The following is a 55886-nucleotide window of genomic DNA, read 5'->3' as shown; positions in this document are numbered from 1 at the left end:
GGCCGCATCCGCTTCGGACTGGATGCGCAGCGCCTTCGAATTCGGTCCCGGGCGTGAGACTTCCCCCTTGGCCTGTGCCTCTTCGAAGGCGGCGGTCTGCTGCTTGTTCAGAAAGTCCACGCCGCGCTGGCCGTCATCCGGCAGGAAGGCGTCAAGGTAGACAATCCCGGAAACCCGGTCTTCGACATGCTCCATCGCACCGCTCACGACCCACCCGGCGTAGGAATGGCCAACCAGAACCGCGTCGCTGAGATCTTCCCATCTGAAGACGTTAACCACGTCGTCGATATGGGTCTGCAGCGTGATGTCACCGCTCATCAGGTGCGAGCGTTCGCCCAGTCCGGTCAGCGTGGGCGTGAACACCCGATGTCCCCGGGCGTGCAACTGGTCCCTGACCTTTTTCCACATCCACCCACCGTGACCTGCCCCATGGACAAGAACAAAAGCGCGACCTTCCTTACCGGATTGCATATCGGTTCTCCCAGTTCGTTGTGTTGAGCCGTTCATCGGCAGCGCAGTATCGAAGGCATCAATCTTTGAAGAAGATGCAACATTCATGCAGCCAATTACGTCACGAACATTATGGAATGCAGGGCCGTGTATAGCAACGGAACATGAGAATTTCTGCCGAAAGTATCCATGTCACCAGCTCTAACCAATTGTATACTACAAAGTGCTTCGTTTTCGATTGAGCCTGTGACTGCACTCAATGTGAAATTGTATGCATTAATGTCAGGGGGAAGATCAATGAGACTACAATCTTTTTTGCGCGGCACTTGCGTTGCTGCAGGCGTCGTCGTCATCGCTACCACGTCAGGCGCCGAGGACGCTACCAGCTGGCCGAGCAAGACCATCGAAATCGTCATTCCGAACGGTCCGGGTGGGCCTACCGACATCCTCGCGCGCAACCTTGCCCGCGCCGCCGAGCCGGTGTTCGGCCAGGAGGTCGTCGTGATCAACAAGCCGGGCGGCGGCGGGGCGACCCAGATGACCATCGTCAAGGCAGCGGAACCTGATGGCTACACGCTGGGCGTCAACACGCTGACCCAGTTCACCGCGATGAAGACCAGCCTGGCCGGTGTGTTTTCCGTCGACGATTTCGACTGGATCGCCATGCTGCAACAAGACAGCTACATGCTGTTCGTATCCGCGGAGAGCCCGTACCAGTCCTTCGACGATTTCGTCGTCGCCATGAAAGCCTCCGGTTCCGTGCCGAACGTGGGTGGCTTCGGGTCTATCGGCTCGGTCTCGAACGTGGCGTCGGAACTGGCCACCAATGCCGCCGGGATCGACATCAACTGGGTCGGGTACAACAACACGGCGGACACCATCGCCAACGTGCTGGGAGGCCATGTGGATGTCGGATCGGCCAATGCCGGCTCGCTGCGCGAATTCGTCGAGGCAGGCCGTGTCCGGGTGATCGGCGTGTTGTCAGACCAGCGCAACCCCGCCCTGCCCGATGCGCCGACCTACACCGAACTGGGCTATGAGGTGGACACCGACTGGCAGCAGATCCGCGGCCTCGTCGCCCCGGCGGGCGTTCCGGACGAGATCAAGCAGAAACTGGCGGCGGGCTTGCAGGAAGCGGTGAATTCCCCGGAATTCAAGGAGTACGAGGCATTGTCCGGGGTTGTTCCGCGTTTCCTTGGGCCGGACGAGTACGAGGTCTTCGCCCGGAAACTCGACGCGCTTGCGGTCAAGGGCCTCGAAGCCGCCGGGATCAAGTGATCTGACCTGACATCCCTTCGGTCGGGTGAGGCTTTGCCACGCCCGCCCCCCGCCCCCGGTGCTCCTCCCGCGCCGGGGGCCTTTGTGTTGGGTCTGTACTAACCTTTGATCGGGTTCTGATCGGATCGGAGCACTGATAGCATCGGGGCCGAAACCTCGATTGACGCTTTGAGAAGATTGGAATTCCCGATGGTCACGCTTGTCACCATTCCCGGTATCATGTCGGACGCCCGCACTTGGGCCCCTGTCGCCGAAACGCTGCGCCCGCATGTGGACGGGGTTCATGTCGCGGACACGACCATTGACGCGACACTGGAGCAAATGGCCAGTCGCGCTCTGGCCACGACAACCGGCGACCTGTTCGTGATCGCGCATTCCATGGGCGGGCGCGTGGCGATGGAGATGGGGCGGCAGGCCCCTGACCGGATCAAGGCGATGATCCTCTCAAGCACCAGCGCCGAAGGCCCCGGACCGAACGAGCTGGACCATCGGCAATCGCGCATCGACGCGGCCAATGCGGATATGACCCGCTATGCGCAGACTTGGGCGCCAAAGGTCGTGTCCAAGGCGGGCGCACGGGATGACACCCTTGTGGCGGGCATCCGCCAGATGGTCATCGACTGCGGTCCCGAAGTGCACGAACGGCAGAACCTCGCGCTGCTGCACCGCCCCGACGCGACAGCCTATATCGGCGCATTTCCCTTTCCGGTGCTGCTGATCACCGGCGATGAAGACCACCTGTCCACCAGGGCGGTGCATGACGCCATCGCGGAGCATATCCCCGACGCGACATCCGTGGTGATTGACGGAGCGGGTCACCTTCTGCCTTTCGAACAGCCCGAGGCGGTCGGCCGGACGGTACAGGACTGGCTGCAAGCACGGTCCTTGATTTGAACACGGTCCCCCCAACGACTCTGGCCTACGAGGCGGCGCCCGACACCGGGTTGCCGCCTCTGCTCATGGTGCATGGGCTGCTGGTCAACCGCGACATCTGGCAGCCGAACCTTGCCCTCGCCGGGCAGTTCAGGCTGATCCGGGTCGATCTGCCCGGACACGGCCAAAGCCCCGCACCGCAGCTGCCCGAGCAGGCGCACCCCGACAGGATCATCACGGCGCTCGACCAGATACGGGTGACGCTCGGCATCCCGCGCTGGCATCTGTGCGGCCAGAGTTTTGGCGCCGGGGTCGTACTGGGCTATGCGCTCGCCTATCCCGAAGCCTGCACCGGGGTTGTCTTTACGAATGCGAATGCGGCGCTGCGCGCGATCGAGAGCGAGGCGCAGCTCGAAGCCCGGCGCAGTCTTGTCGCAAAGATCCGGGAGGGGGGCACGGACATGTTGCGCCAGTTGCCCTATCATCCGGCCAACGCCCGACGCTTTCCGCCGGACCTGCGCCAGAGGCTCTCGGAGAGTGCCGACAGGGTGGCCCCGGAGAGTCTTGCGGTCCTGATGCAGGAGGCGCTGCCACGTCTGTCGCTGCGCGACCGGCTGGGCGATTTGTCTGTACCGACACTGTTGGTCAACGGATCATACGAACGGAAATTCCAGCCTTTGCGCAGCTGGCTGGAAACGGCGCATTCCGGGATCGCGATTGCCGATCTGCCCGGTGGTCATTCGGTCAATGTCGACTGTCCCGAGGCCTTCAACGCGGCGGTTGCCGGCTTTCTGCCCGGGACATGAAGGAAACCGGCACCGCGGGACGGCGCCGGTCTCTTTTGCCTGGCGTCAGATGCGCAGTTCTTCGACCTTGTCGAAGATCGACGCCCGTGCCGGATCGAAGCCGATCCGGATCGTGTCACCCGGCGCGACGCTCATCTGTCCATCCACGCGGAACCGCAAGGGCGCACCGCCCAGCGTCGACCAGATCAAGGTTTCCGCGCCCATCGGTTCGGCGAGTTCTGCGGTCACTTCGAACTGGGCCGGCGCGGCATCGACCAGATCGCCGGTGACGATATGCTCCGGCCGGATGCCGAACCAGACATTGCCGTTCACGCCGGGACGGATGAATTTGTAACCCGTCAGCGCCACCGGCTTGCCTGCGACGGTGACCTGCGGTCCACCCGCCGTCGTCAGGACCGTGTCGAAGAAGTTCATCGACGGCGAGCCGATGAAATCCGCGACGTACTTGTTGGCGGGCTTGTTGTAGATCACGTCCGGGGTGTCCAGCTGCATGACAACGCCGCCCTTCATGATCGCGATCCGGTCCGCCAGCGTCATGGCTTCGACCTGATCGTGGGTCACGTAGATCATCGTGTTCTTCAAGCGCTGGTGCAGACGCTTGATCTCGACCCGCAAGTCGGCGCGCAACTTTGCATCCAGGTTCGAGAGCGGCTCGTCGAAGAGGAACACGTCGACATCGCGCACCAATGCGCGGCCAATGGCAACCCGCTGGCGCTGGCCGCCGGAGAGTGCAGCGGGCTTGCGCTTCAGCAGGGCTTCGATCTGAAGCACTTCTGCGGCGCGGGCCACGCGGCGGCTGATCTCGTCCTTGGGCATCTTCGCGTTCCTGAGACCGAAGGTCAGGTTCCCCTCCACCGTCATCTGCGGATAGAGCGCGTAGGACTGGAAAACCATGCCGATGCCACGGTCCGAGGGCTCGGCCCAGGTCACGTTATTCCCGTTGATGTGGATCGACCCTTCGGTCGGCTCCAGAAGCCCCGCGATGCAGTTGAGCAGCGTGGATTTGCCACAGCCCGAACTGCCGAGCAGCACGAGGAACTCGCCCTGCCCGATGTCGAGATTGAGATCGCGCAGGACCGACACGGAGCCGAAGTCGAGCTTGAGGTTCTGGATCGAAACGCTTGGCTGCATGACGTTATCCTTTCACGGCGCCGGCTGCGATGCCGCGCACGAAGAGCTTGCCAGAGAGAAAGTAGATGGTGAGAGGAACAACCCCGGACAGCAGCGTCGCCGCCATGTTGACGTTGTATTCCTTCACGCCGGTGACCGAGTTGACGATGTTGTTCAGCTGAACCGTCATCGGGTAGTTTTCGGGCCGCGTGTAGATGACGCCGAACAGGAAGTCGTTCCAGATCGCGGTGGTTTGCAGGATCACGGCCACGACAAAGATCGGCACCGCCATGGGCAACATGATCTTGAAATAGATGGTCCAGAACCGGGCACCATCGACGCGGGCGGCCTTGAACAACTCTTCAGGCACCGAGGAGAAGTAGTTGCGGAACAGCAGCGTCAGGATCGGCATGCCGAAGACCGTATGCACCAGCACCAGACCGCCGAGATTTCCGTAGAGGCCGATTTCCCGCAGCAGCACGACGATGGGGTAGATCATCACCTGATAGGGAATGAAGGCGCCTATGATCAGGATCGTGAAGAAGACATTCGCCCCCTTGAACCGCCACATCGACAGCGCATAGCCGTTGACCGAAGCCACGGCGATCGAGAAAAAGACCGAGGGCACCGTGATCTTGACCGAGTTCCAGAAGCCGCGCGACAGGCCGTCACAATTCAGGCCGGTGCAGACCGTGGCCCAGGCCTTGGCCCAGGGTTCGAATGTGATCTCCACCGGCGGGGCAAAGATGTTGCCGGTGCGGATTTCGGCCAACCCCTTCAGCGAGGTCATCAGCATCACGTAGAAGGGCAGCAGGTAATAGATCGCCAGCACGAACAGGACGCTATAGATCATGATGTTCTTGCGGCTGAAAGCCCTGCGGGGTTTCGGCCCGGAGGCATGCGCCGGGCTGGGCCGCCGCATGTTGGTGGTGACGTCAGCCATGTTTCTTGCCTCCGAATTCCAGGTAGGCCCAGGGAATGATGATGAAGATCACGGCCACCAGCATCATGGTCGACGCGGCAAAGCCCTGGGCCAGGTTCTGCGAGACGAACATCATGTCGAAAACGAATTTGGCGGGCACTTCGGACGCAAGGCCGGGGCCGCCGCCGGTCTGAGCGATGACAAGGTCATAGAGCTTGATGATGCCGGAGGTGACCAGAACCAGCGTCGTGATGAACACCGGGCGCATCATCGGGATCACCACGACGATGTAGGTTTTCCAGGCGGGGATGCCGTCGATCTTGGTGGCTTTCCAGACATCCTCGTCGATGCCCCGCAGCCCGGCCAGCATCAGGCACATCACCAATCCGCTGGTGTGCCAAAGACCGGCGATCAGCACACCGTAAAGCACCGTGTCCGGGTTGTAGAGCGGATCGAAGCTGAAGCTTTCGAAGCCGAGGTTGCGCACCGCGTTCTGGATGCCGAACTCGGGGTTCAGCAGCCACTGCCAAACAAGGCCGGTGACGATGAAGCTCAGCGCGTATGGGTAGAGGAAGATCGTGCGAAAGCCGTCTTCGAAGCGGATCTTCTGGTCGATCAGCGCCGCGAGCAGGAAACCGACGACAAGCGCGAGGAGCAGCATGAGGATGCCGTAGATCGCTAGGTTCTCGATCGAGATGACCCAGCGCCGGGTGTCCCAGAGGCGTTCGTACTGATCGAGACCGACCCATTTGGCACTGGGCAGCAGGCGCGAATTGGTGAAGGAATAGACGATTGTCCAGACAGAGCAGCCGACAAAGACCACAAGCGCCGTCAGCACCATCGGGATGGCGGCAATCTTGGCACTCAGGTTTTTGAATAGCGCTGCCGGTTTGCCGCTTTGCGACATTGCAACTCTCCGATGATGTTGGGGAAGGGGACAGGGTGGCGCGGACCTGCGGGAAACGGTCCGCGCCGGATCGCTCAGTCCGCCGAAGCGATGATTTCGGCGAATTCTTCCTGTGCTTTCTCGGCTGTGAAGCCCGGGTCGGCAAAGAATTCGACCACAAGGTCCGTCACGCGGCCAACGGTATCCGGCGACACCAGGGTGTTGACGCTTTCCACGATGTGGCCGGATTTGAGGATCTCCATGCCCTTTTCCATGCAGGGGGTCGGATTGCTCAGCTCGATGTCGCGGCGCACCGGAAGCGCACCCTTGGCCGCGGTGAAATCAACCTGCGTTTTCGGCGAAACGATCACGCTGGCCAGCTTGTCCTGCGCGGCGGTGATGTCCGGGTCGTCGACCTTGGGGAAATAGAAGGCGTCGCCCGCCGCGGTGATGTATTCATGCACGCCAAGCCCCGGGAGGCAGGAAAAGTCTTCGCCTGCCTTCAGACCGGCCTGCATGAATTCCCCCTGAACCCAGTCACCCATGATCTGGCCACCGGCCCGACCGTCGACGACCAGCAGCGCGGCCTCGTTCCAGGCCTGTACGTTCGAGCCGTTCATCAGATCGCGGGCTTCGGCAGCCGCCTTGAAGACCTTGGCGACGTCTTCGCCCGCCGCATACTCCGCGTCGAGTTCGCCGTAGACCTTTTCGAACAGCTCCGGCCCGCCGATCGACACCATCAGCACGTTGAACATCAGCTGGATCTGCCAGGCCTGCTGACCCTGCGCCAACGGGATGATGCCTTTTTCACGCAGCGCCGGTGCGGCGGCGACGAAGTCGTCCCAGGTCTGCGGCACGGCCAGCCCGTTGTCCGTGAACACGGCGTTGTTCAGCCACAGCCACTGTTGCGAGTGGATGTTGGACGGCACGCAGTACAGCTTGCCCTCGAAGGTGCAGCTGTCCAGCAGCGATTGCGGGAAGATCTGCTCTTTCCAGCCCTGTGCCTCGGCGATCTCGGTCACGTCGCGCATGAAGCCCGCCTCGATCAGTTCGCGCATGGCCGAGCTGTGGGTGAACTGGGTGGCGCCCATCGGGTCGCCGCCGGTGATCCGGCTGGTAATCAGCGGACGGGCCACGCCGCCTGCGCCCGCGATGGCCCCGTCGATCCAGGTGTTGCCGCTTTCCTGGAACGCGTCTGCGATCACGCGGATCGCGGCGGCCTCGGCTCCGGAGGTCCACCAATGGGTGACTTCCAGATCGGCGGCCAGCACCGGCTGAACGGTAGTGGTCATCAGCGCGCCCAGTGCGGCGGTTTTGAATTTCGTCATGGTCTTCTCCTCTGTCAATTCTGTTGTCTTGCGGGCTTGCGCCCGGTCCGAAGGCTGACTCCGCGCGCTTGCGGGCTGCGTCCAAATGTCTTTTCGTGGGGGTTTCGGTCAACGCACGGGAGATTTGCCGCGCCAAAACATTCTGTATTAGCCATTGGTAACGCTAACAAATTCGCGCCCGCCAGAGCACGGGACGCGGCCTTGAAGCGGCATTTTTGGCGTCTATCCGGCGATGATCCCCGCGGTCCGGAGCTGGTCGATCTCGGCGTCGCTGTAGCCAAGCCCGGAGAGCACGGTCTGTGTCTGCGCCCCGAGCCGCTGCGGCGGAAGGTCGATGGAGGGGCCATGCTCCTGCATGCGGAACCCCGCCAGCGTCGTGGTCATACCCTCGACCGTCCCGACCTCGCCGCCAAAGCTGTGCAGCACGGGCCGCGCCTGCACCTGTGGATCGGCCAAGGCCTCGTCGAGCGTCCGGATGCGGGCGCAGGGGATACCTTCGGATTGCAAGAGGTCTTCCCAGTCAGCCGCCCGGCGCATCCGGAAGGCGGCAGCCAGCGCCGCGCTCTCCTCGGCATGCGCATCCAGCCGCGTGTTGTTGTCCTCTTTGACCATGTCCTCGCGCCCCAGCAGACGCCACAACTTGGCCTGCTGCTTCAGGTTCGAGGCCGAGACCATCATCGGCGCGTCACTGGCGTGATACATGCCGATCGTCGCAAACGGATAGCTGTTGCCCTTGGGCTTCGGCACTTTGCCGTTCCAGAAGTAGGAGGCCACATGCGAGGTGGCGAACATCATGGCCACGTCGAGCATCGAGACGTCGACGAAGTTCCCGGCCCCGCCGTTGCGTGCCCGTTGCAGGAGCGCCGCCGCGATTGCGTAGGCCGTGGTCGTGCCCGCCGCGTAATCCATGATCGGCGCACCGCATTTGAAAGGTTTCTCCGGACTGTCCCCGGTCATTGCCATGAAGCCTGAAAAGGCCTGGATGATATTGTCATAGCCCCGCAATTCCCGCCTTGGCCCGGTCGCGCCAAAAGCCGAGAGCGAGCAGTAGATCAGCCCCGGGTTGCGCCGCCGCAGGTCCTCGTACCCCAGCCCCAGTGCCTCGAACGCGCCGGGCCGGTAGTTCTCGATGAACACGTCCGCCGTATCGAGCAGCCGCAGCATCACCTCCTTGCCCTCGGGCGTCTTGAGGTCGATGGCCACCGACGATTTGTTGGCCGCCTGCCCCAGAAAGGCCGTGCCCATGCCGATGCCATTCATCGCGCGGTCCGGTCCTTGCGACCGGGCCTGATCGGGGTCGTTCGGGTCCTCGACCTTGATGACCTCGGCCCCCAACGTGGCCAGCTGGAACGCCGCGAACGGCCCGGCAAGCACATGCGTCGTGTCGATTACCCTGTAATTCTGAAAAGCCTTCATCTCGGTCAACTCTGTCCTTTTCCGCGGGAGCAGGCAGCAGATGCGGGCAGCCCTGGGCGGAGCAATGTGGGTCTGCCCGGTATTGAAGGGCCGGACAGTGCCGCAAGCAACGCCGTTTGGTTTCCGAAAAGTTTGGTCAGCCCTGACCTATGTGCCCACCACCAACCCCTGCGATTGGCTATGCTGGACGGGACCGAAGAACAGGCGAGATAGCACACCCACATGCCCACGACCCGGCTTCCCCTCACCGACGCGCAACTCTGCGCTGGCCCCTTTCACCTCGACCGCGCCGGTCTCGAGTGGGTCAGGACGCAGTTCGATGCACTCGGGACAGATGCGAAAATTGCGCAGGTCATCCTGCCGATGTGCCGCGACCTGTCGGACGCCTCCATCGACGCTCTGGCGGCGCGCGGTCTCGGCGGGGTGCATCGCTTTCCAAGCTACGGCGAAACGGAACTGCGGCGTTCGGCGGAGCGCCTGATGCGGCGCAGCGCCGTGCCGCCCCTGTTGACCGCGGATATCGAGATGTCGGAAAAGGCCAGCGTCAAGGCCGGCACCGCCTTTCCCAACCAGATGGCGGTGGCCGCCACCGGCGATCCGGGCAACGCCCGGCGCATGGGCACCATCGCTGCGCGGGAGGCGGGCTACCTCGGGTTCGGCGTCAGCTGGACCCCGGTGGCCGACCTGGCGCTGAATTTCCGGGCCAACGCCATCAACACGCGCAGCTTTTCCGACAAGGTCGATCAGACCCTGTCGATGGTCTGCGCCTATCTCGACGGGATGCATGACAATGAGCTGGTGGCCTGCGTCAAGCATTTCCCCGGCGATGGTCTCGATGAGCGCGACCAGCATTATGTCACCACCCACAACACCATGACGATGGAAGACTGGGACGCCAGTTTCGGCCGGATCTATGCCGCGGCGATCGCCCGCGATGTTCGCCTGATCATGGCCGGTCACGTCACCCTGGCTGCTTTTCGCCCGGCAGCGGGGGACGGGGCATTGGGCGAGGCCTCCCTCCCGGCCTCGCTCAATGCACACCTGCTCCAGGGGCTGTTGCGCGGTGATCTCGGGTACAACGGCGTGATCGTCTCGGACGCGACCGGGATGGCAGGCTTCACGTCCTGCGGGGCCCGCAAGGACATCGTCCCGCTCTGCATCGAAGCCGGCTGTGACATCCTGCTGTTCCCGCGCGACATCGACGAGGACATGCAGTTCCTGTGTGACGGACTGACCAGCGGGGCGCTCACACAGCGCCGTCTGGACGAGGCGGTGCTGCGGATACTGGCCCTCAAGGCGTCGATGGGCCTGCATCTGGGTCGTCCCGCCGTCCCGCCCGAAAACCGCCGCGCCGCATTGCTGGGCAGCGAAGAGCATCGCGGCTGGTCCAGGGACGTGGCCGAAGGCTGCGTGACATTGGTCAAGGATACCCAGGGCCTCCTGCCGCTCTCGACGGAGCGGCACCGCCGCATCCTGCTGGCCGAGGCACGGGACCGGCGCAGCCCCTCGGCCCCCCTGCCCGACCTGGAGATTCCCGCCATGCTGGAGAACCTCGGGTTCACGATCACCCGGCTTGTCCCCGGCGAGCCCATCGACGCCACGGATCAGGACATCGGCCTGTATCTCATGGCCGAGGAGGGGGTGTCGGGCAAGGAGACGCTCGGACCGCAATGGGAGCGCCTGCACGGGGCCTTTCCGCTGACGATGCAGCGGATGTGGCAGCACCTGCCGACGCTCTATGTCTCGCTCGGCTCGCCCTTTCTGACCTTTCACATGCCCGACTGCCCAACCTTCGTGAACGCCTACAGCGCCGTGCGCCCGGTGCAGCAGGCCGTGGTCGATGCCCTGACCGGCGTCATTCCGATCCGTGGGCAAAGCCCGGTCGAACTGCCTTTTGGTCTGCCGGACTGAGCAGCATCAGGGCCCCGGAATCCAACTGCATGAAGCGATTGGATCACAGGTCGCATCGTCTGCGACGAAAGACCCGCGGGTCCGGCGCATCCCGCGCCGGCGCGCAACAGAGGAGGAAAAAACCATGAATTTGCTATCCAACCGGATTGCCGCGGTTGTGGCCGCCGCCGTGCTGAGCGCTACATCCGCCATCCCGGCGGCCGCGCAGGACACCTGGCCCGCAGGCCCGCTCGAGGTGGTCATGCACACCAAGCCGGGCGGCACCTCGGATATCTTCATCCGCACGCTCGCCAAGTCGCTGGAACCGGCCATCGGGCAGGAGGTCATCGTCATCAACGCCCCCGGTGGCGGCGGCGCGAACCAGATGAGCCGCATCAGCGCGGCCAAGCCCGACGGCCTGACGCTCGGGGTGAACACGCTCACCCATTTCACCGGCATGCAGACCAACCTCAAGGGCACCTTCGCGCCCGGGGATTTCTCCTGGATCGCGTCGGTGCAGGAGGACCCGATCCTGTTCTTCGTCCGCGAAGACAGCCCCTATAAAAGCTTTGACGACGTGATCGCCGCCGCGAAAGAGGCCCCCGAAAGCATCAATGTCGGCGGCTTCGGCCCGGTCGGGTCGATGCAGCACATCGGCATGTCCATGCTGGAGAATGCCACCGGCACCAGATTCAACTGGATCGGCTACCCCTCGACCCCCGACATCATGGCCGCGCTGCTGGGCGGACACGTCGATATCGGCGTCTCGAACCTTGGCCCGACCGCCGAGTATTTCGAATCCGGACGCATCCGGGGCTTGGGCGTGTTGGCAGACAAGCGCCTTGAGAGCAAATCCGATCTGCCCACCTTTGTCGAACAGGGTGTGGATGTGGACTCGAGCTGGATCCAGGTGCGCGGCGTGTTTGGTCCTGCCGGCATGCCGATGGAGCTGCAGCAGAAGGTGGCCGACGCGTTCCACGAAGCGATGCGGGCCGAGTCCTATCAGGAGTACGCCCGCAGCACCGGCGTGACCGACTCCTGGATGGGGCCGAAGGAATACTCGGAATTCGTCGCGAAGATCACCGACGTCGCGGTCGAGCAACTGACCGCCGCGGGCGTCCTGCAGTAATCCGCCCGGCACCCTTACAACAGGGCACGCCTGTGCGTGCCCTGTTCGCGTTCAGGCCACCGCCGGATTCGTCCGGATCACGGCGATTGGCGATCCGTCCTGCCTTGCCAGGACCTGCATTGCGCCATGATCGAAGACCCGGATCGTGTCACCGGGGTTGATGTTCCCCAGATGCACAACCGCACGCTGCCGGACCGGCGCGGCCTGCCCGGTTGCCCAAGCGGCGGTTTCCGCGATGCGCGAGAAGGTCGGGAAATACAAAAGCCCGACCGCGTTGAAATCCAGCGACGGCACCGGACGCTCGACATGGATTTCCGGCGCGTGCGTCTGGTCCAGTCCGCGCAGGTGGCGCACGGTGTCCCGCGCCTGTCCGTCCAGCGCCATCAACTCAGTCCCGGCCGGAGGCAGAGACATCTGGCCAAGCACAGAATTGCGATGGATGCGGTTGTTGCAGCCGCTCTTGTCATGGCTGACGAAGGTCGAGATCATCATCAGTTCGGCAATCACCGTGCCGTCGACGGACAGACGATGCCGCGAGCCGGTTCGCGTGTCCGTCAGGCCGTATAGGGTCGACCGGACGTGCACCGTCTTCCCCAGCAGCGGCCCGGATGGGGGCATCCGCAAGGACGTCGCGCAGAACGCCGCGTAGACGGGCCGTCCGTCCGGCGCCTGGAAAACCGCCTCGTGCTGGCCAAGAGCCTCGGCGATGAGCGCCCAGTGCCGGTCCCCGCAGAAACGCAAGACCCATTGCTCGGACAGACCGTCCGGGCTCAACTGCGCCATGCCAAGGGGAATCCGGACATCCGTCTCGACCTGGTCATGACGTGCGGCGAAAGCGACGACAGCCATCAGGCGACCGCCTTCTTTCCGGCACTCTTCAGTTGCCCGGCAATCTGGTCGGCCAGGTACGCACTGTCCTCTTCGATGCCAAGAAACCGGCCCGATCCCCAGGTGTTCAGCCAGCCCAGCCCGATGAAATGGAACCCGGGGACGTCCGTCACGCCCCGATGGTACTTCGGCTTGCCCCGTTCGTCGAAGACATCGACCTCGATCCAAGTGTAGTCCGGGCGGAAGCCGATGGCCCAGAGCACCGATCCGATGCCCGCCGCCTTGACGTCCAGCAGCGTGCGCTCTTCCTCGGGTTCCCAGACCTTCTCAAAGGGCGGTTCCTCGGGCGCGTCGATACCGGACCGGGCGATGTAGGCGTCGATCTGGTCACGGATGCCCACATAACTGCGATCGGCATCGTCGAGGTTCTTTTTCAGATCCGGGAGGAACTCCAGCCTGCGGCCATCCATGTTCGCGAGAGAGCCATAGAGTTCCACGCCGTGCTCGACATGCCATTTGCGCAGGTCGATTTCCTTCCCGCCATCGCGGCCGGACATGTAGTGGTTGGTCTGCGTCAGCGCCTTGACCGGGTCGGGGTGCGTGTCGATGGTGATCTTGTAATGGCCCGCGTCGTACAGCCAGTCGATGGCATCGCGGCCGCGATACTTGCGGGGGCTGCGCGGCGCGGGACCGACGGCCAGATGCACGCCGCGCCCGGCGCGCACGAAATCCTCCATGATCTGCACACCAGACTGGCCGGTGCCGACGATCAGCACGTCGCCATCGGGCAGTTGCGCCGGGTTGCGATAATCCACCGAATGCATTTGCACGATGGTCGGATCCAGCGCCCCGGCATAGGCGGGTTCGATGGGCGTGTCGTAACCGCCTGTCGCAATCACGACCTGATCGCAGGTCCAGGTGCCGATGCTGGTTTCCACCACGTAGCCGCCCTGCGGATGGTGGGCGACACGGGTCACGGTGACATGTTCGTAGAGCGTCGGCTCGAAGGTTGCGGCGAAAGCGTCGAGATAGTCGGTGATCTCGTCCCGCAGCATGAAGCCGTCCGGATCGGTGCCGCCGAATTCCTTGTCATAATGGAAGCCGGGCAAGCGGCACTGCCAGTTCGGCGTGACGAGGCAGAAGCTGTCCCAGCGGTTCACACGCCAGGAGTGAAACTTCTCGTTGCGCTCGAAGACGACGCTTTCAATGCCCTTCCGCTGGAGCTGACAGGCCACGGAAAGGCCGGCCTGACCGCCCCCGACGATGGCCACTGGAACATGCGGGATAGGCGTATTTGTCATGATCTCGGTCCTTTTCATGTGATGGACAGGCAGGTGACACGGGCGTCCGTCTGTCCCTCGAAATCGGCAACCCGCCGTTCGATCCTGTCGAGTTGATCCATCGCCGAAGAGCAGGCGAAGCCGTATTTCCGCTGCACCCGGTTCGATGCACGCTCCATCGCGATGCGGGCGCGGTGCAGGAATTCGGGCAGGGGATAGCTTTGCCCGGGGATGAACAGTTCGGTGATGACGCTGGAGGGGGAATAGCAGCGCTCCTCGCTGCCATCGGGCCAACGCAGGGTCCAGTACATCTCAGGCATGGGCGGGCTCCCTCGCGGAAAGCGACAGATAGGGGGACCGGTTATGGTCCCAGAAAAGCGCCGTCTCGCTGCCCCTTTGCAGGGTCAGGGCCGATCCTTCGGTGATCGTCCCGATGGGATCGGCCCAGATGCCTCGCTGCCGGAAGGCGAGGCAGACCTCGGCGGCATTGTCCGGTGCGACCGCCAGCAGGAAGCCGAAACTGGGAAAGCTGTGCAGCCAACGTTGCAGCGGGACACCGCCCGGCGACTGGATGCGGTCAAGCTCCAGCACCGCCCCCACCCCGGAGCATTCGCACAGCATCAGCGCCGTGCCCGCGATGCCGCCCTGGCTGATGTCCTTGCCGGCCCTGAGCAGGCTTCGGTCCGCCAGCTCCGGCATCAGCGCCAGATCGCCGCGGAGCCGGTCATGCGGCGCCTCCAGCGCGGCGCAGAAGTTGTCGAAGTTCACGTATCGGCCCCGATGGTCGATGGCCGCCAGCAGGACGTCGCCGGGGCGGGCGTCGAAACTGGTCACAGGCTTTTTAGCCTTGCCCAGCACCGACACGGCGAGGTTCAACTCGGAGGCGGCAAAATTCGTATGCCCGCCGACCAGCGGCACGCCGTAGGCCGCGGCCGCATCGCGCAGGCCCTTCATCAGCGGCGCGGCGGACTCGGCATTCGGGGCCCAGACCTGGTCGATCAGAGCCGTGGCGCGCCCGCCCATGGCGGCAATGTCCGAGAGGTTCACCATGACACCGCACCAGCCTGCGAACCACGGATCGGCCTGCACGAAGCCGGGGATGAAACCTTCGCCCGCGAACAGGTCAAAGCCCTCGGACGTCTCGATCATCGCGGCATCGTCACCCGGCCTGCCCGGGCCGTCGCCGGTCAGACCCAGCATCCCCGCCACCTGCGCGATGCTCAGCTTGGACCGGATCGCCGGATGCCTGCGCAATGCCTCGGCCAGATCTGCGACTGCGTCTGTCATCCCCGGCGCCCCGGTTTCATGTACCAGCCCGCATTGGGGTCATCACAGGGCGGATAATGCCCCAGGTCAGCGGTCATCCGGGCGTGCGGGATGCCGTGCAGCATGATCTCGTCCAGTACCGTCCATTTCAAACGACGGAAAAGCGGCACGTTCTGCATCTGCACATGCGCGAGGAATGTATCGCAGCCCCGCGCATTGGCGGTGCAGACCGCCAGCCGGATCAGTTCGGAGCCGAGCCGCCCGACCTGCCGGAAATCGCTGTCCACGGCCAGACGCGAGCCCCACCAGAGTCCGGGGCGTTCCTCGTGAATGCGCACGGTGCCCACAACCTGGTCGGCCTCATGGGCATAGGTCGACAAGGCGACAAGATGCGTGGCGACAAGGTCGATCTCGTCGCGATCATGGATCTTGAAGATCCCCTGCTCCCCGACAAAGACCCGGCGGCGGAGCGCCTCGGCGCCGCGTGCCTCGAAGGGTTTGGAGGCGGCGCGGATATAATAGCCGGGGCATTGGAACTGGCGCGGCTCAAGCTCGATCATGCCGGCACCTTCAGCTTTTCATAGGTCGAGAGCGCCGAGCAGGCCCCGCATTTGCCGCAGCCTGCCTTGATGTCTTCCGAGCGGATGCCGGCGCGGACGATCATCTCGCCCAAGGGACGCAGGATCGAGGCCATGAACTCCGGCCTCGGCGCGGGGTGGCTTTCCAGCGGCGTGCCCGAGATCGGCACGAAAGGCACGACAAAGGGGTAAACTCCCATGTCGCAGAGCTTTTGCCCCATTTCGAGGATCGCCTCCCGGCTGTCCCCGAGACCGGCGAGGATGTAGGTCGAGACCTGTGCCCGGCCAAAGACCTTCACCGCCGCCTCGAAACTGGACATGTACTTTTCCAGCGGCACGGTGGCCTTGCCCGGCATGATGCGGTCGCGCACCTCTTGCGTCACGGCCTCCAGGTGCATGCCCAGAGCGTCGATGCCCGCGTCCTTCATGCGCTGGTGCCAGATGTCGTCTTCGGGCGGCTCGCACTGACCCTGAAGCGGCAGGTCGACCGCCGCCTTGATGGCGCGGGCGCTCTCGACCATGACAGCCGCGCCGCGATCCTTGCCCCTGGGGGTGCCGGTGGTCAGCACCATGTGCTTGACCCCGTCCAGCTCGACCGCCGCCATGGCGACCTCCGCCAGTTGCTCCGGCGTCTTGTGCGCGATGGTGCGCCCGGCGGCGAGGCTTTGGCCGATAGCACAGAACTGGCAGGTCTTTTTTCGGCTCTCGTAGCGGATGCAGGTCTGCAAAACGGTCGTCGCGAGGACGTCGCGCGAATGCAACGTGGCGATGTGGCTATAGGGGATACCGTCTGCGGTGCTCAGGTCATAGAACCTTGGCCGCACGGGAAAGCGCACCTTGGCAATCTCGACACCTTCCCGGGTGACGCGAGCCTGACCGCTGGAATCCGGCGGCTCGACCAGAAAGGGCGATTCAAACGCGGGCGCGGTGTGCACCGGCACCATGACCGTTGTCTCGCCGATGGTCACGGCCTTGTGGTCCGAAGGCCCTGCCCCGCCGCGCCGCGCCTCATGGCCCGCACGCGGATCGACCAGCCGCATGCCGTGGGTTTGCAGATCGTTGATGAGGTCCGCGTCAGACATGGCTTGGCTCCTTTTCGTCGAGATCGGCATGGGTGGATGGCTGCGGCACGGGGGCAGCCTCCACCGCGACGCGGGTTTCGGCGGGGCGGGTGTCATGCACGAGGTGCAGAAGTTCAGGCCGGGCGTAATGGCCGACGCTGTCCATCATCCGCTTGCGCTTGGTGATCAGCTTCATGTCGAGATCGGCGATCAGGATGCCTTCGCCCTCGGTCAAAGGCTCCGCCAGGTGGCGGCCTTCCGGGGAAATGATGCAGGTCATGCAACCGTCGCGCATGGCCTTTTGCAGCTTCGGATCGGGATGCAATGACTGGATCTGCTCTTCGGTCAGCCAGCCGGTGGCATTGACGACAAAACAGCCTGCCTCCAACGCGTGGTGGCGCATGGTGACTTCGATCTGTTCGCCAAAGATCGGCCCGACGAGGCTGCCCGGGAAGTGCGCGGCATGGATCTCCTCGTGCTGGGTCATCAGCGCATAGCGGGCCAGCGGGTTGTAGTGCTCCCAGCAGGCCAGCGCGCCGACGCGGCCCACCCTCGTCTCGACGACCTTGAGGCCAGCGCCGTCGCCCTGCCCCCAGACCATGCGCTCATGGTAGGTGGGTGTGATCTTGCGCCGCTTCAGCGCCAGGGAGCCGTCCGCGTCAAAGATAAGCTGCGTGTTGTAAAGTGAGCCGTGGTCGCGCTCGTTTACCCCGAGCACCACGACAACCCCGCGCTTGCGCGCGGCCTCGGCCACCGCCTGCGTTTCCGGAGACGGCACGACCACCGCCTGATCATACAGTTCCAGGTGCGCCGCACCCTGTTGGACCGGGGGGAGCACGAAGGAAAAATACGGGTAATAGGGCACGAAGGTTTCGGGAAAGACGATGAACTCTGCCCCTTTCTCGGCGGCTTCGGCGATGGCGTTCAGCACGCGCTCGATGGTGCCCGCGCGACCCGTCAGGTCCGGCGCGATCTGCACGGCGGCAGCGCGAATGGTGTCGGTTCTCATGATCTGGCTCCCTTGGTGCGCGTTGTTTCGGGCCGCACCTGTGGCGGCGCGGCCCGCCGGATCACACCGTCCAGGTGTCGAGGATGAAGGCGTTGTCCTTGCGGTGCAGCAGGATGCAATCGAGCACGTCCTGCGGTGCGATCGGAACGATCCCCGGCAGCAGCGCCGGTTCGCCATGGCCGTACAGCGCCTGCAGGCCGAAGCGGCAGCAATAGACCTTGCCGCCCTCACCCATGAACTTCTTCAGATTGGCGGCAAAGTTCTGATGGCCGGGGAAAGCCTCGTCGCCCAGCGTCGGGAAACCGCGCTGGATGCCCAGCGTCACACCAGGGCCGTAGAGCAGGATCGAGGTCTCGAATCCTTTGCGTTGCAGGCGGATTGCCTGCAAGATGTTGACCAGACCGATGGAACCTTCGAAGGCAACTGTATGGAAGGTCACGAGGGCCTTCTCGCCTTCATCGGCCTTGACGTCCTCGAAGACCTTTTCTTCGTAATCGACGAAATAATCACCGTCCTTGTGGGCTTCCTTGGTAACTGCGGGCATCCGTTCATCTCCTGTTCGTTGGATGGCCCCAGCGTTGATTCAGAATGGACAGCCAAGCAATAGTGCTATCATTTATGAATCATTTATGCATACAATAATCGAAGCAAGCGGCGAATTTTTGAGCAACAACTCCAGATTTCGCTGGCTACGGAAGCTCAATTGAAACCTGCGGCCGCCGAGACACGCGCCCAAGCCCGCGACAGCCCGTCACATCCATACAATGCGCTTCAATCTCGGCGAATCATTCGCTATCAAGGCCGGGCAACGGAGAATGACATGATTGACTGGACGCCACGGACCGCAGCCAGCGGCAAGCCGCGCTACATCGCCATAGCCGATGCCATCGAGCAGGATATTCGGGAGGGCACGCTGTCCCCGGGCATGCGCCTGCCGCCGCAACGGCAACTGGCGAAACGCCTGGGCATCGACTTCACCACCGTGTCCCGCGGCTACACCGAGGCGCAATCGCGCGGCCTCGTCTCCAGCCATGTCGGGCGCGGCACCTTCGTCTCGAAACCGGCGGAGACCGCAGCCGGGCCCGATCCGCTGCGCCTCGCCGACGAAGACCTATCGATGAACCTGCCGCCCGAACCCACCGATCCGGGGCTGATCTCGAACATGCGCGGCGGGCTCGACTATGTCTCCGCCAATCTCCTGCAACTCCTGCGCTACCAATCCTCGACCGGCTCGGACAAGGACAAGGCCGCGGCCTCCACGTGGCTCAGCCTGCGCGGCATGATCCCCAGCAGTGCGCGGCTTGTGATCTCACCGGGGGCACACAGCACGATCTGCGCCATACTCACCATCCTCACGGAACCCGGCGACACCGTACTGTGCGAACAGATCACCTACCCCGGGTTTCGCAACATTGCGTGCCGTCGCGGCCTCAGGCTGATCGGAATCGGGATGGATCGCGACGGCGTCCTGCCCGACGCGCTCGACGCGGCGATTGTCCGGCACGGCCCGAAGGCCCTGTATCTCAACCCGACCTTGCAGAACCCGACGACGCTGACGATCCCGACAGACCGGCGGCTGGCCATATCGGAGGTGCTCAACAAGCATGGGCTGCCGCTGATCGAGGATGACGCTTACGGGTTCATTCCGGCCAAGGCTCCCGCGCCGATTGCCGTCTCCGCGCCGGATCTGACGTGGCATATCGGTGGTCTGGCGAAATGCATCGGCGCGGGCCTTCGGCTAGCCTACACCGTAGCCCCAAATGGCAAGTTGGCCTACTCGCTGGGTCAGGCACTCAAGGTGCAGGCCGTCATGCCGTCACCGATCACGACCGCATTGGCGACCCAATGGATCGAGGATGGCACCGCTGACCAGATCAGGCGCTTCATCCGTTCGGAAACCTCCGCGAGACAGGTCATCGCCCGCGAGGTGCTGGAGGGGTTCGACTTTCAATGGGCGGAGAATGCCTTCAACGTCTGGCTCTCCCTGCCTCAGGGGATCGGCCGCGCCGACGTCGTTGCGCGGATGGCCGGGCGCCCGATCGGGATCATGCCGTCGGATGCCTTCAGTGTCGGGATCACGCCCGGCGACGAGGTTCGCCTGTGCCTGGGCGGGTCACTGTCCCGCGAGGCGCTGCGGGCGAACCTGTACTTCCTGGTCAACAGCCTTCAGCACAGCGCGTTTCTTGGGTGACTGCGCGGTCTTTCACCCGCCCGAAGCCATGCATGCCCTTGGCCCACTGAAACGCCACGAACATGGCCTTCACTGGCGGCAGCATGACAAGAGACAGCACGATTGCGACGGCGGACAGCAGGCAGGCCATGAGCAGCGGATTGTCGCGCAGGACTTCGAAGATAACCGGAAGCGAAAAGCCCATGAGGTGCCCGACAAGCAGGATCACCACGTAGGCAGGACCGTCGTCCGCGCGTTGCGGGGTGAAATCGAGGCCGCAGACGCCACACTCGGAGTGCACCTTCAGGTAACCCCCGAACACGGCGCCCTCGCCGCAGTTTGGGCACTTGCAGCGAAGACCGCGCTTCAGGGCAAGTCGCAGGTCATGCGGAGCGTTCGTACTGGTTTCGGGTGTGGACATAGCGGCGTCTCCTTTTCCGGCGCAGGGACGGCATCCCACATACGCCACTTTCGCTACATTAGACATACAATTTCCATCTTGTATTGAGAATGTGTCATTTTGCCTCCCGGTTACCACGCCAGACCGGCTCGACGCACCAAAAATCCTCACGAACTGGCCCCGTTGACGTTTGCGGGCTGCGCCACATTGACCGCTCCGGCGTTCCGGGTCATACTTGGCGAATGATCGGACAGCCTGGTCATCTGCGCGGATTGCCTGTCTTTGCTTGCATACAATCCGCGCCTGCTCATTGCTCTGCGCATGGGACGTCCCAATGTCTTCCATTCCCAACCGTACCCTGCCGCCCCTCAACCCGCTCAAAGCATTCGAGGCGGCGGCGCGGCATAACAGTCTGACCCTCGCCGCCGAAGAGCTGAACGTCAGCCAGGTCGCCGTCAGCCGGCAGGTTCGCGTGCTCGAGGACTACATGGGTGTCACGCTGTTCCGGCGTCTCAATCGCGGCATCGAACTGACGCGGGAGGGCATCCTGCTGTTCAAGGGAGTCGGTCAGGCGTTTCAGGATATCGAAGACGCGACCAGGACCGTGTCGCGCCGGGGCCAGCGCAACATCCTCGCGATCCAGTCCTATGTCACCTTCTCGCGCGGCTGGCTGATGCCGAGGCTCGGCGATTTCCACAAGGCCCATCCCCGCATAGAGGTGCGCCTGTCCTCGTCGCCCGAAGCGGCGGATTTCGATACCGACAACCTCGACGCGGCCATCCGCGGCGGCGACGGCAACTGGCCGGGTCTACACGCGGAGAAACTCGCGGACATGGAACTGATCCCCGTCTGCTCCCCTGGCTTTCTCGCGGAGAACCCGCTCGACCGCGTCGAGGATCTGGCAAAGGTCAAGCTGCTGCATTCGATGGCCCGACCAAAGGACTGGTCGTCGTGGCTGGAGTCGGTTGGCGCGGGGTTTACGCCCAGGAACCGCCTGCTGTTCGAGAACAGCGCACTGGCCTACGAGGGCGCACTCATGGATCTGGGGGTTGCCATCGCGAACCGCCACTTCGTTCAAATGCAGCTCCGCGCAGGCACGCTGGTCGCCCCGTTCGAACATGGCTGCAAGACTGGCGAAAGTTACTACCTGACGTGGCCAAAGGACGAGGCGCCGTCGTCACCGTTGCTGAAATTCCTGGATTGGATCCGTATCCACTTTGCCCCGGACGATGCGCAGGAACCCGGGGCGAACGCGGCGGGGGATCACGACGATCCGCCGCTCGCGTCGGCTGAGCGTTCCGGGTTCTCGTCCTGAATACGCTCCCGCATCCAGTCGAGGAACTTGATCAGGGTACGGGACGGGGCGGTGCTTTTTGGCCAGGTCAGGAAATACCCTTCGCCGCTATAGCAGGTCAGATCCCCGAACGGCGCGACCAGGTTGCCGTTCTGCAACTGCCGCTTGACGAAGATCTTTACGGCCAGGGCAACGCCGCCATCCATGGACGCCGCCTCGTAGGCCAGGGCAGAGCTTTCGAACCGGATGCCCGGCTCCGGGTCGACATCGGCACCGACCCGTTTGATCCACGCGGCCCAGTCCGTGGGCCGGGCCATGGAGTGCAGCAGCCGAACCTTTGCAAGGTCATCCGGTTCGGTCAGGTCGTGCTCCATCTGGTAGTCGGGGGTACAGATCGGGATCAGCTCCACGTCCACCAGTTTTTCCGAATGCAGCTCCGGCCAGTCGCCCTTGCCGGCCCGGATGGCGGCGTCAAGATTCTGGCTCTCGAAATCGACCGGCGCAATCGAGGAGCTCAGGCGCACCTCGATCCGCGGATGCTTGTTGTGGAAATCCGTCAGACGCGGAATGAGCCAGCGCTGGGAGAATGTCGTGTAGGATTGAATGGCAAGGATATCACGCCGACCGCGCCGCGAGACCCGCCGCGACGCGGTGGCAATGTCCTGGAAGGCATGCGCGATGCCTTCATGCAGCTGCCGCCCCTCGTCGGTCAACTCGACACCCCGGTGCAACCGCCGGAACAGGGTCACGCCAAGGTAGTCCTCCAACGTCTTGACCTGCCGGCTGACGGCGACCTGGCTGACGTTCAACTCTTCCGCGGCCAGCGTCAGACTGCACAGACGCGCGGCGACTTCGAAGGTCCGCAGGGGATTGAGGGGTGGAATGGGGCTCGTCATGGTGCGTTTTGCCGATACAGAGGCCTCGCGCAGAGGTGTGGTCGATTTCAAGCGGTCGGGACACGCGGAACCCGGACCACGTATCGCGGTCCGGTCGCCTTATGCCTTGTCTACACCGAGCCAAGGCCGAAAAGCTATAGCCGTTCCAGAGCGATGGCGATGCCCTGACCAACCCCGATACACATGGTCGACAGCGATTTTTCACCGGATTGCAGGTCCAGCATCGCGGTTCCGGTGATCCGGGCACCCGACATGCCCAGGGGATGCCCCAGCGCGATCGCGCCCCCGTTGCGGTTCACACGCGGGTCGTCGTCGGCGATGCCGAGATCGCGCAACGTCGCCAGACCCTGCGAGGCAAAGGCCTCGTTGAGTTCGATCACGGCAAAGTCCTTTTGCGTCACGCCCAGGCGTGCCATCAGCTTTTTCGATGCGGGCGCGGGACCGAACCCCATGATGCGCGGAGCAACACCGGCCGTGGCTCCGCCAAGAACCCTGGCAACCGGCGTCAGGCCGTTCCGCTCCGCCGCCTCTTTCGTGGCCAGGATCAGCGCCGCCGCGCCGTCGTTGACGCCGGACGCATTGCCCGCCGTGACGGTGCCGTCGGCCTTGACGAAGGTCTTGAGCCTTTCAAGGTCCGCCAAGGTGGTCGACGGGCGCGGATGTTCATCCTTGTCCACCACGACGGGCTCGCCCTTTCGCTGGGGAATGCTGACCGGAACGATTTCCTGTGCCAGCCGTCCGCTCTCCATCGCGGCCCCCGCCTTTTGCTGCGAGCGCAGGGCAAAGCTGTCCTGATCGGCGCGGTTGATCCCGAAGTCTTCGGCGACGTTCTCGGCGGTTTCCGGCATGCTGTCGACACCGTATTGCGCCTTCATCAGCTTGTTCACAAAGCGCCAGCCGATGGTGGTGTCATGCACCTCGTTCGTGCGGCTGAACGCCGATGAAGCCTTGGGCATGACAAAGGGTGCGCGCGACATGGACTCGACGCCGCCGGCAATCACCAGCTCGGCCTCCCCGGCCTTGATCGCGCGGGCCGCCGTGATGACCGCGTCCATGCCGGAGCCGCAAAGCCGGTTCATCGTCGTGCCCGGCACGCTGTCCGGATAGCCCGCCAGAAGCAGCGACATGCGCGCCACGTTTCGGTTGTCCTCGCCGGCCTGGTTGGCACAGCCGAAGATGACCTCGTCGATGGCGGACAGGTCCAGAGCAGGGTTGCGCTCGGCCAGTGCGCGAAGCGGGATCGCGCCCAGATCGTCGGCCCGCACCGAAGACAGCGCACCGCCGTAGCGACCAATCGGCGTGCGGATATAGTCGCAGATGTAAACGTCCGTCATGGGAAGTGTCCTTGCAGCAGAAATGTCCCGGCGGCGATGGCGCCCGCCGCCAGGTGTCACGGATGGCCCGGGTCAGCCCAGAACGATCAGACTGTCACCGGCGCGGGTGCCTTGCCCTTCGGGCAGCACGAAGACCGGGTTGATCTCGGCCTCGCTCAAACGGTCATCCAGCGTTTCCGCCATGGACGAGAAGGCGATCATCGTGTCGATCAGCGCCTCGATGTCGGCCTTGGGACTGCCCCGGAACCCTTTCAGAAGTGCGCCCGCCTTGATCTCGTCGATCATGGCGCGGGCGCTGGCACGGTCCAGCGGCAAGAGCCGGATCGCCGCGTCCTTGTAGAGTTCCGTCGTCACCCCGCCCGCGCCGAGCAGGGCATAGGCACCGAGTTGCGGATCGCGGTTGAAACCGAGGATCATCTCGACCCCGCCCCTGACCATTTCCTGAACGAGGAAGCCGCCGACCCGCGCCTGCGTCGCCGCGCGGACGCGTGCAAGCATGGCATGACAGGCGGCGCCGACGTTTTCGGGGTCGATGTTCATTGCAACGCCACCTACCTCGGACTTGTGCAGGATCTCGTTCGACAGGATCTTGATGACAACGGGTCCGTCGAAGTCACGGGCCTTTTCCGCGGCCTCTTCGGGGGTCGCTGCCGTGACCTCACGGGTCACGGACACACCGAAGCGGGCGAACAGCTTCTTCGCCTCGGCCTCGTTCAGGGACCCGGCGCCAATGTCGCTGCAATCGACATCCCTGGCGTTCGACGCACTGTCCTGCGAGGCGCCGGTGGGCGTGGCGAGCGCCTGCAGCGCCGAGGCGCAGCTTTCCGGCGCGGCAAAGGCCGGGATGCCGCGCGTGTTGAGCGTGCGCACGATGCCCGGCGCATCCGGGCTGACGTAAGCCAGGATCGGCTTGTCGGTCAGCGCCAGCGAATCCAGCACCGGCTGCGCCACGAGATCCGGCTGCGCGATCGAGGACGAGCCGACGACCACGACGATCGCGTCATAGCTGGGGCTTTCCACGAGGATCTTCAGGATCGAGCGGAACAGGTCCGGGCGCAGCCCGGCCAGCGTCACGTCGATGGGGTTGCGGTCGAGTTCCGCCTCCTTGAGGTCGAGCGCCTGCAAAGCATCCCCGGTGGTCTTGTCCGGCGCGGGCATGTCCAGCCCGGAAAGGCCCACGTTGTCCGCAACCACGGTCGCTGCCCCGCCGGTCGATGTGACGATGGCCACGCGGTTTCCCTTCATCAGGCGGCCCTGCGCCAGCGCCGCAGGAATATCCAGAAGATCGGCAAAGGTCTGGGCGCGGATGATGCCAAGCTGCTTGAACAGCGCGTCATAGACCTCGTCCGCTCCGGCCAGCGCGCCAGTATGCGAAACCGCCGAGCGGGCGCCGGATTCGGAGCGGCCCACCTTGTAGGCGACGATGGATTTACCGGAAGCGATGACCTTGGCCGCTGCGACACGGAACTTCGAAACGTTGCGGATGGTTTCGAGGTAGAGAGCGACCACCTGCGTCGCGTCATCCTCGGCCAGGGCTTCGAGGAAATCGGAGACTTCCAGATCGGCCTCGTTGCCGGTGGCAACCAGCTTGGAAAAGCCGATGCCGCGCGCAACGGCACGGGACAGAAGCGAGCCGAGGATGCCGCCGGACTGTGACAGCAGGGCGATCCGCCCTGCCGGGAAATCCTCGACCTCCATCGCGCCCGAGGCCGTCAGCGGGATGCCGTCCGTCAGGTTCACGAGGCCGATGGTGTTCGGCCCGAGAATGCGCATCGCGCCCGCCGCCTCGCGCAACTGTTCCTGACGTTTGCGGCCCTCTTCGCCCGCCTCGCCGAAACCGGACGCCAGCACGACCGCCGCCTTGGTGCCACGGGCGGCCAGGTCACGCACCGCGTCGATCACCCGATGCGCGCCAACCAGAACGAGCCCCAGATCGGGCGCTTCGGGAAGGTCCGCGATCTCGGCATAGCTCTTCAGCCCGGCAATCTCGTCATAGCGCGGGTTGATGGGATAGATCGCCCCGGCAAAGCCCTGCTTCTGCAGGAAGGCGATGGGACGCCCGGTCAGTTTGGCCGGATCGTTGGAGGCCCCGACAACGGCAACGCTGGCGGGGTTCAGGATGGCTTTCATGGTCGACATTGCGGCGCCCCTTACTTCGACAGCTTGTTGAGGAAATCTTCGACCGATTGGCGGTGCTCGGCGGTGGTGTAGCACATGGCCTGCGCCTCGCGACCCAGCGCAAAGATCTCTTCGTCGGAGCGCTCGAAGGTCTTGTCCATGATTTCCTTGGTCAGCGCGATGGCGGTGGCCGATCCTATGGTCAGTTCCTTGGCCCAGGCGTGCGCTTCGGCGAGCAGCGCCTCGGGCGCTGCAACGCGGTCGACCATGCCGATGGCCAGCGCCTCGTCGGTCTCGACGACCCGGGCGGAGAAGATCAGTTCCTTTGCCTTGGAGAGGCCCACCCGGCGCGGCAGGAAATACATGCCGCCGCCATCGGAGACGAGACCGCGCTTGATGAAGCTCATCGACATCTTGGAGCCTTCGGCGGCGATGATGAAGTCGCAGGCCAGCGCCATGTCGAGGCCGAGGCCATAAGCCCCGCCGTTCACCGCCGCGATCACCGGCTTGGTCATGCCATGAATGGCCGCGACACCACGATGGGTGTTCTTCTGCCGCTTCCAGCCGTTGAAGGCCACCTCGCCGGTGGGCGCATCGAGCCGTGCCCGCATACCGGCGATATCGCCGCCCGAGCAGAACCCCTTGCCCGCGCCGGTCAGGATGATGGCCCGCACGCTCTTGTCGGCATCCGCCTCTGCGAAGGCGGCGATCAGTTCCGCGCGCATCTGGTCGTTGATCGCGTTGCGCTTGTCCGGGCGGTTCAGCGTGATCGTCGCGATCCCGTCGTCATGCGACACGGTGATGAACTCTGGCAGGGAAACTGCGGTGTCCATGGGTCTTCCTTCTCGTCTGTACGCAGCCGGGGCTGCCATTTCACATGTGTTGCTGTTTGAGTCTGGTCACGGCGCCGGGCAGGTCGGTGCCGTCGAAGATGGTCTTGCGCAGCCGCTCCAGGTCGGGCGCAGCCAACACGGGCGCGACCAGTTCCCGGTACTTGGCCTCCAGGTCGGCGCGAGAGATCGGATTGTCCGGATCGCCCCGCCGCGAGGGCTGGAACTGCATCCAGGACCGCCCGTCCTTCAGCGCGACATGCAGGCGCGCCATGCGTTTGCGCGGGTATTCGGCGGCCAGATCCTCGGCGCGTTCGACGGTGATGCGCGGCATCACGGCGCGAATATCCGGGTTGCTCAGCGCCTCGGGCGTAAAGGCCGCGAGCCGCACGCCGCCCAGAACCATCTGCGCCGACAGGCAGTATTGCGCACTGAACCGCGCTTCCTGGGCGACCTTGGGATCGGGCCGGTCGCAGATGTCCTTGGTCGGGCCATAGCCCTCGATGCGGATCGCTTCGATGTCCCCGGCGCCGAAACCGTGTTCGCCTCGCAGGGTCTGCAGAGCGTCGAGCGACGGGAAGATATGCCCGCAGCAGCCGTGGATCTTCACCGTCATGCGGGTGATCGGGGTCCAGTCCCCTGCCCCGTCGAAGGCCGCGACCCAATTGCCGGTGCTGTCGCTGGTCGCGGCGGCATACCCCTTGGGTCCGTCGAGACTGTCCCAGCTGCCGGTTGCCCCGGCGGTGGCGGCATAGGCGGCCAGGATGCCCGCATCGGCGGCATGGCCGGGGTGCATCGCCTTGACCATGCTTTCGCCTTGCAGGTTCTGCTGAACACCCCCGGCAAAGCTGGCCGCGATGGCGATGGCATGCGCAATTCCGTCACGGTCGCACCCGAGCAGCATCGCCGCGGCGGTCGCCGCACCAAAAGTTCCCACGGTGCCGGTGATGTGCCAGTTCGCGTAATGGCTGGGTTGCAGCGCCATGGCGATGCGGCAGCCGACTTCGTAGCCGCCGATCACCGCGCGGTCGAAGGCCTCACGGGAGGCGCCGATGTCCTGCGCCACCGCCAGCGCGGCGGCGAAGGTGGGCGATCCGGGGTGATAGCCGCCATCGCGAAAAATGTCGTCGAACTCCACGGTATGGCTGGCCGCACCGTTGATGAAGGCGGCGCTGCGCGGGTCGACCCGCCGTTCGCCGGTGTAGCACCACGCCCCGCCGTCCCGTGCGAGACCGCCCGCTGCGAGCAGTGTCGCGGGGGTCTGCAGGGTGCCCGGCAGGGTCGTGGCGAACCAGTCCAGCGTCGCGCAGTGTACCGCGTCGCGGACATCGTCGCCGAGGGTCGCGTCTTGCCATCCGGCAGCCAGATCGGCCAGTCTTTCGATTGCGGTTGTCATAGCACGGCCCTTCTTGCGAAATCCGGCGCCGACGCCTGAAGGGCCAGCCCGGCGAGGCACAAGGCCTCGATTTCATCATCCCCCAACCCGATGGAGCGCAGGATGTCGGAGGTCTGCGCACCCACCGGCTGCGGCGGCAGGGTGACGCCGGTTTCGGAGCCCGACATCCGGAACGCCACCGAAGGCACCCGCAGCCCCTCGAGCCGGCCGCTCGGATCGGCCAGACTCAGGAACTGTGCCCGCGCCTGGGCTTGCGGATCCCCCAGCGCCTCTTCGAGCCTGCGGATGCGCGACGCGGGCACGCGCCGCTCGTTGAAGAACTCTTCCCAATAGGCCGCGGGCATGGTCTCGATGATGGAGGCCAGCACCTCGTGCTCGGTCTTGTAATCGTCGATCCGGGCAAGGTTGTCCGTCTTGACCAGATCCTCCCGGCCCAGCCCGATCCACAGGCGCCGTTGCTGGCGCAGGTTCGAGGCCGCAATCATCAGCGGACCGTCCGCCGCCTGGTACATCCCCAACGTGGCGAAGGCGTAGGAATTGCCCTTCGCCTTCGGGTGCTTGCCGGTCCAGAGGAAATCCGTTGCAGGGGCGGTCATCAGGGTCATGGCGACGTCCAGCATCGACACCTCGATGTGCTGCCCCTTGCCGGTGCGCTCGCGCTGGTACAACGCGGCGGCAATCGCAAAGGCGGCGGTCAGCCCGGTCGCATAATCGACAACCGGCGCGCCGCATTTCAGCGGGCGGTCGTCGCCGTGCCCGGTCATGTCCATGATGCCGGAGAAAGCCTGGATGACATTGTCATAGCCGGTCTGGTGCTGGCGCGGCCCGGTCGCCCCGAAGGCCGAAACCGAGCAATAGATGAGGCGCGGGTTGACGGCGGCAAGGTCGTCATACCCGAGACCGAGGTCGGTAAAGGCGCCGGGCCGGTAGTTCTCGACAAAGACGTCTGCAGTCTCGGCAAGCCGCAGCACGGCGCCGCGCCCGGCTTCGGATTTCAGGTCCAGCGCCAGCGCCTTCTTTCCGGCCCCCTGCGCCAGGAACGCGGTTCCCATCGCCGCGCGGACGAGGTCGCGGTCCGTGCCGTTGAACCGGGCCTGATCCGGGTCATTCGGCGCTTCGAGCTTGATCACTTCGGCGCCCAGCAAAGCCATCTGATAGCTGGCATAGGGTCCTGCCAGAACATGCGTCGTATCGATGACCCGCAGGCCTGTGAATGCGCCAGACATGTGGTGTTCCTGTTCGCTACGGTAGGGTCCCCGCCCGGGTGGGCCAGGCGGGGAGAGACGCGCCTCAGTTGGAGATGAAGCCCGCGGCGGTGAGCTGCTTCTCTGCAAGCGCCGTCAGGTTCCTGACGAATTCGGCATACTCGACCGGGCCGTAATCGCTGTCCTCGACACCCGAGGCGCGGGCATAGGTCTGGTAGCTGTCCGTCGCCATCGCCTTGTGGATCGCATCGGCGATCTGCTGCTGCAACTCGACCGGCATGCCCTTGGGACCAAAGACGCCGCGAACCTGCAGCCAGTTGGTGTCGACGTCATAGCCCTGCTCGCCGAAAGTCTGCATGTCGGGCAGCGTACCGAGGCGCTTCTCGCCAAGAACCCCGAGGCCCTTCAAGCGGTCGGCTTCGAAGAACTCGAGGGCCGGTCCGAGGTTCGAGACACCGACGTCCACGTGGCCGCCGAGAACAGCCGCGATGATGTCCGGGGTGGATTCAAAAGCGACCCAGTTGAACTTCACGCCCGCGGATTCTTCGAGCATGGTCATGCCGATGTTCTGCATCGAGCCGACCGGGCCGAACCCGCCGATGTTGATCTCGCCGCCCTTGGTCTTTGCCAGCTCCACCAGGTCGGTGATCGAGTTCATCTCGGCGTCCTTGGCCACGAAGAACAGGATCGGGTCGATCTGCGACAGGGCGATCCATTCGAAATCATCGGGCGAGAAGGTGCCGCGCAGGTTGGTCAGCATCCCGGTGAAATGGGTGACGGTGTTGACGCCGAGGGTCAGGCCGTCCGGCTTGGCCGTGCGCACCTTGGCCATCTGGGTCGCCCCGCCGCCGCCGGGGGTGTTCACGATGACGACCGTCTGGCCGATGATCGGCTCAAGTTCCTTGGCCAGCGTGCGGGCATAAACGTCGACGCCGCCGCCCGGCTTCGTGTGCAGAACGAATTCGACGGGACCTTCCGGGGCCCAGTCCTCGGCGGCGGCGCCCTGTGCCACACCCAGGGCCAGCGTCGCGGCGCAAGTCAGGCCCAGCATGATTTTCTTGAGGTTCGAGATTGCCATATTTTCCTCCCATAGCAGTCTTCGGATATCGTGGCGCTCGTGCGCCGGTGCAGTTTCCGTCTCCCCGTTGCCCAAGTGAACTGAGGGTTTGTCAGGCAACGGGGACTCGAATCTTGGTCAAAGAGCCTGCGCCTTGGCCCGGCGGGCGCGCAGTCGCGACACCCCCGGCAGGACAAAGGCCAGAACAGCGATCAGCATCAGGATCACGGTCATCGGCGAGGTGTAGAAGATGTCCCACTCGCCCTTGTTCGAGATCAGCGCGCGGCGGAAATTGGTTTCCATCATCTCGCCCAGAACCAGCGCCAGGATGATCGGAGCCAGCGGGATTTCCAGCTTTCGCAGGATGTATCCAAGTATGCCGAAGACCGTCATCACGTGAACCGGGAACATCGTGGTGTGCGAGGCGTAGGCCCCGACATAGCAGATGCCCGCCACGATGGCCGCGATCACCGGACGCGGGATGTTCGCGACACGCGCCCAGATCTTGGCGCCGGCCAGACCGATGAGCACCATGATCGGCACACCGATCCAGAGCGAGGCGAAGATGGTGTAGGGGATCTCGGGCGCCTTGGTGAACAGAAGCGGTCCCGGCTGGATGCCTTGCACCATGAGGGCCCCGATCATGATGGCTGTCGTCGGCGAGCCGGGAATACCCAGCGCCAGCAGCGGTGCCATGGCCCCGGCCACGGCCGAGTTGTTCGCTGCCTCGGACGACGCCACGCCTTCGAGCGATCCCTTGCCGAATTTCTCAGGTGTCTTCGACATGCGCTTGGACACCGCGTAGGAAACGAACGACGCGATGGATGCGCCCGCTCCCGGGATCACGCCAATCGCATAGCCCAGCACCGAGCTGCGCAGGATCGCCGTCTTCAGGCCAAGGATCGACTTGACCGGCAGCGCCAGAAGGCCGCCGATCGGCGTGCTCTTCAGTTTCTCCGACGGGCCGTCCTCGATCATGAACAGCACTTCGGACAGGGCGTAAAGCCCGAGCAGGACCGGCACCAGCGGCAGGCCTTCGAAGAACTCCGGATTGCCCATGGTAAAACGCGGCGTGCCGGTCTGAACGTCCAGCCCGATGGTCGCCAGCGCAAGGCCGATGCCCATGGCGACTGTCCCCTTGAGCGGCGAGCCGTCCGACAGACCGGCCACCAGGCTCAGACCGACAAGCGCCAGCGCGAAATATTCACCGGGACCGAAGCGCAGCGCAAACTCCGACAGCGGAACCGCCGTGACGATCAGCAGCAGCGTCGAGATGAAGATGCCCGCGCCGGAGGACAGGATCGAGACGGTCAGCGCCTCGCCGGTCCGGCCCTGCTGGGTCAGCGGATAGCCGTCCCAGGATGTCGCGACCGCCGCCGCCGTGCCGGGCGAGTTGATCAGGATCGCGGTGATCGCGCCGCCATATTCCGCCGCTGCATAGAGCGCGACGAGGCCGACGATGGAGACCACCGGGTCCATGCCGTAGGTGAAGGGGATCAGAAGCGCGACGCCAAGACTCGGGCCAAGACCGGGGATCGCCCCGATCAGGTAGCCTGCCAGCGCGCCGAAGACGAGGGCGAACCAGACCATTGGATCGCCGAACGCGGAAAAACCGATTGCCAGACTCTCAAGCATGTTTGTTCCTCACGGCAGGTTGACGGCGAGCGCCAGTTTGAAGACGACGTAGATGAAGGCCCCGAGGGCGAGCGGCACGCCGATCAGGTGCACCGGGCGGCGTTCGCCGCAGGCCAACATCGTCAGAACGGCAAAGATCAGCACGCTGGGCAGGGTGCCCAGGGTCTCGAAATAGATAGACTGAAGGACCAGCAGCCCGACCGTCACCAGGACGAAAACCGGCCGCCGGATCGAAACCCAGGTGACCGGCAGCGGGTCGAACATGCGAATGACCGCAGCGACGGCCACCGCGACAATGGCGATCAGCGTCGCGAGCGCCAGCAGGGTGGGAAAACCGCCCGCGCCGATGTCGATCTTGTTGAGTGGGGCCGGCAGGGCGGACGCCTGCGAGAAATATTGCCAGAACAGGACCAGAAGGGCGGCACAGGCCACCAGGTCCAATACCGGCAAAGAGCCGCGGAGAACATCCCGGCGCAGCCGCCAGCCGAGGGCATTCTTGTAGTCTTCCATTTCATCCTCCCTTGCCAGCATCCCTGTGGGTCCTGGCAGAACTCCTTGCCCCCAGTGTCCCAGACCGGAGCCCGGTCCGTGAACTGAGCATTTGTTTGCCTTGCCCGTATCGGGGATTGGCCTGGTGGCTCGGATTGCCGCCGTTTTCCGCCGTCGTCCGGGCCGCAATCGCGTCAGCGTGCCCTGCGCGCCATGTACATCGGCCCACCCTTGTGACGCGGGAAGCCGTAGCCGGTGATCATGACCACATCGATGTCGTCCGGCCCTTCGGCGATTCCCTCGTCGAGGACCGCCTGCCCCTCGCGCTGCATGGACGTCAGGATGCGGGTGATGATTTCTGCTTCCGTGAACGCCCTGCGCGTCCGCCCGGCCCTGGCGCTTTCCGCTTCGATGATCCGGGTGACCTCCGGATCGGTCTCGGCCTTGCCGGAGCTGTAATCGTACCAGCCCTTGCCGGTCTTGCGCCCGAGTCGCCCGGCCTCGCACAGCCGGTCGGCAATATGGGCGTAGCGCTCCGCCGGATCGCGCTGCGCCGCACGGGCCTTGCGCTGCGCCCAGGCGATGTCCAGCCCGCTCATGTCCTGCACGGCATAGATCCCCATGGCAAAGCCGAAGGCCTCCATGGCCGCGTCGACCTCCTGCGGCAGGGCGCCCTCCTCCAGCATGAACTCGCAATCGCGCCGGTAGGCCGCCATGATCCGGTTGCCGATGAAACCGTCGCAAACCCCGGCCACCACCGGGATCTTGCGCAGGCGTTTCGCCAGAGCGCCGCCCGTCGCCAGTGCCCGTGCGCCGGTCGCATCGCCCCGGACCACTTCGAGCAGCTTCATGACATGCGCGGGCGAAAAGAAATGCAGCCCGAGAATGCGCGAAGGGTCCTTCGTCGTTGCCGCCAGGACGTTCACATCCAGATAGGACGTGTTCGTCGCGAGGATCGCCTCGGCGGGCATCACCGCATCCAGCCTGTCGAAGACCTCGCGCTTGACGCCCATGTCCTCGAACACCGCCTCGATCACCAGAGGGCAATCGGTCAGGGCCATGTAATCCGTATCGGTGCTCAGTTCGGCCAGCGCCGCATCACCCCTGGCCGCACTCACCGCGCCGCGCTTCACGCTGGCGGCAATGGTCTGCGCCACGCGTGTCCCGGCGAGGCTGGCGGCGGCGGCGTCGCGCTCGACCAGGCACACCTGCGATCCCGACAGCAACAGCGCCGTGGCGATCCCCGCCCCCATCGTGCCGCCGCCGATCACGCCGACACGCGACAGGTCCGCCGGGCTCGCCTCTGCCTGTTTCAGCGCCTGCCCCGCACCGCGCTCCGCAAAGAACACATGCCGCAGAGCCGCTGCCTCCTCTGACGCGGCGAGTCGCAGGAACCGCTCGCGCTCGGCCGCCAGCGCCACGTCGACGGGGTTCTCCGCCGCAGATTTCAGCGCCGCGAGCGCCTCCAACGGGGCAGCCGCGCCCCGGCTGCGCTTGCGCAGCAAAGCCTCCTGCGCGTCCCAGTCGATGGCCTCTCCTGCCACCAGATCCCGGTCCAGCGCCGGTACGGGTCGCCCGGCCGCAGCCAGGTCGAGGGCCATTTCGGCGGCCTCGGTCAGCAGATCGCCCTGCGCCACGCGGTCTATCAACCCGGCCTCAAAGGCGTCTTGTGCCGCAATCGGCTTGCCTCCCGTGGCGAGCCTGATCGCCGTGGTCATGGGCACGAGACGCGGCAGGCGCACCGTGCCACCGGACCCGGGAATGATCCCGATATTGACTTCCGGCAAACCGACCTTGGCCCCGGCGACCGCAATCCGCGAATGGCAGGCCATCGCCAACTCCAGGCCACCGCCAAGCGCCACACCGCCCAGGGCCGCAACCCAAGGCACCGGCGAGGCGGCAATCGCTGTGAGCACGTCGGGCAGGAAAGGTGCAACCGGCGTCTGGCCGAGCTCGCGGATATCCGCGCCGGCCACGAAGGCGCTCCCAGCCCCTGTCAGCACCACGGCCCGGACGTCCGTCTCCCGCAGCTGCATCGCCACATCCAGCAAACCTTGCCGCACGCCGCGCCCGATGGCATTCACCGGAGGATTGTCGATGGTAACCCAGCCAAGCCCATCCCTAATGTCGACAGATACATCAGCCATGCGCATTCCCTCCCTTGCAAATGCCGCCACGCGGCGTTTGGTGGGGTATACTGTGCAGCCGGTTTGCCGTGACCAAACCATTGGTTGGGTTCAGGCCAGCCAAGGATTAAGTATGCTGTGCGCAAGCAATCCCGGTCAGGAGCGTCCCGAGGGCGGTCTCAGACCCTGGAACAGGACAAGCCAATGACCGTTTCCGAACAGCCGCCGACCAGCGACCCGACCATCCGAACCATCGCCATGCCCGCCGACACGAACCCGGCAGGCGACATCTTTGGCGGCTGGCTGATGAGCCAGATGGACCTGGCCGCCGGGACGGTCGCGGCCTTTACCTCGGGGGGGCGCAGCGCAACCATCGCGGTCGACGGCATGATCTTTCACCGCCCGGTCAAGGTCGGGGACGAAGTCTCGTTGTATGCCTCGCTGACAAGGGTCGGAAAAACATCCATGACCATCCATGTGGACGCCTGGCGCCGCCCGCGCGAAGCACGCTTCAGCGAAAAGGTGACAGAGGCGAATTTTGTCTTCGTCGCCCTCGACCCGAACGGCAAGCCCGTTCCCGTCCAGCCCCTGCCTGACACGGCGTAAACCCTTCTCCATGGCTCCGCCGCACCGGCCCGCCGACCTGTGAAGGCAGGCGTGGCCCGGGCGTTCCTGTCCGACTATCCCGAGACTTCCGAGGACTTCCCCCTTGTCGCCGCGCTCCAAGACCCTGCTTTCCCTGTTGGCCCTCTATCTCGCAGCGACCTGCGCCGGTTGGGGCTTTGCCCGGCTGGGTATCCCGTTGCCCTGGATGATCGGCCCGCTTGTGCTGTCGGCAGCGCTGTCGATCTCGGGCCTGCTCAAGGTTACGGTCCCGGTCAAGACCCGCCCCTTCGGACAGATGACCATCGCCGCGCAGGTGGGTCTGGCCTTTACCCCCGCCGCGCTGGCGGCGCTGCTGACGCTCGCGCCGGTGATGATCGGAACCGCGCTGGCGTCGGCGGCCTGTGCCGGGATCATGGCCATCCTCGTCGCGCGCACGACGGGTATCCGACTGTCGCAGGCTTTCCTGTCGACCTTCCCGACCAGCCCGGTCGAAGCGGCAATCATGGCGGAACGGCACGGCTGCGACCCGGCCCCGGTGATCCTTGCGCAGACCACGCGCATCGCCGCGGTGGTGATCCTCGTGCCCATCGCGGTCTTCGCCCTGGATGGTTGGCCCGACCGCTCCGGTGTGATACGCGGCGGAGCGGTCGATCCGCTTGGCAACGGTTTTCTTGCGTTTCTCGCAATCGCCGGGGCGCTGCTCTTCAAGCGTCTCGGGCTGTCCAATCCCTATTTCCTCGGGCCGCTCACGTTTTCGGCGGCGGCCAGCGCTATCGGCCTGCACCCGACGGCGTTCCCGGCGGAAATCCTGTCTCTGGCCCAGATCGTCCTTGGCACCTGGCTTGGCAGTACCTTCCGGCACGACCTTTTCGTCAACCAGAAACGCCAGTTGGTCGCCATCCTGCTGAGCACTCTGGTGTTGCTCGGCCTGGTCTCCGGCATCGCGGTGGCGATTGCCTGGCTGGCCGGTCAACCCTGGGAGGTTCTGGTCCTGGGAGCCGCGCCGGGCGGTGTGACGGAGATGGCCCTGACAGCCAAGTTCCTCGGGATCGACCTTGCGTTGGTGACCGCTTTCCAGCTCACGCGGATCTTCCTGTTCATGCCCAATATTCCGTGGATGATCCGCATGATCGACGCCTTTGAACACCGCAAGGACAGGCGCGGCTGAACCGCGCCCGCGCGCAGCGGATCAGGACCGACGGAACACCGGGTCCCGCGCGATGGCTTCGGCGACAAAGTCGATGAAGGCACGGGTGGCGCAGGGCAGATTTCGCCGCGAGGCGTAAAGGGCATAGAGCGACAGCCCGGGCAGGCTCCAGTCCGGCAGGACGCGCACCAACCGGCCCTCGATCATATGCGGAGCGGCGGAAAAAGCCGGAAGCATGGCTATCCCCAATCCGCCGATGGCGGCGCGTTGCAACAGCAGGGCCTGGTTGGTCCGCAGCGGTCCGCCAACCTCGACACGCACGGTCTTGTCCGGTCCACTCAGAACCCAGGTGCGGCCGCCGAACTGGCCGTAGGTCAGGCAAGGCAGGCTGGCCAGTTCCTCGGGGCCGGACGGATGGCCGATCCGAGCCAGCAGGTCCGGCGCTGCGCAGAGCACCGAGCCGACCTCGCCCAGCCGCCGCGCAATCACCGCACGGTCGAGCGTGGCGGTAATTCGAAGGGAGACGTCGATCCGGTCCTGAACCAGGTCCACGATCCGGTCCGTGACCTGAAGGTCGATGGACACCCTCGGAAAGCGCTCGGCAAACCCCTGCGCCAGAGGCAGAAAAACCGCATCCGCCAGCAATCCCGGCATTGCCACGCGCAGCTCGCCCTGCGGCGTTTCTGCGGCCTCGGACTGGTCGGCTATGCTGTCGGCGATCTCGACCAGCTCGCGGCACCGGACCAGCGCGTTCTCGCCCGCGGGAGACAGGGAGAGCCTGCGGGTCGAGCGATGCAGCAGCCGCGTGCCCGCCCAATCCTCCATCGCGGCCAGGTAACGCGAGGCCATGGCGCGCGAGATGCCGAGTGCTTCGGCCGCGGCGGTGGCGCTGCCGCGCTCAACAGTTTCGAGAAAGACCCGCGCGGCGATGATCCGGTCCAGCATGGATTTGCTCACTTCATGCAACAGTATTGATACTCGCTGGCTGTTTATCTTCGAAACAGGAAATTCCAAATAGGCTTCAGACACGGAAAGGACCCGACATGACCGCCAAGACCCAGTTTACCTACCTGTTCGATCCGCTCTGCGGCTGGTGCTATGCCGCCGCCCCGGCGATCAGGAAAATGTCCGAAACGGAGACCGTGCAGCTGACGATGATGCCCACCGGGTTATTCGCTGCGCCCCGGCCCGTCGCGACAATCGCCGATCATGCCTACGCCAACGACATCCGGATTCAGGAGCTCACCGGCCAGCGCTTTAGCGACGCGTATCATACCGGCGTCATGCGTGCGCCGAACGGCATGTTTTCGTCGCTGCCGCTGACCCGAGCCCTTGTGGCACTCGGGCAGGTCGGTCCGGCGCTGGAGCCCCGTTTCCTGCACGCGGCACAGATCGCCCGTTATGTCGAGGGTCACGACACCTCGCGCACCGACATCGTCGCCCGGATAGCCGCGCGGATCGCGGGCGGCGCAGTGGCGGAAGCCGACCTGGCAGCCGCCATCGACAACGACCCGGCGCTTGCCGCCGAGACCGACCGGCGGATCGTCGAGGGACAGCGGGCCATGCAGAGTCTCGGTCTGCGCGGTGTGCCCCAGCTGGTGATCCGCGACGCGCAGCGCACGCGTGTCGTCGACGGCCAGACCCTCTACGCGGGCGGCGATGCCGTTCTCGCCGCACTCGACGAAACCGTCTGAACTTCAGGTCAAAGGAACCCTGTCATGAAAATCGCACTCATCGGCGCCTCCGGCAATGTCGGCCAGCGACTGCACCGGGAACTCATCGCACGCGGGCACACGGTCACCGCCATCGCCCGGTCCGCCGACGAGATCCAGGCGCTGGATCGAACCAATCCCGTCGTGGGCGACATCACCGAACCCGAGACGCTGGCGCAGACCCTGGCCGGCCACGATGCGGTCATCAGTTCGGTCAGGTTCCTCGCCTTCGATCCGGACAAGCTGCTGGACGCGGTTCAGACATCCGGCGTGCCGCGTTACCTCGTTGTCGGCGGCGCCGGCAGCCTCGAAGTCGCGCCGGGCGCAAGGCTGATCGACGATCCGAACTTCCCCGATGCCTACCGCGCCGAAGCGGCGGCCGGCGCTGCCTACCTCGACCGTCTACGGGCGACCGAGGGGCTGAACTGGTCTTTCCTGTCACCGTCTGCCGTGTTCGAAGCAGGCGAGCGCACCGGGACGTTCCGGCTTGGCACCGACGCGCTGCTGGTCGGGCCGGACGGCAGCCGCATCAGCTACGAGGATTTCGCCATCGCCATGGTCGACGAGATCGAAGCGCCGAAGCACCCCAGGGCACGCTTCACCGTCGGCTACTGACGGTCTTTCCCCGTCCCCTTTCGCAGGAGGCGGGGCTCAATTTCCGCTGCGCTGGGACCAGAGGTCAACACTGCCGCGTCGCAGATCTACGCGGTCGAAGACTCCGGCTGTGTTCTGGCCACCTGCGCCATCGTCAGCCAGGAGATGTTCGACCCGGTTGCCGGCTACAAAGTAGAAAAGGCGTTTCTTCTGAACCGGCAGACCACCAGGCCCGTCGGCGGTTTGGCCCAGATCTTCGGTCCGAATGGACGTTCGCCGTGCGAGCCGCTGCCCGAGGACGAGGACGGCATTCTCCAACACCGGGGACGGGCGGTGAACAGCAGGCAACCGCCATCAGGCGGGCGCTGATGACCGACTCCGATGTGCTGATCCGGGACGAGGTCAGCCTCTGCCTTTTGCCGCTGGTGGACGGCCAGGTCTTTGCCCCGCTCGAGGGGCTGGCTTACTCAGCTTCAAGTCGATTCAGAACGGGTCGTGCCGGTTCGGGTCGTCTCTTGTGATCCAGCGCAGATCGGTGAACTTGGCGAACGCAGCCTTGCCATCTATCCCGCCGTAACCCGGGTCTTACCCGCCGCCAAAACTTTCTTCGGCATAGATGCAAATGTCCGCGGGCACCCCGTTCAGAAGGGTTTCGGCGTGCATCGCGCCCGCACTCTGCCCGCCCGCGTCCGGACTGACCGGTGCGCCCAGCACCACCTGCCCGCGCGGGCGCTCGAAGGTGCAAAATGTCCGGCACATCAACACGATGCAGGATCCCGCGTGCGTCTGGTTGTGTGAGCAGATCAGGGACCTGTTTCAAAGTCCCGACTTCTGCAACGATACCGGAAACACAGCCGGCCACGCGTGGCGTTGCGCCATCCACCACTGTCGAAGCAGATCGAATGGTCACACCGCTAAGTGGATCGCTGATCACGACCCTCGAAATTCTCGAGTTCTTTTCCCAGCCAAAACCCGCAGATGACATCGGCCGAAGCGGCGCAGGCATTGGAGATGAGCGCCAGCTCGGCGCATCGGTTCCTGGTCATGCTGGAAGCGGTTGGCGCTTTGGTACAGGTGCGTCGGGGTGCCTGCAGCCTTGGCACAGGGCAAACATTGGCTCGCACATATGGCACCGCAGTAGCGCGACGCCCGGATCGGCGATCTGGTCCGGACCGGAAAGTTGGCAGTGGCGAACGTGCCCGTCCTTTTAAGCGAAATCGACCGGGCGCGACAGGACGGATTCGCCTGCAACCGCGGCGAAAGCAAACCGGACATCGGCGCTGTGGTCGTGCCGGTGTTCGACCATGCCGGAGAGCCGCGCCTGACGCTGTCTGCCTTTCGCATGGCCAGCCGGTTTTCGGCGGCCCACGAGGCACGAATAGCGGCCAGTCTCGCGACAATCGCGCAAGAGGTCCTCGGCGCAATCCAGGACCAGCCTGTTTGGGCGCTTGACAAGATGCGCCAAGATTTCATGCATTACTGAGATGAGTATCTCACTATTCGAGAGATAGTCGGGAAGCCAGGATGACCGAAAATAACAGAATGACCGCCGGTGCAGCCCTGCTGTCTCGATTCAGCGCTTTGGGTGTCGAGTACGTATTCGCCAACTCCGGCACCGACTTTCCTCCTGTTATCGAGGGCTTGTCCGAAGCCGAGGCCGAGGGCATGTCGCTGCCCCGTACGGTCACCGTGCCCTTCGAAAGCGCAGCAATCGGCATGGCGCATGGCTATGCGCTGGCCACAGGGCGTCCGCAGGCCGTCATGGTCCACACAAACGTCGGACTCGCGAATGTTGCCATGGGCGCGATCAACGCGGCCTGCGACAACATCCCGATGCTGTTGTTTTCCGGTCGCACCCCGACCCTGGAAAAGGGCCGGCTGGGGGCCCGAACGGTTCCCATCGGCTGGGGGCAGGAAATGCTCGACCAGGCAAGCCTCGTGCGGGAGGCGACCAAATGGGATTACGAACTGCGCTTCCCCGAACAGGTCTTCGACGTCATGGACCGCGCCCATGGGATCGCCGGGTCCACGCCCAAGGGGCCGGTCTATGTCAGCCTGCCGCGCGAAGTGCTCTGTGAGACCGTTCCCGCCAAGGGCGCCCTGCGCCGGCCGCACATGCGTCCCTCGCACATCGGCCCCGACCTTGCCACGATGAACGAGATTGCCCGCCTTCTCGCCGAGGCGAAGCATCCGGTGATCTTCGCCCAGCACGGCGCGGGCTCGCAGGAGGCCTTCGACGCTCTGGCCCGCCTGACCGGGGAATGGGGCATTCCCGTATGTCAGTACTGGACCGTCGAACTGGCGCTTCCGACAACCCACCCGATGGCCACAGGGCCGGACCCGCGCCCTTGGCTGGAAAAGGCCGATGTCATCCTGTGCCTCGACGTACTCGCCCCCTGGTCTCCCGCACAGGCGGAACCGCGGGAAGACGCGACCGTGATCCAGATCGGCCCGCGCCCGTTGCAGGAGCGCTCCGGCGTCCGGAACTTTCGCTGCGATCTGGGTATGACCACAGAGATCGCGCCCGCAATCCTGGCGCTCGAAGCCGCGCTATCGAAACGTCGTGACAGCGACGGAAAGAAGGCCCTGGCACGCGCCAGGACCATCACGCAGGCGAACGAAAGGGACAGAACCGCCCGCTTCGACGCCGCCGTTGGCGATGAGGGCGCCTCGGCCTTGACCAAGCGCTGGATCAGTCATGAGCTGTCACTGCAACTACGGGACCGGGACGCCACGGTGTTTTCCGAACTAGGCTGTCAGTTGCCGTCCATGGTGCTTGAGAAGCACCAGACTTGGTTCGATGGCCCGCATGCCGGCGGCCTCGGCTGGGGGTTCCCGGCAGCCATGGGCTTTGCCCTTGCGCGGCCCGACCGGACCGTGGTGGCAACCATGGGCGACGGAAGTTACATGTTCGCCAACCCGGTCGCCTGCCATCAGATCGCGGAGGCGCTTGGCCTCTCGATGGTGGTCCTCGTGCTGAACAACACCGAATGGGGCGCCGTTCGCCAGTCAGTGCTCGACGTCTATCCGGAAGGCCATGCGTCCCGCGCCAACACGGTCCCGCTGACCGACCTCTCGCCCAGCCCGAATTTCGTAAAGGTCGCCGAAGCCTCTCGCGCCTTTGCGAGCCATGCGGCGACCACGGCAGAGTTCCGCGGCGCCCTGACAAAGGCGCTCGATCACGTCGCCGCGAAGAAGGGACTCGCGTTTATCGAAGTCGCCATCGCGAAATCCTGAGACATGCCGGGTGGCTGGCAAACGGTGGAGCGTTCAAGCCGAACCTTCCCGCGACGTTCCAGCCTGGATCCGTCAGCGCCGACCCAAGCGCTTTCGTGATCAAACCCTATCCAGTCAACGGCGGCATGGCGGCGACCACCCCTCTCGTGCGTCAGAAGCCCGACCGTGGAGCACGGCAAGCGAATCGGGATGTCCATCACCTGCCAATCCCGGCTTGGCGGCATCCTTGCATCGACCCTGCCGGCGCATCCGCTGTGGCGAAAAGGAAGTTCGTGCCCTGCCGCGGGATCGGCACGCCGGAGACATGCCCGTCCCGGGTGACAGCATCCAGCACGCCTTTGGGCACGATCTTTGCCGGTTTGTTGGCGTTTGCAACAAACGCCAGCGCAAGAGTCTTCACGTGTCGTCCCAATCGGCGACGGACCCGCTTCCGGAGATCGACTTGAAATTCCCTTGTCCGCTGCACTCCCAGGACACTCCATCCTCCTCGATGCGCATGAGGACACGTATGGACAGGAAGCTGGCAGTCGGAAATTCTGGCTTTGCCTGAGTGATCGAAAACTCAATACGACAGGACTTGCGACAGCTTCGCGAGGCCTCGGCGCAATCGGCGCGGCCGCTTCAACGTCGACGCGTCAAAAGATCCTGCGGATCATCCCGCCAGAGCGCGAGATGCAAAAGCCGGTCCATTGCACGTATTCCGGCAGCGCGGGACCGGCGGCTCCGAAAGGGCAGATCCCCGCCCGCTGTTCCGCCTCGCGCAGCCGGGTCGCGGTTTCAGCGGGTCAATCTGGCCGCAGCGTCGCCTGCTGGCTGGTCACCCCAAGGGGATCACCGCATCGAGGCCGCTTGTCACGCGGATCATTCCGGCAGGCACCGGGTGGCCCTGTGCCAGTCGGTCCGGCCTGCGGCCGATCACTTGCGAAGGCAGCGTGGTGGCGGCGTGCAGGGCAGCGTCAAGCGGCACTCCGACCTGTCCGGTCATCACCCGCAGCGCGGTCGTCAGGTCCAGATCCGCCCCCGCCAGCGTGCCGTCCGCCAGGGTCAACCGACCGACGCGCCGCTCGATCCGCCGCCCGCCCAGATCGAAAGCGGTCTGGTCGGTGCCGGCCACCGCCATTGCATCGCTGACAAGGTAGAGACGGCCCGGCCCGGTCTTGGCCGCCCAGGCGGTGCGGATCGTTTCCGGATGGACGTGCAGCCCGTCGGCGATCAGCCCCCCGGACACCGCACCGTCGGAGAGAACCGCGCCGACAAGGCCCGGTTCGCGGTTGCCAAGCTGGCTCATCGCGTTGAACAAGTGTGTGGCGCAACGCGCCCCCGCGGCAAAATACCGGCGGCAGGTGTCGAAATCGGCGTCCGTATGGCCAAGGGAGATCAGTACCCCTGCACCGGCCAGCGTCGTGACCTGCGCCTCGGTGACGTTTTCCGGCGCAAGCGTGACCTTGAGAACTGGCAGGGCCTGCGCCGCAGCCAGCAAGGCGTCGAGATCGGCCTGTTCCATCGGGCGGATCAATGCGGGGTCATGCGCCCCCTTGCGGGCAACGGACAGATGCGGCCCCTCCAGGTGCAACCCGGCGATGCCGGGCACGCCCGCCTGCACGGCCTCGATCGCGGCGGCGATGGCAGCGCGGGTGACCTCGCGGCTGTCGGTGATCAACGTCGGCAACAGCGCCGCGACACCAAGGCGACGGTGCGCCCCGGCCATGCGACGCAACGTTTCCACGGACGGATCATCGTTGAACATGATCCCGTCGCCGCCGTTGACTTGCAGGTCGACATAACCGGGAGACAGGATGTCGCCGCCCAGATCGACGACCTCGCCATCGCGCGGCAGTTCGGTTTCGGGAGCAAGTGCCGCCACTGTCCCCGCCTCGATACGCAAGGCATGGCCGTCCCGCAGGGTCTGCCCATCGAAGATGCGGCCGTTCCGGTAGGTTTTCGCGGGCTGGGTCATACGGTTTCCGTCACCTTGTTGAGATGCCGCGGTGTGTCCGGGTCGATGCCCCTGCCGACCGCGACAGCTTCGACCATGCCGTAGAAAGACACGATGGCCGCGACCGGATCGGTCAGCCAGTGGCCGGTGCGCTCATGCGGCAAAACCGTGGCCCGCCCGGCCCCGCGGGCGAGTGTGAACACCCGTGCGCCCTTCTCCGCCAATGCGTCAGCCACCTGCGCGACGCTGTCCTCGGCGGCGTCTCCGGCAGCGAAGGCAATCACCGGGAAATCGCGCTGGATGATCGAAACCGGCCCATGCAGCACCTCGGCGGAGGAATAGCTTTCGGCGTGGATCAGGCAGGTTTCCTTGAACTTCAGCGCCGCCTCGTTGGAAATTGCCCAGGACGGCCCGCGTCCCAGCGTGAACAGCGAGGTGCCGTCGATGGCCGCCGCCGCCTCCGACCAGTCGCAGCGCACGGAGCGGGCGAGATGCTCGGGCAGCGCCCGGATCGCGGCCAGCAGGTCGTCATCCCCCTTGATCTCGGCAAGCAGCCACAGCCCCGCCACCAGCGAGGTCACGAAAGTCTTGGTTGCCGCGACGCTGAGTTCGGGACCGGCATGGATCGGCAGGGTGGCATCCGCGACGCCCGCCAGCCGCGATGCGGCATCGTTGGTGATCGCCACGGTCAGGGCACCGCCCGCCCGCAGGCTTTGCGTCATGCGCACGATGTCCGGGCTTTGCCCCGATTGCGACACGGCGATGCACAGCGCGTCCGGGGCCTGCAGGTCGACGCCGTAGATCGACTTCACCGACGGTCCGACCGAGGCCATGGGCCGCCGCAGCACCAGTTCGCTGGCATATTTCAGGTAAGTGCAGGCGTGATCCGACGAGCCGCGCGCAACCGAAATCAGCATGCGGGGATCCATCGTGCGGGCCTGTTCGGCCACCGCCGCGATGGCGTCCGCTCCCCGGGTCAGGAGCCGGTCGACCGCGTCGGGGATTTCCTGCACTTCCTCGCGCATCTTCGTGGTGTGGTTGGTCATGTCAGGGTCCCTTTCCAATGTCAGGGGCAAGTCAAAGGCGCAATTCCGCGACGAAATCATAGGCATCGCCGCGATAGAGCGACCGGGTGAGTTCCGCCACGCGCCCTCCCTCCAGATAGGAAGTGCGCTCGATGCTGAGCCCCGCCGCGCCGTCGACCACGCCCAGAAGCTCGGCTTCGGGCGCCTCGATATTGATGGCGGAGATCTTCTGCACGGCGCGGACGGGACGTTGCCCACGCCGGTCGAGCACCTCGTAGAGAGAGGTTCGCACTTCGAGAGGGTTGGGCAGGATGTCCAACGGCAGCGAGGCGCGTTCCAGCGCCATCGGACGCCCGCCCGCTTCGCGCAGGCGGTAAATACGGGCGACCTCGCCGCTCTCGCCCAGGTCCAGTACACGGGCTTCCTGCTCTGTCGCGGCAAAGATGCCGCGTTCGAGCCATTTCGACGTGGTGTCCATGCCGCGCCGTGCCATGTCCTCCGTAAAGGAGGTCAGGTGCGACAGCGACTGTTCCATCCGGGCCACCGGCTCACGCACAAAGGTGCCCGAGCCCTGCCGTTGTTCCACCAGCCCGTCGCGGACCAGTTCCTGGATGGCCTTGCGCACGGTGACGCGCGACAACCCGGTGATCTCGGCCAGCTCGCGCTCGGGCGGGAGCGAGGAATTGGGCGGCAGGATGCCGTCGCCGATGCCCTCCTCGAGGCGGCGGCGCAGCTGCACGTAGCGTGGGCCGCCGCTGTCGGTCAGCCAGCCGGCGGGGTGAAGGAATTCAAGCGGAGTCATGGCCGGTCTCCCTTGCCAGATCCCGGGCCAGCGAAATCGCTCCGTCCAAGGGTTCCCCTTGAGCGGCGGCCAGACAGGTGCGCAGGTCGTCCGGCAGGTAATCCGCATAGTGCGGGCCGATGCCGCCGGTCAGGCAGACGGGCAGCCCGGTGTGCCAGCCGATCTTCCGCAGCGCTCGTGCGATGTCGTCGGCGCCCCGGCGCAGGATGGTTCTGGCCAGCGCGTCGCCCCGTTGCGCGTGCTCCGTCACCCGCGGTGCGAGCGCCCCGAAGTCCGGCGGTGCAGCCCTGCCGGCAAAGCGCACGATCCCCGGCGCACCATCGAGGTCGGACAGAAGGCCCTGCGCCAACGGGGTCATGGCGCGACGACCGTCGACACATTCGAGAACAAGGCTCAGCGCTTGCCGGCCCACCCATTGCGCCGAGGCTTCATCCCCCAGAACCGGCCCCCAGCCGCCGGACAGGCGGATCGTGCCGCCCGCCTGCGCCGCGTGGAAGGAGCCGGTGCCGCAATGCGCCAGCACCCCGTCCCGTTGCCCCAGCACGCCGCGCACGGCGGCAACGCGGTCATCCTCGATTCGCACGGTATCGAAGGGCAAGGCAGCGCGCAGCCGTCCGGCGATCTCGGGCCCGGTGACCCCCGCCAGTCCGATAAAGGTCGGCGCGGCGGCCAGCGCCCGGGTCGAAAGCGACAGGCGATCGGCCAGTTTTTCAAGCCCCTGCAGCACCTGGCGCACAGTGCCGTCGAAGTCAGTCGAGGCATTGGCAGACCCTGTCTCGACCACGGTGACGACGTCGCCTTGCGCGGCGACCCGGCAGCGCGTGCCGCCGCCGTCTATGGCCAGAACCAGGGTGTGTTTCGATGTGCTCATGAAAATACCATTACAATACCTATTGCAGGAAGGGAAGGCAAAATGGTGACCAATCATGCTTCCACCATGGGAAATTCGGCCCCAAACGAGGCGTGCAAGAATTTTCTGGACAAAAGGTATTGAAAAGGTATTGTTTTGGCAACGAACGGGGGAATCGCATGACCGCAGCATCGACCGAAGCGCTTCACGACCAGGCCATCGGGCTTGACCTGCGCCCTCTGGCCGAGGTTGCCGCGGTGCTGGCCGAAGGGCAGGTGTCTGCCGCGCAGGCCGTGCGCGGGGCGGCTGCGGACATCGCACGGGGGGCCTCCGCCATGGCCCGGACGATCCGGACCGGGGGCCTGCTGCATTACGTGGCCGCCGGGTCCTCGGGACTGATGGCCGCCGCCGATGCGCAGGAGCTGGGCGGGACCTTCTCGATCCCGCCTTCGCAGATCCGCATTCACATGGCAGGCGGCCTGCCCACCGGCCCCGAGATGCCCGGCGGCACGGAGGATGAAACCGACGGACTGACCGAGGCTTTGGCCGGGTTGGAGTCACGCGACACAGTCATCGCCGTCTCCGCCAGCGGCACGACACCCTACACGCTGGCCGCCGTACAGATCGCCCGCGACAGGGGCGCGACGGTGGTCGCCATCGCCAACAATCCCGGCACACCGCTGCTGGAGGGGGCCGATCACGCCATCTGCCTGCCCACCCCACCCGAGGTGATTTCCGGGTCGACCCGGATGGGCGCGGGCACCGCGCAGAAGATCGCGCTGAACATGCTGTCGACCGCCATGGCGGTGGAGTTGGGCCATGTGCATGACGGGATGATGGTCAACCTGCGGGCCGACAACATCAAGCTGCGCGGCCGGGCGACCGGCATGATCCGCCGCATCACAGGGGTGCCGCAGGATCGCGCCACCGAGGCGCTGGAGGCGGCCCGGGGCGCGGTCAAGACAGCGGTCGTGATGGCGGCGACGGGCGTCTCGGAAGCCCGGGCCAACGAGATTCTCCGGGAAACCGGGGGAAACCTGCGCGCCGCCCTGGCGCGGCAAGACGAAAAACAAAACCAACTGGGAGAACGGACATGACACGCACGACACTGAAGCTGGCGCTGCTGACGACAGCGCTGGTGGCCACCGGCGCACAGGCGCAGGACGTCACGCTGACGATCGAAAGCTGGCGCAACGACGACCTGACCCTGTGGCAGGACCAGATCATCCCCGCCTTCGAGGCCGAAAACCCCGGCATCAAGGTGCAGTTCACGCCGTCCGCCCCGGCGGAATACAACGCCGTGCTGAACTCCAAGCTGGACGCCGGTTCGGCGGGCGACCTGATCACCTGCCGCCCCTTCGATGCCTCGCTGGCGCTCTACCAGGCCGGCCACCTCGCGGACCTGAGTGACCTCGACGCCATGTCGAACTTCTCGGATGTGGCAAAATCCGCCTGGCAGACCGATGACGGCTCCGCCACCTTCTGCGTGCCGATGGCGAGCGTGATCCACGGCTTCATCTACAACAAGGACGCCTTTGCGGAACTCGGTCTTGAAGTACCCACGACGGAAGACGAATTCTTCGCCGTGCTCGACAAGATCAAGGAAGACGGCACCTACATTCCGATGGCGATGGGCACCAACGACCAGTGGGAAGCCGCCACCATGGGGTACAACAACATCGGCCCGAACTACTGGAAGGGCGAGGAGGGCCGTCAGGCGCTCATCAAGGGCGAGCAGAAGCTGACCGACGAACAGTGGGTCGCGCCCTATGCGACCCTGGCCCGCTGGGCCGACTACCTCGGCGACGGCTACGAGGCGCAGACCTATCCCGACAGCCAGAACATCTTTACCCTCGGCCGCGCCGCGATCTATCCGGCGGGCTCGTGGGAGGTGTCCGGCTTCAACGCGCAGGCCGATTTCGAGATGGGCGCCTTCAAGCCGCCGGTCAAGGCCGCGGGCGATACCTGCTACATCTCTGATCACACCGACATCGGCATCGGCATGAACGCCGCAACCGACCATCCCGAGGCCGCGCGGACCTTCCTCGCCTGGGTGGCCAGCCCGGAATTCGCGTCCATCTTCGGCAACGCGCTGCCGGGTTTCTTCCCGCTGTCCTCGGCGCCGGTCGAGATCACCGACCCACTGGCCGCGGAATTCGTCAGCTGGCGCGGGGAGTGTGAATCGACCATCCGCTCGACTTACCAGATCCTGTCGCGCGGCACGCCGAACCTCGAAAACGAGACCTGGGGCGCGTCGGCGGCGGCAATCAAGGGCACATCGACCCCCGAGGAACTGGGCCAGAAGCTGCAGGACGGCCTCGCCAGCTGGTACGCCCCGCAGCAGTAAGTCTTGCGGCGGCGCACCGGAACGGACCGCGCCGCCGCTTGCCCCTGCCTGACGGCTTCGGCGGGGATGTCTTCACACCCAGGACGTCAGAGACGCGGCCACTGTCCGAAGGGGCGTCGCCCTGACCGGCGTGCACGCACCGCCCGGTCCTGCTTCCCGAAGATCCCCGCCCGAGCGGCGTCCCTCTCAACCGGAGCGGCATTCATGATCATTCAAACCATCCCCGACAGCATGGGTACCCTCACACGTGTGGTCACCCCGGCAGCCCCGGAGGAGTCCTGCCATGTCTGAGCGCACAGGGATCCGTTGGCATATCCCGATTTTCCTGGCTCCCGCGGTGCTGGTCTACACTGCCGTGATGATCTTTCCGCTGTTCAACACGCTACGGCTGGCGCTTTTTGCCCGCGTCGATCAGGAGCGGGTCTTTGTCGGGCTCGAAAACTTCCGCCGGCTGTTCTTTGACTCCGTCTGGGCGGATCAGTTCTGGAACGCTCTGGGCAACAACTTCTGGTTCTTCCTCGTGCACATGCTGGTGCAGAACCCCATCGGGATCGCCCTTGCGGCGCTGCTCAGCCATCCGCGGTTGCGGTTTGCCGCGCTCTACCGCTCGGCGATCTTCATCCCGACGATCCTGTCCTTCGTCATCGTTGGCTTCGCGTGGAAGCTGATCCTCTCGCCGATCTGGGGCATCGCGCCCTCCATGCTCGACGCCGTCGGGCTGAAATCGCTCTTCGCGCCCTGGCTGGGCAAGGAGGAATACGCCCTGACCACGCTGGCGCTGATCTCGGTCTGGCAGTTCGTCGGCATCCCGATGATGCTGATCTATGCGGCGCTCTTGTCGATCCCCGAAGAGATCCTCGAAGCCGGGGAGGTCGACGGCGTCACCGGCATGGCCGCCTTCTGGAAGATCAAGCTGCCGCTGATCCTGCCGTCGATCGGGATCATCTCAATCCTGACCTTTGTCGGCAATTTCAACGCGTTCGACCTGATCTATGCGGCGCAGGGCGCGCTGGCCGGGCCGGATTTCTCCACCGATATCCTTGGCACCTTCATGTACCGCACCTTCTTCGGGTTCCAGTTGCAGCTGGGTGATCCGCATATGGGGTCGGCCATCGCCGGGGCGATGTTCGCGATCATCCTCGTCGGCGTGTGCATCTACCTGTTCGGCATCCAGACCCGCATGCGGAGGTATCAGCTGTGAACCGCGCCCGCTCCAACCCGCTCAACACGGCCCTGATGCACGGGGCGCTGATCCTCTATACGCTGATCGCGCTGTTCCCGGTCTTCGTCATCCTCATCAACAGCTTCAAGACCCGCAAGGCGATCTTCCGCGAGCCTTTGGCGCTGCCCGATGCAGAGAGCTTTTCGACCATCGGTTACGAGACGGTGATGAAGCAGGGGGATTTCTTCGGCTACTTCCAGAACTCGATGATCGTCACGGTCGTCTCCCTCTTCTTCATCCTGCTCTTTGGCGCGATGGCGGCCTATGCCCTGTCCGAATACAGGTTCCGGGGCAATATGCTGATGGGGCTGTATCTCGCGCTCGGGATCATGATCCCGATCCGCATCGGCACGGTCGCGATCCTCGAAATGATGGTGGCGACGGGTCTCGTGAACACGCTCACGGCACTGATCCTTGTCTATACGGCGCAGGGGTTGCCTCTGGCGGTGTTCATCCTGTCGGAGTTCATGCGGCAGGTGTCCGACGATCTGAAGAACGCCGGTCGGATCGACGGGCTGTCGGAATACACCATCTTCTTCCGCCTCGTCCTGCCGCTGGTGCGGCCGGCGATGGCGACGGTGGCGGTGTTCAACATGATCCCGATCTGGAACGACCTGTGGTTCCCGCTGATCCTCGCACCGGCGGAGGAGACCAAGACCCTGACCCTCGGCTCGCAGGTTTTCATCGGGCAGTTCGTCACCGACTGGAACGCGGTTCTCTCGGCGCTCAGCATGGCGATCCTGCCGGTGCTTGTCCTCTATGTCATCTTCTCGCGGCAACTGATCCGCGGCATCACCTCGGGAGCGGTCAAATGATGCGGGTTCTGATTGTCGGTCTGGGCAACATGGGGCGCAGCCATGCGCTCGCCCATCATGCCAACCCCGGGGCAGAGATTGTCGGGCTGGTGAACCGCTCGGACATCGCCCTGCCGGAGGCGCTCGAAGGCTACCCGCGCTTTGCCACCTTCGATGCGGGCATGGCGACAAGACCCGACCTCGTGGTGATCGCCACCTATTCCGACAGCCACGCGGATCTTGCCTGTGCCGCGATGGAAGCGGGCGCGCATGTTTTCGTCGAAAAGCCGCTGGCCACGACAGTCGCCGACGCCCGCCGCGTGGTGGACACGGCAATGCGCACGGGCCGCAAGCTCATGGTCGGCTACATCCTGCGCCAGCACCCGTCCTGGGTGCGGCTGATCGAAGAGGCGCGGAGCCTTGGCGGGCCATACGTCTTCCGCCTCAACCTCAATCAGCAATCGAGCGGCGCAGAGTGGGAGACGCACAAGGCGCTGATGCAGACCACCTCGCCCATCGTCGATTGCGGCGTTCATTACGTCGATGTCATGTGCCAGATCACCGACGCCGCCCCGTTGCGCGTGCATGGCATGGGCCTGCGTCTGACCGACGAAATCGCGCCGGACATGTATAATTACGGGCAGTTTCAGGTGTTCTTCGCCGATGGCTCCGTCGGCTGGTACGAGGCCGGGTGGGGGCCGATGATGTCGGAGACCGCCTTTTTCGTGAAGGACATCGTCAGCCCGAACGGCTCCGTTTCGATCACCGAAGGCAACAAGGGGGCCTCCGCCGATATCGACGGGCATACGAAAGTCGGCGGTCTGCTGATCCACACGCCGGATGGCGACCACACAGTCGCCATGCCGGACGAACCCGGTCATCAGGCGCTGTGTGACGCCGAACAGGCCGCCATGCTGCGTGCCATTGCCGAAGACACCGACCTGACCCGCCACATGAACGATGCGCTGCGCTCGCTCGCCATCTGCCTTGCAGCGGATGAGAGCATCCGCAGCGGCCGATCCGTTTCTCTCGAGGAGATTCTGCCATGACCGCCCTGTCGCTGAAATCCGTGAACAAGTCCTTTGGCAAGGTTCACGTGCTGAAGGACATCGACCTCGACGTCGAAGAAGGCGAATTCGTCGTCTTCGTCGGCCCCTCCGGCTGTGGCAAGTCCACGCTTCTGCGGGTGATCGCGGGGCTGGAGGATGCGACCTCGGGTGAGCTGCAAATCGGTGGCGAGGTGGTCAATCGGACCCCGCCGTCGAAACGCGGCATCGCCATGGTGTTCCAGAGCTACGCGCTCTACCCGCATCTGACCGTGCGCGGCAACATGAGCCTTGCACTGAAACAGGAGGGCCGGCCCAAGGCCGTGATCGAAGAGCGCGTGCAAAAGGCCTCGGCGATGCTGGACCTCGGCGCTTACCTGGATCGCTTGCCCTCGGAGCTGTCGGGCGGACAGCGCCAGCGGGTCGCCATCGGCCGGGCCATCGTGCGCGAGCCGAAGCTGTTCCTCTTCGACGAGCCGCTCTCGAACCTCGACGCGGCGCTACGGATGAACACGCGGATCGAAATCGCCAACCTGCACCGGCAGCTTGGCGGCGCGATGGTCTATGTCACCCACGACCAGACGGAAGCCATGACGCTGGCCGACAAGATCGTCGTGCTGCGTGATGGCCGGGTCGAACAGATCGGCAGCCCGATGGAGTTATACAACAATCCCGCCAACCAGTTCGTCGCGGGGTTCCTGGGTGCGCCTTCGATGAATTTCTTCCCGGCGGGGCTGCTGGCCGAGGGCGATCCGCGCACCGTGGGCATCCGCCCCGAGGATCTCTTCCTCGCCGAGGATGGCGCTCTGAGGACCCGCGTCAGCCATGTCGAAAAGCTGGGCGGGGACACCAATGTCATCGGCTTCGTGGGCAACCATCAGATCACCGCACGCCTGTTCGGACAGCACACGGTCGAGGAAGGTCAGGATCTGCGGTTCGGGTTTCATCCGCACAGCGCCTACCATTTCGACGCAGAAGGCAGACGGCTTGCCTGACACGCCGGCCCCTGCACCGAACGGTCGGTCATTGCCGCGGACTGCTTACCACAGACTGCTGGTGCCAGGCGTGCAGACGCAAGCGAAGCCCATTCCAAAGCGGGATGCGACATTGTCCGAGACCACGGCTGCGGCCGAGATCGGCTGGCATGTCTCATGCGGCTTTCGCTTTTGTGGCGGGCATTTTTGCCAGCGCGTCGAGGAAGAAGGGGCGGAAGCCCTCGGGGTGTTCGCTCATCGGGAAGTGGCCGAGTTCGTCCATCACCGCCAGCGTGGCGCCGGGGATGGCGCGGGCGGTGCGGGCGGCGTCTTCGGGGGTGCAGGTCAGGTCGTAGGCGCCGACGAGGACATGCACCGGCGTGCGGCCCGTGTCGATCTGGCCAAGCCGCGCGATCAGGCTGTCGTCCTTCGTGTAGAACGACAGATCGCCCCGGAACACGCCCGGCCCGCTTTGCATGAACATCCACAGCGTGTTCCAGCGCTCGGCCTCCGGCGCGAAGGGCGAGATATTCGCCGAGACCAGCGCCGCGCCCATCTCGCCGCCATGGGCGTCGGGGCGGTGGAACCAGTCGATGTCATACCAGGCGGGCTGGAAATCGGAGGCCTCGATGGCGATGAACCCGCTGAACTTGTCCGGGTGCAGCGCCGCCAGTTGCAGCGCGATGCGTCCGCCCATGGAACAGCCCGCCAGAACCGGCCTGTCCAGCCCCAGCCCGCCCGCCACCGCCAGAACGGTTTCGATATAGGCTTCGGTGGTCAGCAGGTATTCCTGCGTCTCGAAGCCTTCGGGCGGCAGGGATTTGCCATGCCAGGGCATGTCGAAGGCGATCAGGCGGTTCGACGCGGTGACGGCGGCATCGGTCATCAGGTGACGCCACTGGCGCGTGTCGGCCCCGGCGGTGTGCAGGCAAAGGACGGGACGCCCCTGCCCCGCCTCTTCGAAATAGATGCGGCGGGGGGCGCCTTCGACGGGGACGGTCAGATACCGCCCGCAAATCGGCTCGATGCTCATGCGGCTTGCTCCTGTCTTGCGCGCGCGAGGCCCAGGACCTCCTTGAAGAAGCGCAGGTTCTTGACGAGGCTCAGGATGTCGCCGTCGATCCGGCCCCGGCCGATCTTGACCAGCCCGAACACGTCGTGAAAGCCGGGCGCGGGGCGCGGCTGCCAGAACTCGGCCAGGGCTTCAGCATCGGTGCGCAGGGCAAAGCGCCACGGCGTCTTGCGGCTGGGACCCTGTGCGACGGACGTGATCCGGCCCTTGTCGAAGGTCAGGTAGTACTCGTCCCCGTCCACCTCGATCAGCACCGTCTCGGAAAACAACCGCCCCAGCCGCAGCAGGTGCGGGGTGCGGTCCAGTTGCGACTGGATCTGCGTCAATGTCTCGATCACTTGGGCCTCCCTCGGATAACGCACCCCCCTGCTGCCACGGACGGACGGGCGTGCGCCATGCCGTGACGGGTATGGGGCGATACTGCGCCGGATCGTGCCCGCCGGTCACGGTATCAGCCGATACCGGCGCAGGCATTGGGTGACGGCCCGCGATCCGTCACACCAGATGCCAACGGGGCAGCCCGTCACCCCAGAGACCGCCAAGGAGGAGGAAACCCATGGGTATCGTCAATCAGGACAACATCACCGACGTCGTCATCGACAGCCTCGGCAAGTCCGGCCCGATCACCGAGCGCCAGCGCGAGATCATGACCGGCGTCATCAAGCACATGCACGCCTTCATCAAGGACGTGAAGCTGCAGCATTCCGAGTTCCTGGAGGCCTGCGCCTACCTCGAACGCGCCGGCAAGCTGTGCAACGACAACCGCCAGGAATTCATCCTGCTGGCCGACATCATCGGCGTCGAGGTGCTGGTCGACATGATGACCAACCCGGTTTCGGGCAACGCCTCGGAGTCCACTGTGCTCGGCCCGTTCTACCGGGAAAACCCGCCGGTGCTGCCCAAGGGGGCATCCACGATCCAGAAGCATTTCGACAACGAGGAAACCGCCTGGTTCGAGGGCTATATCCGCGACGAGAACGGCAACGGCATCGCCGGTGTGACGCTGGATGTCTGGGAAGACGCGCCGAACGGCATCTACGAGAACCTCGACCCCGACCAGCCGGAATACAACCTGCGCGGCCGCTTCGAGACCGACGAGACCGGACATTACGCCTTTGTCGCCGTGCGCCCGGTGCCCTACCCGATCCCCGAGGACGAGACCGCCGGCGAGCTGCTGCAGTTCATGGGTCACCACCCGAACCGCCCCGGCCACATGCACTTCATCATCTCCAAGGACGGCTACCGCCCGCTGATCAGCCAGATCTACGACGCCGACAGCGCCTGGCTCGACAACGACAGCGTCTTCGCCGTCAAGGAAAGCCTGATCGGCACGTTCAAGCCCGCCGCGCCGGAACTGGGCACCGACCTGCACTTCGAGTTCGACTTCATCCTGCAGACCGCCGCCGCCGAAAAGGCCATCGCCGCCGAGTAAGCCCGCGACCTCCCTGTGAACTGGCCCCCG

55 protein-coding genes and 1 pseudogene (1 of these 56 running past the window's edge) are annotated in these 55886 nt (G+C 64.9%); 22 read left to right on the top strand and 34 right to left on the bottom strand.

All coding sequences use genetic code 11. The features are described 5' to 3' along the window. Positions 1-471, bottom strand: partial view of an alpha/beta fold hydrolase gene (locus ACP159_RS22405; RefSeq protein WP_425101958.1) — the 5' portion only. The gene continues 255 nt to the left of window position 1, outside the view; the window shows 471 of its 726 coding nt (coding positions 1-471); the start codon lies at positions 469-471; the stop codon falls past the left edge of the window. 276 nt (positions 472-747) lie between these two features. Between ACP159_RS22405 and ACP159_RS22400 the strand changes: the two genes are divergently transcribed. The 3 genes from ACP159_RS22400 to ACP159_RS22390 all read left to right on the top strand — a co-directional run bounded on the left by ACP159_RS22400 (position 748) and on the right by ACP159_RS22390 (position 3407). Continuing rightward, positions 748-1728, top strand: a complete 981-nt coding sequence (locus ACP159_RS22400) for a tripartite tricarboxylate transporter substrate binding protein (protein WP_425101957.1) — start codon at positions 748-750, stop codon at positions 1726-1728. A gap of 189 nt (positions 1729-1917) precedes the next feature. Continuing rightward, the gene (locus ACP159_RS22395) at positions 1918-2622 is read left to right on the top strand and encodes an alpha/beta fold hydrolase (RefSeq protein WP_425101956.1); all 705 of its coding nucleotides are present in this window, start codon (positions 1918-1920) and stop codon (positions 2620-2622) included. Continuing rightward, complete coding sequence (locus ACP159_RS22390) at positions 2619-3407, top strand: alpha/beta fold hydrolase (protein ID WP_425101955.1); 789 nt, start codon at positions 2619-2621, stop codon at positions 3405-3407. The genes ACP159_RS22395 and ACP159_RS22390 overlap by 4 nt, the downstream gene beginning before the upstream one ends. Positions 3408-3452: 45 nt before the next feature. Here ACP159_RS22390 and ACP159_RS22385 read toward each other — a convergent pair whose 3' ends face one another. From ACP159_RS22385 to ACP159_RS22365, 5 genes are all read right to left on the bottom strand, one after another. Beyond that, entirely contained in the window at positions 3453-4538 is a 1086-nt protein-coding gene (locus ACP159_RS22385; protein WP_425101954.1) for an ABC transporter ATP-binding protein, read from the bottom strand. A gap of 4 nt (positions 4539-4542) precedes the next feature. Next, positions 4543-5460 (bottom strand): carbohydrate ABC transporter permease, encoded by a 918-nt coding sequence (locus ACP159_RS22380; RefSeq protein WP_425101953.1) that lies wholly within the window; start codon positions 5458-5460, stop codon positions 4543-4545. Next, positions 5453-6346 (bottom strand): carbohydrate ABC transporter permease, encoded by an 894-nt coding sequence (locus tag ACP159_RS22375; RefSeq protein WP_425101952.1) that lies wholly within the window; start codon positions 6344-6346, stop codon positions 5453-5455. The genes ACP159_RS22380 and ACP159_RS22375 overlap by 8 nt, the downstream gene beginning before the upstream one ends. Before the next feature lie 74 nt (positions 6347-6420). Next, positions 6421-7653, bottom strand: a complete 1233-nt coding sequence (locus ACP159_RS22370; protein ID WP_425101951.1) for an ABC transporter substrate-binding protein — start codon at positions 7651-7653, stop codon at positions 6421-6423. 222 nt (positions 7654-7875) lie between these two features. After that, positions 7876-9069, bottom strand: a complete 1194-nt coding sequence (locus ACP159_RS22365) for a CaiB/BaiF CoA transferase family protein (protein WP_425101950.1) — start codon at positions 9067-9069, stop codon at positions 7876-7878. A 222-nt stretch (positions 9070-9291) separates the two neighbouring features. Here ACP159_RS22365 and ACP159_RS22360 point away from each other — a divergent pair, with 222 nt between their 5' ends. Both ACP159_RS22360 and ACP159_RS22355 read left to right on the top strand, forming a co-directional pair. Next, positions 9292-10980 (top strand): glycoside hydrolase family 3 protein, encoded by a 1689-nt coding sequence (locus ACP159_RS22360; RefSeq protein ID WP_425101949.1) that lies wholly within the window; start codon positions 9292-9294, stop codon positions 10978-10980. 124 nt (positions 10981-11104) lie between these two features. Continuing rightward, a complete protein-coding gene (locus ACP159_RS22355; RefSeq protein WP_425101948.1) occupies positions 11105-12088 on the top strand; it encodes a Bug family tripartite tricarboxylate transporter substrate binding protein in 984 nt (327 codons plus the stop codon). Between the two features lie 51 nt (positions 12089-12139). Here ACP159_RS22355 and ACP159_RS22350 read toward each other — a convergent pair whose 3' ends face one another. From ACP159_RS22350 to ACP159_RS22315, 8 genes are all read right to left on the bottom strand, one after another. Then, the gene (locus tag ACP159_RS22350; protein WP_425101947.1) at positions 12140-12937 is read right to left on the bottom strand and encodes a Pnap_2097 family protein; all 798 of its coding nucleotides are present in this window, start codon (positions 12935-12937) and stop codon (positions 12140-12142) included. Next, positions 12937-14217, bottom strand: coding sequence for an MSMEG_0569 family flavin-dependent oxidoreductase (locus ACP159_RS22345; protein ID WP_425101946.1), 1281 nt, complete (start codon positions 14215-14217; stop codon positions 12937-12939). The genes ACP159_RS22350 and ACP159_RS22345 overlap by 1 nt, the downstream gene beginning before the upstream one ends. Positions 14218-14231: 14 nt before the next feature. Beyond that, entirely contained in the window at positions 14232-14516 is a 285-nt protein-coding gene (locus ACP159_RS22340; protein ID WP_425101945.1) for an MSMEG_0570 family nitrogen starvation response protein, read from the bottom strand. Beyond that, on the bottom strand, positions 14509-15483 hold the full coding sequence (locus ACP159_RS22335; RefSeq protein ID WP_425101944.1) for a sll0787 family AIR synthase-like protein: 975 nt from the start codon (positions 15481-15483) through the stop codon (positions 14509-14511). Before ACP159_RS22335 ends, ACP159_RS22340 begins: the two co-directional genes overlap by 8 nt. Then, complete coding sequence (locus ACP159_RS22330; RefSeq protein ID WP_425101942.1) at positions 15480-16022, bottom strand: MSMEG_0567/Sll0786 family nitrogen starvation N-acetyltransferase; 543 nt, start codon at positions 16020-16022, stop codon at positions 15480-15482. Before ACP159_RS22330 ends, ACP159_RS22335 begins: the two co-directional genes overlap by 4 nt. Beyond that, positions 16019-17122: an MSMEG_0568 family radical SAM protein gene (locus tag ACP159_RS22325; RefSeq protein WP_425101941.1), complete on the bottom strand. Its 1104-nt coding sequence runs from the start codon at positions 17120-17122 to the stop codon at positions 16019-16021. Before ACP159_RS22325 ends, ACP159_RS22330 begins: the two co-directional genes overlap by 4 nt. After that, the gene (locus ACP159_RS22320; protein ID WP_425101940.1) at positions 17115-18110 is read right to left on the bottom strand and encodes a Nit6803 family nitrilase; all 996 of its coding nucleotides are present in this window, start codon (positions 18108-18110) and stop codon (positions 17115-17117) included. The genes ACP159_RS22325 and ACP159_RS22320 overlap by 8 nt, the downstream gene beginning before the upstream one ends. Positions 18111-18171: 61 nt before the next feature. Further along, positions 18172-18654 (bottom strand): MSMEG_0572/Sll0783 family nitrogen starvation response protein, encoded by a 483-nt coding sequence (locus ACP159_RS22315; RefSeq protein WP_425101939.1) that lies wholly within the window; start codon positions 18652-18654, stop codon positions 18172-18174. Positions 18655-18930: 276 nt separating this feature from the next. Between ACP159_RS22315 and ACP159_RS22310 the strand changes: the two genes are divergently transcribed. Next, complete coding sequence (locus ACP159_RS22310) at positions 18931-20301, top strand: PLP-dependent aminotransferase family protein (RefSeq protein ID WP_425101938.1); 1371 nt, start codon at positions 18931-18933, stop codon at positions 20299-20301. Here the strand turns inward: ACP159_RS22310 and ACP159_RS22305 are convergent. Further along, positions 20267-20701, bottom strand: a complete 435-nt coding sequence (locus ACP159_RS22305; protein WP_425101937.1) for a DUF983 domain-containing protein — start codon at positions 20699-20701, stop codon at positions 20267-20269. The genes ACP159_RS22310 and ACP159_RS22305 overlap by 35 nt on opposite strands. A gap of 313 nt (positions 20702-21014) precedes the next feature. On the opposite strand from ACP159_RS22305, the gene gcvA (ACP159_RS22300) reads away from it, so the two are divergent. Beyond that, entirely contained in the window at positions 21015-21995 is a 981-nt protein-coding gene (gcvA, locus tag ACP159_RS22300) for a transcriptional regulator GcvA (protein ID WP_425101936.1), read from the top strand. Here gcvA (ACP159_RS22300) and gcvA (ACP159_RS22295) read toward each other — a convergent pair. The 10 genes from gcvA (ACP159_RS22295) to ACP159_RS22250 all read right to left on the bottom strand — a co-directional run bounded on the left by gcvA (ACP159_RS22295) (position 21944) and on the right by ACP159_RS22250 (position 35081). After that, entirely contained in the window at positions 21944-22870 is a 927-nt protein-coding gene (gcvA, locus tag ACP159_RS22295) for a transcriptional regulator GcvA (RefSeq protein WP_425101935.1), read from the bottom strand. The genes gcvA (ACP159_RS22300) and gcvA (ACP159_RS22295) overlap by 52 nt on opposite strands. 134 nt (positions 22871-23004) lie before the next feature. Then, the gene (gene pcaF / locus ACP159_RS22290; RefSeq protein ID WP_425101934.1) at positions 23005-24204 is read right to left on the bottom strand and encodes a 3-oxoadipyl-CoA thiolase; all 1200 of its coding nucleotides are present in this window, start codon (positions 24202-24204) and stop codon (positions 23005-23007) included. Between the two features lie 72 nt (positions 24205-24276). After that, positions 24277-26343: an acetate--CoA ligase family protein gene (locus ACP159_RS22285; RefSeq protein ID WP_425101933.1), complete on the bottom strand. Its 2067-nt coding sequence runs from the start codon at positions 26341-26343 to the stop codon at positions 24277-24279. Positions 26344-26354: 11 nt separating this feature from the next. Beyond that, entirely contained in the window at positions 26355-27155 is an 801-nt protein-coding gene (locus ACP159_RS22280; RefSeq protein WP_425101932.1) for an enoyl-CoA hydratase/isomerase family protein, read from the bottom strand. Between the two features lie 40 nt (positions 27156-27195). Further along, positions 27196-28548, bottom strand: a complete 1353-nt coding sequence (locus ACP159_RS22275) for an MmgE/PrpD family protein (protein ID WP_425101931.1) — start codon at positions 28546-28548, stop codon at positions 27196-27198. After that, positions 28545-29774: a CaiB/BaiF CoA transferase family protein gene (locus tag ACP159_RS22270; protein WP_425101930.1), complete on the bottom strand. Its 1230-nt coding sequence runs from the start codon at positions 29772-29774 to the stop codon at positions 28545-28547. The genes ACP159_RS22275 and ACP159_RS22270 overlap by 4 nt, the downstream gene beginning before the upstream one ends. 64 nt (positions 29775-29838) lie before the next feature. Continuing rightward, the gene (locus ACP159_RS22265; RefSeq protein WP_425101929.1) at positions 29839-30831 is read right to left on the bottom strand and encodes a Bug family tripartite tricarboxylate transporter substrate binding protein; all 993 of its coding nucleotides are present in this window, start codon (positions 30829-30831) and stop codon (positions 29839-29841) included. A 117-nt stretch (positions 30832-30948) separates the two neighbouring features. Further along, positions 30949-32445 carry a tripartite tricarboxylate transporter permease gene (locus ACP159_RS22260; RefSeq protein WP_425101928.1) on the bottom strand — a complete coding sequence of 499 codons (1497 nt, stop codon included), beginning with the start codon at positions 32443-32445 and terminating at the stop codon, positions 30949-30951. Positions 32446-32454: 9 nt separating this feature from the next. Then, complete coding sequence (locus tag ACP159_RS22255; protein WP_425101927.1) at positions 32455-32955, bottom strand: tripartite tricarboxylate transporter TctB family protein; 501 nt, start codon at positions 32953-32955, stop codon at positions 32455-32457. A gap of 173 nt (positions 32956-33128) precedes the next feature. Further along, positions 33129-35081, bottom strand: a complete 1953-nt coding sequence (locus ACP159_RS22250; RefSeq protein WP_425101926.1) for a 3-hydroxyacyl-CoA dehydrogenase NAD-binding domain-containing protein — start codon at positions 35079-35081, stop codon at positions 33129-33131. Positions 35082-35264: 183 nt separating this feature from the next. Between ACP159_RS22250 and ACP159_RS22245 the strand changes: the two genes are divergently transcribed. Both ACP159_RS22245 and ACP159_RS22240 read left to right on the top strand, forming a co-directional pair. Then, positions 35265-35666 (top strand): acyl-CoA thioesterase, encoded by a 402-nt coding sequence (locus ACP159_RS22245; RefSeq protein ID WP_425101925.1) that lies wholly within the window; start codon positions 35265-35267, stop codon positions 35664-35666. A gap of 103 nt (positions 35667-35769) precedes the next feature. Further along, positions 35770-36834, top strand: coding sequence for an AbrB family transcriptional regulator (locus ACP159_RS22240; RefSeq protein ID WP_425101924.1), 1065 nt, complete (start codon positions 35770-35772; stop codon positions 36832-36834). Positions 36835-36855: 21 nt separating this feature from the next. On the opposite strand, the gene ACP159_RS22235 is transcribed toward ACP159_RS22240, so the two are convergent. Continuing rightward, complete coding sequence (locus tag ACP159_RS22235; RefSeq protein ID WP_425101923.1) at positions 36856-37758, bottom strand: LysR family transcriptional regulator; 903 nt, start codon at positions 37756-37758, stop codon at positions 36856-36858. A 98-nt stretch (positions 37759-37856) separates the two neighbouring features. Between ACP159_RS22235 and ACP159_RS22230 the strand changes: the two genes are divergently transcribed. The 3 genes from ACP159_RS22230 (at position 37857) to ACP159_RS22220 (ending at position 39640) form a co-directional block, all read left to right on the top strand. Beyond that, on the top strand, positions 37857-38507 hold the full coding sequence (locus ACP159_RS22230; protein WP_425101922.1) for a DsbA family protein: 651 nt from the start codon (positions 37857-37859) through the stop codon (positions 38505-38507). Positions 38508-38531: 24 nt separating this feature from the next. Next, on the top strand, positions 38532-39140 hold the full coding sequence (locus tag ACP159_RS22225) for an NAD(P)-dependent oxidoreductase (protein ID WP_425101921.1): 609 nt from the start codon (positions 38532-38534) through the stop codon (positions 39138-39140). 347 nt (positions 39141-39487) lie between these two features. Further along, positions 39488-39640: a hypothetical protein gene (locus ACP159_RS22220; protein ID WP_425101920.1), complete on the top strand. Its 153-nt coding sequence runs from the start codon at positions 39488-39490 to the stop codon at positions 39638-39640. Positions 39641-39704: 64 nt separating this feature from the next. On the opposite strand, the gene ACP159_RS22215 is transcribed toward ACP159_RS22220, so the two are convergent. Beyond that, positions 39705-39878, bottom strand: a complete 174-nt coding sequence (locus ACP159_RS22215; protein ID WP_425101919.1) for a hypothetical protein — start codon at positions 39876-39878, stop codon at positions 39705-39707. Positions 39879-40094: 216 nt separating this feature from the next. Between ACP159_RS22215 and ACP159_RS22210 the strand changes: the two are divergent. The 3 genes and pseudogenes from ACP159_RS22210 to ACP159_RS22200 form a co-directional block, all read left to right on the top strand. Further along, positions 40095-40184: pseudogene (locus ACP159_RS22210) on the top strand (helix-turn-helix domain-containing protein); the annotation flags it as partial. A 121-nt stretch (positions 40185-40305) separates the two neighbouring features. Next, a complete protein-coding gene (locus ACP159_RS22205) occupies positions 40306-40602 on the top strand; it encodes an IclR family transcriptional regulator domain-containing protein (protein ID WP_425102009.1) in 297 nt (98 codons plus the stop codon). 41 nt (positions 40603-40643) lie between these two features. After that, the gene (locus ACP159_RS22200) at positions 40644-42356 is read left to right on the top strand and encodes a thiamine pyrophosphate-requiring protein (protein ID WP_425101918.1); all 1713 of its coding nucleotides are present in this window, start codon (positions 40644-40646) and stop codon (positions 42354-42356) included. Between the two features lie 196 nt (positions 42357-42552). On the opposite strand, the gene ACP159_RS22195 is transcribed toward ACP159_RS22200, so the two are convergent. From ACP159_RS22195 to ACP159_RS22175, 5 genes are all read right to left on the bottom strand, one after another. Next, the gene (locus ACP159_RS22195) at positions 42553-42756 is read right to left on the bottom strand and encodes a hypothetical protein (RefSeq protein WP_425101917.1); all 204 of its coding nucleotides are present in this window, start codon (positions 42754-42756) and stop codon (positions 42553-42555) included. A gap of 417 nt (positions 42757-43173) precedes the next feature. Continuing rightward, positions 43174-44313: an N-acetylglucosamine-6-phosphate deacetylase gene (gene nagA / locus ACP159_RS22190; protein WP_425101916.1), complete on the bottom strand. Its 1140-nt coding sequence runs from the start codon at positions 44311-44313 to the stop codon at positions 43174-43176. Then, positions 44310-45338 carry an SIS domain-containing protein gene (locus ACP159_RS22185; protein ID WP_425101915.1) on the bottom strand — a complete coding sequence of 343 codons (1029 nt, stop codon included), beginning with the start codon at positions 45336-45338 and terminating at the stop codon, positions 44310-44312. The genes nagA and ACP159_RS22185 overlap by 4 nt, the downstream gene beginning before the upstream one ends. A gap of 31 nt (positions 45339-45369) precedes the next feature. Further along, the gene (locus tag ACP159_RS22180) at positions 45370-46119 is read right to left on the bottom strand and encodes a GntR family transcriptional regulator (protein ID WP_425101914.1); all 750 of its coding nucleotides are present in this window, start codon (positions 46117-46119) and stop codon (positions 45370-45372) included. After that, positions 46106-46990, bottom strand: a complete 885-nt coding sequence (locus tag ACP159_RS22175) for a BadF/BadG/BcrA/BcrD ATPase family protein (protein ID WP_425101913.1) — start codon at positions 46988-46990, stop codon at positions 46106-46108. The genes ACP159_RS22180 and ACP159_RS22175 overlap by 14 nt, the downstream gene beginning before the upstream one ends. A gap of 158 nt (positions 46991-47148) precedes the next feature. Here ACP159_RS22175 and ACP159_RS22170 point away from each other — a divergent pair, with 158 nt between their 5' ends. The 6 genes from ACP159_RS22170 to ACP159_RS22145 all read left to right on the top strand — a co-directional run bounded on the left by ACP159_RS22170 (position 47149) and on the right by ACP159_RS22145 (position 53373). Continuing rightward, on the top strand, positions 47149-48066 hold the full coding sequence (locus tag ACP159_RS22170) for an N-acetylmuramic acid 6-phosphate etherase (RefSeq protein WP_425101912.1): 918 nt from the start codon (positions 47149-47151) through the stop codon (positions 48064-48066). Beyond that, complete coding sequence (locus tag ACP159_RS22165) at positions 48063-49316, top strand: ABC transporter substrate-binding protein (RefSeq protein WP_425101911.1); 1254 nt, start codon at positions 48063-48065, stop codon at positions 49314-49316. Before ACP159_RS22170 ends, ACP159_RS22165 begins: the two co-directional genes overlap by 4 nt. Before the next feature lie 283 nt (positions 49317-49599). Beyond that, the gene (locus tag ACP159_RS22160; protein ID WP_425101910.1) at positions 49600-50517 is read left to right on the top strand and encodes a carbohydrate ABC transporter permease; all 918 of its coding nucleotides are present in this window, start codon (positions 49600-49602) and stop codon (positions 50515-50517) included. Positions 50518-50552: 35 nt separating this feature from the next. Continuing rightward, positions 50553-51353 carry a carbohydrate ABC transporter permease gene (locus tag ACP159_RS22155; RefSeq protein WP_425102008.1) on the top strand — a complete coding sequence of 267 codons (801 nt, stop codon included), beginning with the start codon at positions 50553-50555 and terminating at the stop codon, positions 51351-51353. Then, positions 51350-52381, top strand: a complete 1032-nt coding sequence (locus ACP159_RS22150; protein WP_425101909.1) for a Gfo/Idh/MocA family protein — start codon at positions 51350-51352, stop codon at positions 52379-52381. The genes ACP159_RS22155 and ACP159_RS22150 overlap by 4 nt, the downstream gene beginning before the upstream one ends. Then, positions 52378-53373 carry an ABC transporter ATP-binding protein gene (locus ACP159_RS22145; protein ID WP_425101908.1) on the top strand — a complete coding sequence of 332 codons (996 nt, stop codon included), beginning with the start codon at positions 52378-52380 and terminating at the stop codon, positions 53371-53373. Before ACP159_RS22150 ends, ACP159_RS22145 begins: the two co-directional genes overlap by 4 nt. A gap of 154 nt (positions 53374-53527) precedes the next feature. Here the strand turns inward: ACP159_RS22145 and ACP159_RS22140 are convergent, their stop codons facing one another. Continuing rightward, positions 53528-54385, bottom strand: coding sequence for an alpha/beta fold hydrolase (locus tag ACP159_RS22140; protein WP_425101907.1), 858 nt, complete (start codon positions 54383-54385; stop codon positions 53528-53530). Further along, entirely contained in the window at positions 54382-54762 is a 381-nt protein-coding gene (locus tag ACP159_RS22135; protein WP_425101906.1) for a hypothetical protein, read from the bottom strand. The genes ACP159_RS22140 and ACP159_RS22135 overlap by 4 nt, the downstream gene beginning before the upstream one ends. Before the next feature lie 218 nt (positions 54763-54980). Between ACP159_RS22135 and ACP159_RS22130 the strand changes: the two genes are divergently transcribed. After that, positions 54981-55856 (top strand): dioxygenase, encoded by an 876-nt coding sequence (locus tag ACP159_RS22130; RefSeq protein ID WP_425101905.1) that lies wholly within the window; start codon positions 54981-54983, stop codon positions 55854-55856. Positions 55857-55886 lie beyond the last annotated feature (30 nt).

The sequence above is a fragment of the Tropicibacter sp. S64 genome, assembly GCF_049803835.1.
Classification (GTDB): Bacteria; Pseudomonadota; Alphaproteobacteria; order Rhodobacterales; family Rhodobacteraceae; genus Pacificoceanicola.
The sequence above is the reverse complement of the archived record's forward strand: the minus strand, read 5'-3'. Positions and strand labels throughout refer to the sequence as shown.

Bases quoted from the DNA above. Each gene is read 5' to 3' on its own strand.
- ACP159_RS22400 (WP_425101957.1), top strand. From the start codon at position 748: ATGAGACTACAATCTTTTTTGCGCGGCACTTGCGTTGCTGCAGGCGTC.
- ACP159_RS22395 (WP_425101956.1), top strand. From the start codon at position 1,918: ATGGTCACGCTTGTCACCATTCCCGGTATCATGTCGGACGCCCGCACT.
- ACP159_RS22385 (WP_425101954.1), bottom strand. From the start codon at position 4,538: ATGCAGCCAAGCGTTTCGATCCAGAACCTCAAGCTCGACTTCGGCTCC.
- ACP159_RS22380 (WP_425101953.1), bottom strand. From the start codon at position 5,460: ATGGCTGACGTCACCACCAACATGCGGCGGCCCAGCCCGGCGCATGCC.
- ACP159_RS22375 (WP_425101952.1), bottom strand. From the start codon at position 6,346: ATGTCGCAAAGCGGCAAACCGGCAGCGCTATTCAAAAACCTGAGTGCC.
- ACP159_RS22370 (WP_425101951.1), bottom strand. From the start codon at position 7,653: ATGACGAAATTCAAAACCGCCGCACTGGGCGCGCTGATGACCACTACC.
- ACP159_RS22365 (WP_425101950.1), bottom strand. From the start codon at position 9,069: ATGAAGGCTTTTCAGAATTACAGGGTAATCGACACGACGCATGTGCTT.
- ACP159_RS22360 (WP_425101949.1), top strand. From the start codon at position 9,292: ATGCCCACGACCCGGCTTCCCCTCACCGACGCGCAACTCTGCGCTGGC.
- ACP159_RS22355 (WP_425101948.1), top strand. From the start codon at position 11,105: ATGAATTTGCTATCCAACCGGATTGCCGCGGTTGTGGCCGCCGCCGTG.
- ACP159_RS22350 (WP_425101947.1), bottom strand. From the start codon at position 12,937: ATGGCTGTCGTCGCTTTCGCCGCACGTCATGACCAGGTCGAGACGGAT.
- ACP159_RS22345 (WP_425101946.1), bottom strand. From the start codon at position 14,217: ATGACAAATACGCCTATCCCGCATGTTCCAGTGGCCATCGTCGGGGGC.
- ACP159_RS22340 (WP_425101945.1), bottom strand. From the start codon at position 14,516: ATGCCTGAGATGTACTGGACCCTGCGTTGGCCCGATGGCAGCGAGGAG.
- ACP159_RS22335 (WP_425101944.1), bottom strand. From the start codon at position 15,483: ATGACAGACGCAGTCGCAGATCTGGCCGAGGCATTGCGCAGGCATCCG.
- ACP159_RS22330 (WP_425101942.1), bottom strand. From the start codon at position 16,022: ATGATCGAGCTTGAGCCGCGCCAGTTCCAATGCCCCGGCTATTATATC.
- ACP159_RS22325 (WP_425101941.1), bottom strand. From the start codon at position 17,122: ATGTCTGACGCGGACCTCATCAACGATCTGCAAACCCACGGCATGCGG.
- ACP159_RS22320 (WP_425101940.1), bottom strand. From the start codon at position 18,110: ATGAGAACCGACACCATTCGCGCTGCCGCCGTGCAGATCGCGCCGGAC.
- ACP159_RS22315 (WP_425101939.1), bottom strand. From the start codon at position 18,654: ATGCCCGCAGTTACCAAGGAAGCCCACAAGGACGGTGATTATTTCGTC.
- ACP159_RS22310 (WP_425101938.1), top strand. From the start codon at position 18,931: ATGATTGACTGGACGCCACGGACCGCAGCCAGCGGCAAGCCGCGCTAC.
- ACP159_RS22305 (WP_425101937.1), bottom strand. From the start codon at position 20,701: ATGTCCACACCCGAAACCAGTACGAACGCTCCGCATGACCTGCGACTT.
- gcvA (WP_425101936.1), top strand. From the start codon at position 21,015: ATGTCTTCCATTCCCAACCGTACCCTGCCGCCCCTCAACCCGCTCAAA.
- gcvA (WP_425101935.1), bottom strand. From the start codon at position 22,870: ATGACGAGCCCCATTCCACCCCTCAATCCCCTGCGGACCTTCGAAGTC.
- pcaF (WP_425101934.1), bottom strand. From the start codon at position 24,204: ATGACGGACGTTTACATCTGCGACTATATCCGCACGCCGATTGGTCGC.
- ACP159_RS22285 (WP_425101933.1), bottom strand. From the start codon at position 26,343: ATGTCGACCATGAAAGCCATCCTGAACCCCGCCAGCGTTGCCGTTGTC.
- ACP159_RS22280 (WP_425101932.1), bottom strand. From the start codon at position 27,155: ATGGACACCGCAGTTTCCCTGCCAGAGTTCATCACCGTGTCGCATGAC.
- ACP159_RS22275 (WP_425101931.1), bottom strand. From the start codon at position 28,548: ATGACAACCGCAATCGAAAGACTGGCCGATCTGGCTGCCGGATGGCAA.
- ACP159_RS22270 (WP_425101930.1), bottom strand. From the start codon at position 29,774: ATGTCTGGCGCATTCACAGGCCTGCGGGTCATCGATACGACGCATGTT.
- ACP159_RS22265 (WP_425101929.1), bottom strand. From the start codon at position 30,831: ATGGCAATCTCGAACCTCAAGAAAATCATGCTGGGCCTGACTTGCGCC.
- ACP159_RS22260 (WP_425101928.1), bottom strand. From the start codon at position 32,445: ATGCTTGAGAGTCTGGCAATCGGTTTTTCCGCGTTCGGCGATCCAATG.
- ACP159_RS22255 (WP_425101927.1), bottom strand. From the start codon at position 32,955: ATGGAAGACTACAAGAATGCCCTCGGCTGGCGGCTGCGCCGGGATGTT.
- ACP159_RS22250 (WP_425101926.1), bottom strand. From the start codon at position 35,081: ATGGCTGATGTATCTGTCGACATTAGGGATGGGCTTGGCTGGGTTACC.
- ACP159_RS22245 (WP_425101925.1), top strand. From the start codon at position 35,265: ATGACCGTTTCCGAACAGCCGCCGACCAGCGACCCGACCATCCGAACC.
- ACP159_RS22235 (WP_425101923.1), bottom strand. From the start codon at position 37,758: ATGCTGGACCGGATCATCGCCGCGCGGGTCTTTCTCGAAACTGTTGAG.
- ACP159_RS22230 (WP_425101922.1), top strand. From the start codon at position 37,857: ATGACCGCCAAGACCCAGTTTACCTACCTGTTCGATCCGCTCTGCGGC.
- ACP159_RS22225 (WP_425101921.1), top strand. From the start codon at position 38,532: ATGAAAATCGCACTCATCGGCGCCTCCGGCAATGTCGGCCAGCGACTG.
- ACP159_RS22220 (WP_425101920.1), top strand. From the start codon at position 39,488: ATGACCGACTCCGATGTGCTGATCCGGGACGAGGTCAGCCTCTGCCTT.
- ACP159_RS22215 (WP_425101919.1), bottom strand. From the start codon at position 39,878: ATGTGCCGGACATTTTGCACCTTCGAGCGCCCGCGCGGGCAGGTGGTG.
- ACP159_RS22200 (WP_425101918.1), top strand. From the start codon at position 40,644: ATGACCGAAAATAACAGAATGACCGCCGGTGCAGCCCTGCTGTCTCGA.
- nagA (WP_425101916.1), bottom strand. From the start codon at position 44,313: ATGACCCAGCCCGCGAAAACCTACCGGAACGGCCGCATCTTCGATGGG.
- ACP159_RS22185 (WP_425101915.1), bottom strand. From the start codon at position 45,338: ATGACCAACCACACCACGAAGATGCGCGAGGAAGTGCAGGAAATCCCC.
- ACP159_RS22180 (WP_425101914.1), bottom strand. From the start codon at position 46,119: ATGACTCCGCTTGAATTCCTTCACCCCGCCGGCTGGCTGACCGACAGC.
- ACP159_RS22175 (WP_425101913.1), bottom strand. From the start codon at position 46,990: ATGAGCACATCGAAACACACCCTGGTTCTGGCCATAGACGGCGGCGGC.
- ACP159_RS22170 (WP_425101912.1), top strand. From the start codon at position 47,149: ATGACCGCAGCATCGACCGAAGCGCTTCACGACCAGGCCATCGGGCTT.
- ACP159_RS22165 (WP_425101911.1), top strand. From the start codon at position 48,063: ATGACACGCACGACACTGAAGCTGGCGCTGCTGACGACAGCGCTGGTG.
- ACP159_RS22160 (WP_425101910.1), top strand. From the start codon at position 49,600: ATGTCTGAGCGCACAGGGATCCGTTGGCATATCCCGATTTTCCTGGCT.
- ACP159_RS22155 (WP_425102008.1), top strand. From the start codon at position 50,553: ATGCACGGGGCGCTGATCCTCTATACGCTGATCGCGCTGTTCCCGGTC.
- ACP159_RS22150 (WP_425101909.1), top strand. From the start codon at position 51,350: ATGATGCGGGTTCTGATTGTCGGTCTGGGCAACATGGGGCGCAGCCAT.
- ACP159_RS22145 (WP_425101908.1), top strand. From the start codon at position 52,378: ATGACCGCCCTGTCGCTGAAATCCGTGAACAAGTCCTTTGGCAAGGTT.
- ACP159_RS22140 (WP_425101907.1), bottom strand. From the start codon at position 54,385: ATGAGCATCGAGCCGATTTGCGGGCGGTATCTGACCGTCCCCGTCGAA.
- ACP159_RS22130 (WP_425101905.1), top strand. From the start codon at position 54,981: ATGGGTATCGTCAATCAGGACAACATCACCGACGTCGTCATCGACAGC.